60 protein-coding genes and 2 pseudogenes (1 of these 62 running past the window's edge) are annotated in these 57,671 nt (G+C 40.0%); 22 read left to right on the forward strand and 40 right to left on the reverse strand.

All coding sequences use genetic code 11. The features are described from left to right. Nucleotides 1–1,072: AIPR family protein (locus RRG12_RS25510; protein WP_420761087.1), on the forward strand; the 1,072-nt coding region annotated here is incomplete at its 5' end. A gap of 164 nt (nucleotides 1,073–1,236) precedes the next feature. Here the strand turns inward: RRG12_RS25510 and RRG12_RS25515 are convergent. Genes RRG12_RS25515 through RRG12_RS25525 form a run of 3 tightly spaced genes read right to left on the reverse strand, consistent with a single transcriptional unit; the run spans nucleotide 1,237 to nucleotide 1,967 of the window. Continuing rightward, nucleotides 1,237–1,365 carry a hypothetical protein gene (locus tag RRG12_RS25515; protein WP_420761088.1) on the reverse strand — a complete coding sequence of 43 codons (129 nt, stop codon included), beginning with the start codon at nucleotides 1,363–1,365 and terminating at the stop codon, nucleotides 1,237–1,239. 54 nt (nucleotides 1,366–1,419) lie between these two features. Beyond that, complete coding sequence (locus RRG12_RS25520; protein ID WP_420761089.1) at nucleotides 1,420–1,806, reverse strand: redoxin domain-containing protein; 387 nt, start codon at nucleotides 1,804–1,806, stop codon at nucleotides 1,420–1,422. 5 nt (nucleotides 1,807–1,811) lie between these two features. Next, nucleotides 1,812–1,967: a hypothetical protein gene (locus RRG12_RS25525; protein ID WP_420761090.1), complete on the reverse strand. Its 156-nt coding sequence runs from the start codon at nucleotides 1,965–1,967 to the stop codon at nucleotides 1,812–1,814. A 614-nt stretch (nucleotides 1,968–2,581) separates the two neighbouring features. Here RRG12_RS25525 and RRG12_RS25530 point away from each other — a divergent pair. Beyond that, nucleotides 2,582–5,728, forward strand: coding sequence for an EAL domain-containing protein (locus RRG12_RS25530; RefSeq protein ID WP_420761091.1), 3,147 nt, complete (start codon nucleotides 2,582–2,584; stop codon nucleotides 5,726–5,728). Nucleotides 5,729–5,766: 38 nt separating this feature from the next. Here RRG12_RS25530 and RRG12_RS25535 read toward each other — a convergent pair whose 3' ends face one another. The 7 genes from RRG12_RS25535 to RRG12_RS25565 form a co-directional block, all read right to left on the reverse strand. Then, nucleotides 5,767–7,074: a sensor histidine kinase gene (locus RRG12_RS25535; protein WP_420761092.1), complete on the reverse strand. Its 1,308-nt coding sequence runs from the start codon at nucleotides 7,072–7,074 to the stop codon at nucleotides 5,767–5,769. Nucleotides 7,075–7,341: 267 nt separating this feature from the next. Further along, the gene (locus tag RRG12_RS25540) at nucleotides 7,342–7,659 is read right to left on the reverse strand and encodes a GGDEF domain-containing protein (RefSeq protein ID WP_420761134.1); all 318 of its coding nucleotides are present in this window, start codon (nucleotides 7,657–7,659) and stop codon (nucleotides 7,342–7,344) included. Nucleotides 7,660–7,677: 18 nt separating this feature from the next. Continuing rightward, nucleotides 7,678–8,538 (reverse strand): hypothetical protein, encoded by an 861-nt coding sequence (locus RRG12_RS25545; protein WP_420761093.1) that lies wholly within the window; start codon nucleotides 8,536–8,538, stop codon nucleotides 7,678–7,680. Continuing rightward, complete coding sequence (locus RRG12_RS25550) at nucleotides 8,517–8,975, reverse strand: hypothetical protein (RefSeq protein WP_420761094.1); 459 nt, start codon at nucleotides 8,973–8,975, stop codon at nucleotides 8,517–8,519. The genes RRG12_RS25545 and RRG12_RS25550 overlap by 22 nt, the downstream gene beginning before the upstream one ends. After that, nucleotides 8,959–9,318 carry a hypothetical protein gene (locus tag RRG12_RS25555; RefSeq protein WP_420761095.1) on the reverse strand — a complete coding sequence of 120 codons (360 nt, stop codon included), beginning with the start codon at nucleotides 9,316–9,318 and terminating at the stop codon, nucleotides 8,959–8,961. The genes RRG12_RS25550 and RRG12_RS25555 overlap by 17 nt, the downstream gene beginning before the upstream one ends. Before the next feature lie 181 nt (nucleotides 9,319–9,499). After that, nucleotides 9,500–9,640 (reverse strand): diguanylate cyclase domain-containing protein, encoded by a 141-nt coding sequence (locus RRG12_RS25560; protein ID WP_420761096.1) that lies wholly within the window; start codon nucleotides 9,638–9,640, stop codon nucleotides 9,500–9,502. 36 nt (nucleotides 9,641–9,676) lie between these two features. Continuing rightward, nucleotides 9,677–9,766 carry a DUF7219 family protein gene (locus RRG12_RS25565; protein ID WP_420761135.1) on the reverse strand — a complete coding sequence of 30 codons (90 nt, stop codon included), beginning with the start codon at nucleotides 9,764–9,766 and terminating at the stop codon, nucleotides 9,677–9,679. Nucleotides 9,767–10,006: 240 nt separating this feature from the next. Here RRG12_RS25565 and RRG12_RS25570 point away from each other — a divergent pair, with 240 nt between their 5' ends. Together RRG12_RS25570 and RRG12_RS25575 are read left to right on the forward strand one after the other, a co-directional pair. After that, a complete protein-coding gene (locus tag RRG12_RS25570) occupies nucleotides 10,007–12,439 on the forward strand; it encodes an MASE1 domain-containing protein (RefSeq protein WP_420761097.1) in 2,433 nt (810 codons plus the stop codon). 57 nt (nucleotides 12,440–12,496) lie between these two features. Beyond that, nucleotides 12,497–13,759 carry a response regulator gene (locus RRG12_RS25575; RefSeq protein WP_420761098.1) on the forward strand — a complete coding sequence of 421 codons (1,263 nt, stop codon included), beginning with the start codon at nucleotides 12,497–12,499 and terminating at the stop codon, nucleotides 13,757–13,759. A 213-nt stretch (nucleotides 13,760–13,972) separates the two neighbouring features. On the opposite strand, the gene RRG12_RS25580 is transcribed toward RRG12_RS25575, so the two are convergent. The 8 genes from RRG12_RS25580 to RRG12_RS25615 all read right to left on the reverse strand — a co-directional run bounded on the left by RRG12_RS25580 (nucleotide 13,973) and on the right by RRG12_RS25615 (nucleotide 20,220). Continuing rightward, nucleotides 13,973–14,632: a hypothetical protein gene (locus tag RRG12_RS25580; protein ID WP_420761099.1), complete on the reverse strand. Its 660-nt coding sequence runs from the start codon at nucleotides 14,630–14,632 to the stop codon at nucleotides 13,973–13,975. Between the two features lie 346 nt (nucleotides 14,633–14,978). Next, nucleotides 14,979–16,895, reverse strand: a complete 1,917-nt coding sequence (locus tag RRG12_RS25585) for a hypothetical protein (RefSeq protein ID WP_420761100.1) — start codon at nucleotides 16,893–16,895, stop codon at nucleotides 14,979–14,981. Nucleotides 16,896–16,961: 66 nt separating this feature from the next. Beyond that, nucleotides 16,962–17,678: a hypothetical protein gene (locus RRG12_RS25590; protein ID WP_420761101.1), complete on the reverse strand. Its 717-nt coding sequence runs from the start codon at nucleotides 17,676–17,678 to the stop codon at nucleotides 16,962–16,964. Beyond that, nucleotides 17,678–18,088 (reverse strand): hypothetical protein, encoded by a 411-nt coding sequence (locus tag RRG12_RS25595; protein ID WP_420761102.1) that lies wholly within the window; start codon nucleotides 18,086–18,088, stop codon nucleotides 17,678–17,680. Before RRG12_RS25595 ends, RRG12_RS25590 begins: the two co-directional genes overlap by 1 nt. Before the next feature lie 503 nt (nucleotides 18,089–18,591). Continuing rightward, nucleotides 18,592–18,864, reverse strand: coding sequence for a hypothetical protein (locus RRG12_RS25600; RefSeq protein ID WP_420761103.1), 273 nt, complete (start codon nucleotides 18,862–18,864; stop codon nucleotides 18,592–18,594). Between the two features lie 14 nt (nucleotides 18,865–18,878). Further along, entirely contained in the window at nucleotides 18,879–19,454 is a 576-nt protein-coding gene (locus RRG12_RS25605) for a hypothetical protein (protein WP_420761104.1), read from the reverse strand. A 3-nt stretch (nucleotides 19,455–19,457) separates the two neighbouring features. Then, the gene (locus RRG12_RS25610) at nucleotides 19,458–19,760 is read right to left on the reverse strand and encodes a hypothetical protein (protein ID WP_163934648.1); all 303 of its coding nucleotides are present in this window, start codon (nucleotides 19,758–19,760) and stop codon (nucleotides 19,458–19,460) included. Nucleotides 19,761–19,926: 166 nt separating this feature from the next. Continuing rightward, on the reverse strand, nucleotides 19,927–20,220 hold the full coding sequence (locus RRG12_RS25615) for a hypothetical protein (RefSeq protein WP_190937083.1): 294 nt from the start codon (nucleotides 20,218–20,220) through the stop codon (nucleotides 19,927–19,929). A gap of 44 nt (nucleotides 20,221–20,264) precedes the next feature. On the opposite strand from RRG12_RS25615, the gene RRG12_RS25620 reads away from it, so the two are divergent. From RRG12_RS25620 to RRG12_RS25635, 4 genes are read left to right on the forward strand one after another with little or no spacing between them, the layout of a single operon-like run. Further along, nucleotides 20,265–20,534 (forward strand): hypothetical protein, encoded by a 270-nt coding sequence (locus RRG12_RS25620; protein ID WP_190937082.1) that lies wholly within the window; start codon nucleotides 20,265–20,267, stop codon nucleotides 20,532–20,534. A gap of 39 nt (nucleotides 20,535–20,573) precedes the next feature. Beyond that, on the forward strand, nucleotides 20,574–21,128 hold the full coding sequence (locus RRG12_RS25625) for a GNAT family N-acetyltransferase (RefSeq protein ID WP_420761136.1): 555 nt from the start codon (nucleotides 20,574–20,576) through the stop codon (nucleotides 21,126–21,128). Between the two features lie 14 nt (nucleotides 21,129–21,142). After that, complete coding sequence (locus tag RRG12_RS25630) at nucleotides 21,143–21,616, forward strand: hypothetical protein (RefSeq protein WP_179076900.1); 474 nt, start codon at nucleotides 21,143–21,145, stop codon at nucleotides 21,614–21,616. Between the two features lie 18 nt (nucleotides 21,617–21,634). Continuing rightward, nucleotides 21,635–22,009: a hypothetical protein gene (locus RRG12_RS25635; protein WP_420761105.1), complete on the forward strand. Its 375-nt coding sequence runs from the start codon at nucleotides 21,635–21,637 to the stop codon at nucleotides 22,007–22,009. A gap of 3 nt (nucleotides 22,010–22,012) precedes the next feature. On the opposite strand, the gene RRG12_RS25640 is transcribed toward RRG12_RS25635, so the two are convergent. The 11 genes and pseudogenes from RRG12_RS25640 to RRG12_RS25690 all read right to left on the reverse strand — a co-directional run bounded on the left by RRG12_RS25640 (nucleotide 22,013) and on the right by RRG12_RS25690 (nucleotide 29,028). Next, nucleotides 22,013–22,531: a hypothetical protein gene (locus RRG12_RS25640; protein ID WP_420761106.1), complete on the reverse strand. Its 519-nt coding sequence runs from the start codon at nucleotides 22,529–22,531 to the stop codon at nucleotides 22,013–22,015. Then, nucleotides 22,515–22,754 (reverse strand): hypothetical protein, encoded by a 240-nt coding sequence (locus tag RRG12_RS25645; protein WP_420761107.1) that lies wholly within the window; start codon nucleotides 22,752–22,754, stop codon nucleotides 22,515–22,517. The genes RRG12_RS25640 and RRG12_RS25645 overlap by 17 nt, the downstream gene beginning before the upstream one ends. A 265-nt stretch (nucleotides 22,755–23,019) precedes the next feature. After that, on the reverse strand, nucleotides 23,020–24,537 hold the full coding sequence (locus RRG12_RS25650) for an RNA-guided endonuclease InsQ/TnpB family protein (RefSeq protein ID WP_420761108.1): 1,518 nt from the start codon (nucleotides 24,535–24,537) through the stop codon (nucleotides 23,020–23,022). 59 nt (nucleotides 24,538–24,596) lie between these two features. Further along, nucleotides 24,597–24,935: a hypothetical protein gene (locus tag RRG12_RS25655; protein ID WP_420761109.1), complete on the reverse strand. Its 339-nt coding sequence runs from the start codon at nucleotides 24,933–24,935 to the stop codon at nucleotides 24,597–24,599. Continuing rightward, entirely contained in the window at nucleotides 24,932–25,195 is a 264-nt protein-coding gene (locus RRG12_RS25660; RefSeq protein WP_420761110.1) for a hypothetical protein, read from the reverse strand. Before RRG12_RS25660 ends, RRG12_RS25655 begins: the two co-directional genes overlap by 4 nt. A gap of 66 nt (nucleotides 25,196–25,261) precedes the next feature. Next, entirely contained in the window at nucleotides 25,262–25,525 is a 264-nt protein-coding gene (locus RRG12_RS25665) for a hypothetical protein (RefSeq protein ID WP_420761111.1), read from the reverse strand. Nucleotides 25,526–25,836: 311 nt separating this feature from the next. Then, a pseudogene (locus RRG12_RS25670) lies at nucleotides 25,837–27,082 on the reverse strand (ISNCY family transposase). Nucleotides 27,083–27,373: 291 nt separating this feature from the next. Further along, the gene (locus RRG12_RS25675) at nucleotides 27,374–27,913 is read right to left on the reverse strand and encodes a hypothetical protein (protein WP_420761112.1); all 540 of its coding nucleotides are present in this window, start codon (nucleotides 27,911–27,913) and stop codon (nucleotides 27,374–27,376) included. Nucleotides 27,914–28,074: 161 nt separating this feature from the next. Further along, the gene (locus tag RRG12_RS25680) at nucleotides 28,075–28,329 is read right to left on the reverse strand and encodes a hypothetical protein (RefSeq protein WP_420761113.1); all 255 of its coding nucleotides are present in this window, start codon (nucleotides 28,327–28,329) and stop codon (nucleotides 28,075–28,077) included. Then, complete coding sequence (locus RRG12_RS25685) at nucleotides 28,329–28,541, reverse strand: hypothetical protein (protein ID WP_420761114.1); 213 nt, start codon at nucleotides 28,539–28,541, stop codon at nucleotides 28,329–28,331. The genes RRG12_RS25680 and RRG12_RS25685 overlap by 1 nt, the downstream gene beginning before the upstream one ends. Before the next feature lie 67 nt (nucleotides 28,542–28,608). Beyond that, entirely contained in the window at nucleotides 28,609–29,028 is a 420-nt protein-coding gene (locus RRG12_RS25690; RefSeq protein WP_420759703.1) for a hypothetical protein, read from the reverse strand. Between the two features lie 336 nt (nucleotides 29,029–29,364). Between RRG12_RS25690 and RRG12_RS25695 the strand changes: the two genes are divergently transcribed. Beyond that, nucleotides 29,365–30,497 (forward strand): IS630 family transposase gene (locus tag RRG12_RS25695; RefSeq protein ID WP_420761115.1). Its coding sequence is split into 2 segments (ribosomal slippage): nucleotides 29,365–29,791 and nucleotides 29,791–30,497, totalling 1,134 coding nucleotides; the frame shifts between segments, so codons are not numbered across the junction. A gap of 42 nt (nucleotides 30,498–30,539) precedes the next feature. On the opposite strand, the gene RRG12_RS25700 is transcribed toward RRG12_RS25695, so the two are convergent. After that, nucleotides 30,540–31,106 (reverse strand): hypothetical protein, encoded by a 567-nt coding sequence (locus tag RRG12_RS25700; RefSeq protein ID WP_420761116.1) that lies wholly within the window; start codon nucleotides 31,104–31,106, stop codon nucleotides 30,540–30,542. Nucleotides 31,107–31,110: 4 nt separating this feature from the next. Between RRG12_RS25700 and RRG12_RS25705 the strand changes: the two genes are divergently transcribed. Beyond that, on the forward strand, nucleotides 31,111–31,233 hold the full coding sequence (locus tag RRG12_RS25705; protein WP_420761117.1) for a hypothetical protein: 123 nt from the start codon (nucleotides 31,111–31,113) through the stop codon (nucleotides 31,231–31,233). A gap of 9 nt (nucleotides 31,234–31,242) precedes the next feature. Here the strand turns inward: RRG12_RS25705 and RRG12_RS25710 are convergent, their stop codons facing one another. Continuing rightward, on the reverse strand, nucleotides 31,243–31,410 hold the full coding sequence (locus RRG12_RS25710; RefSeq protein ID WP_420761118.1) for a hypothetical protein: 168 nt from the start codon (nucleotides 31,408–31,410) through the stop codon (nucleotides 31,243–31,245). A gap of 340 nt (nucleotides 31,411–31,750) precedes the next feature. Between RRG12_RS25710 and RRG12_RS25715 the strand changes: the two genes are divergently transcribed. Together RRG12_RS25715 and RRG12_RS25720 are read left to right on the forward strand one after the other, a co-directional pair. Beyond that, entirely contained in the window at nucleotides 31,751–32,077 is a 327-nt protein-coding gene (locus RRG12_RS25715) for a helix-turn-helix domain-containing protein (RefSeq protein WP_179064054.1), read from the forward strand. 188 nt (nucleotides 32,078–32,265) lie between these two features. Further along, entirely contained in the window at nucleotides 32,266–33,870 is a 1,605-nt protein-coding gene (locus RRG12_RS25720; RefSeq protein ID WP_420761119.1) for a hypothetical protein, read from the forward strand. Nucleotides 33,871–34,087: 217 nt separating this feature from the next. Here RRG12_RS25720 and RRG12_RS25725 read toward each other — a convergent pair whose 3' ends face one another. Continuing rightward, nucleotides 34,088–35,233: an ISH3 family transposase gene (locus tag RRG12_RS25725; RefSeq protein WP_420759152.1), complete on the reverse strand. Its 1,146-nt coding sequence runs from the start codon at nucleotides 35,231–35,233 to the stop codon at nucleotides 34,088–34,090. Between the two features lie 174 nt (nucleotides 35,234–35,407). On the opposite strand from RRG12_RS25725, the gene RRG12_RS25730 reads away from it, so the two are divergent. Continuing rightward, complete coding sequence (locus tag RRG12_RS25730) at nucleotides 35,408–36,841, forward strand: hypothetical protein (RefSeq protein ID WP_420761120.1); 1,434 nt, start codon at nucleotides 35,408–35,410, stop codon at nucleotides 36,839–36,841. A 263-nt stretch (nucleotides 36,842–37,104) separates the two neighbouring features. Here RRG12_RS25730 and RRG12_RS25735 read toward each other — a convergent pair whose 3' ends face one another. Further along, nucleotides 37,105–38,742 carry an RNA-directed DNA polymerase gene (locus RRG12_RS25735; RefSeq protein ID WP_420761121.1) on the reverse strand — a complete coding sequence of 546 codons (1,638 nt, stop codon included), beginning with the start codon at nucleotides 38,740–38,742 and terminating at the stop codon, nucleotides 37,105–37,107. Between the two features lie 147 nt (nucleotides 38,743–38,889). Between RRG12_RS25735 and RRG12_RS25740 the strand changes: the two genes are divergently transcribed. Together RRG12_RS25740 and RRG12_RS25745 are read left to right on the forward strand one after the other, a co-directional pair. After that, a complete protein-coding gene (locus tag RRG12_RS25740) occupies nucleotides 38,890–39,288 on the forward strand; it encodes a hypothetical protein (protein WP_420761122.1) in 399 nt (132 codons plus the stop codon). Nucleotides 39,289–39,699: 411 nt separating this feature from the next. After that, entirely contained in the window at nucleotides 39,700–40,701 is a 1,002-nt protein-coding gene (locus RRG12_RS25745) for a phosphotransferase (protein ID WP_069074801.1), read from the forward strand. A gap of 22 nt (nucleotides 40,702–40,723) precedes the next feature. Here RRG12_RS25745 and RRG12_RS25750 read toward each other — a convergent pair whose 3' ends face one another. From RRG12_RS25750 to RRG12_RS25770, 5 genes are all read right to left on the reverse strand, one after another. After that, nucleotides 40,724–40,846 carry a hypothetical protein gene (locus tag RRG12_RS25750; RefSeq protein WP_256091398.1) on the reverse strand — a complete coding sequence of 41 codons (123 nt, stop codon included), beginning with the start codon at nucleotides 40,844–40,846 and terminating at the stop codon, nucleotides 40,724–40,726. A gap of 338 nt (nucleotides 40,847–41,184) precedes the next feature. Beyond that, the gene (locus RRG12_RS25755) at nucleotides 41,185–42,330 is read right to left on the reverse strand and encodes an ISH3 family transposase (RefSeq protein WP_420759152.1); all 1,146 of its coding nucleotides are present in this window, start codon (nucleotides 42,328–42,330) and stop codon (nucleotides 41,185–41,187) included. A gap of 89 nt (nucleotides 42,331–42,419) precedes the next feature. Beyond that, nucleotides 42,420–42,554, reverse strand: a complete 135-nt coding sequence (locus RRG12_RS25760) for a hypothetical protein (RefSeq protein ID WP_420761123.1) — start codon at nucleotides 42,552–42,554, stop codon at nucleotides 42,420–42,422. Nucleotides 42,555–42,895: 341 nt separating this feature from the next. Then, on the reverse strand, nucleotides 42,896–44,476 hold the full coding sequence (locus RRG12_RS25765) for a Dyp-type peroxidase (RefSeq protein WP_420761124.1): 1,581 nt from the start codon (nucleotides 44,474–44,476) through the stop codon (nucleotides 42,896–42,898). Between the two features lie 21 nt (nucleotides 44,477–44,497). Next, nucleotides 44,498–47,098, reverse strand: coding sequence for a family 16 glycoside hydrolase (locus RRG12_RS25770; protein ID WP_420761125.1), 2,601 nt, complete (start codon nucleotides 47,096–47,098; stop codon nucleotides 44,498–44,500). Between the two features lie 1,033 nt (nucleotides 47,099–48,131). Here RRG12_RS25770 and RRG12_RS25775 point away from each other — a divergent pair. Next, nucleotides 48,132–49,501: pseudogene (locus RRG12_RS25775) on the forward strand (hypothetical protein); the annotation flags it as partial. After that, the gene (locus RRG12_RS25780) at nucleotides 49,449–50,456 is read left to right on the forward strand and encodes a hypothetical protein (RefSeq protein ID WP_420761126.1); all 1,008 of its coding nucleotides are present in this window, start codon (nucleotides 49,449–49,451) and stop codon (nucleotides 50,454–50,456) included. The pseudogene RRG12_RS25775 and the gene RRG12_RS25780, both read left to right, overlap by 53 nt. Before the next feature lie 193 nt (nucleotides 50,457–50,649). Here the strand turns inward: RRG12_RS25780 and RRG12_RS25785 are convergent, their stop codons facing one another. After that, nucleotides 50,650–51,267 carry a response regulator transcription factor gene (locus tag RRG12_RS25785; protein WP_420761127.1) on the reverse strand — a complete coding sequence of 206 codons (618 nt, stop codon included), beginning with the start codon at nucleotides 51,265–51,267 and terminating at the stop codon, nucleotides 50,650–50,652. A 509-nt stretch (nucleotides 51,268–51,776) separates the two neighbouring features. Beyond that, on the reverse strand, nucleotides 51,777–52,646 hold the full coding sequence (locus RRG12_RS25790) for a hypothetical protein (RefSeq protein WP_420761128.1): 870 nt from the start codon (nucleotides 52,644–52,646) through the stop codon (nucleotides 51,777–51,779). Nucleotides 52,647–52,967: 321 nt separating this feature from the next. Here RRG12_RS25790 and RRG12_RS25795 point away from each other — a divergent pair, with 321 nt between their 5' ends. The 5 genes from RRG12_RS25795 to RRG12_RS25815 all read left to right on the forward strand — a co-directional run. Next, nucleotides 52,968–53,387, forward strand: a complete 420-nt coding sequence (locus RRG12_RS25795; RefSeq protein ID WP_420761129.1) for a helix-turn-helix transcriptional regulator — start codon at nucleotides 52,968–52,970, stop codon at nucleotides 53,385–53,387. Nucleotides 53,388–53,538: 151 nt separating this feature from the next. Further along, entirely contained in the window at nucleotides 53,539–54,951 is a 1,413-nt protein-coding gene (locus RRG12_RS25800; RefSeq protein WP_420761130.1) for a cache domain-containing protein, read from the forward strand. Nucleotides 54,952–55,049: 98 nt separating this feature from the next. Further along, nucleotides 55,050–55,838, forward strand: coding sequence for a MinD/ParA family ATP-binding protein (locus RRG12_RS25805; RefSeq protein ID WP_420761131.1), 789 nt, complete (start codon nucleotides 55,050–55,052; stop codon nucleotides 55,836–55,838). A gap of 41 nt (nucleotides 55,839–55,879) precedes the next feature. Next, complete coding sequence (locus RRG12_RS25810; protein WP_420761132.1) at nucleotides 55,880–57,070, forward strand: DUF7005 family protein; 1,191 nt, start codon at nucleotides 55,880–55,882, stop codon at nucleotides 57,068–57,070. 123 nt (nucleotides 57,071–57,193) lie between these two features. Next, nucleotides 57,194–57,671: part of a cyclic nucleotide-binding domain-containing protein coding region (locus tag RRG12_RS25815; protein ID WP_420761133.1), annotated on the forward strand (this coding region is incomplete at its 3' end). 474 nt of the annotated region lie beyond the right edge of the window; the window shows 478 of its 952 annotated nt.

Genomic DNA, 57,671 nt, shown 5'->3' on the forward strand with positions numbered 1-57,671 from the left:
AAAATTCTTCTCTCGCCACAGTGGAATCGTTCTGTCAGCCAATAAAACTAAACCTGTCAAGAACAAAACTGAACTGGAGCTAGAAGTAAAAGAAGCTAACGAGGGCGGTAGCGACGGTATTATCAACGGTGGTCACACAGTTTTAGCATTTGAGCAAGCTAAAAATTACAAATATGATTTAACCGAAGCTAGGGTAAAAGTTACGATCCACATCGGACTGACTGAAGAATCAGCCAAAGACATAGCCCTGGCTTCAAATACTACAACGCCAGTAGATTCTCGCTCCAAAGTCAACGCCAGGGGTGATTACAAATTCATCAAGCAGTACTTAGCCCAGCTAGAACAGAAAGAAGATAGAAAATTCCGCATCGCTTATTATCAAAACCAAAGCGGCGCTCCCAGAAACGCTCAGTGCAATGTCACCCATTTGCTCAAGCTCCTTTACTGCCTCGACAGAAATAAATACAACCCCGACGGCAATAAACGAACCAAACACCCAGCAGGGATGAGTCTTCCAAGTAACATCACAGATGCAGAAAGGGAAAGATTAACCGCCTTACTGCCTCTCTTGACTCATGCTCTGTGGATAGAGCAAAGACTGTACGAAATAATCCAAGAATATATCAGCAACCCCAGAAGAAAGGGTGCCAACGATTTAGCATCAATTGATATACGTAAAACGACGCTATTGCCTGATAGCAAATACTCTTTCGGGTTTGGTGCGCCAACTGACCTCGCGCTACCGATAATTGCATCGTATCGCGTATTTTTGGACAAAGACTATAAATGGATTCTGCCGTTTAACGAATTCGCCGAAGATTTCCTGCAACACTTGTGGACTAACTACTTCCGTAAGTATTTGGTGTCGGAAAAAACAGCAGGCAATACAGTCGGCACAAAAATCAGCCGCAATCAAGAGATTTGGGAAAGTCTGTATATCTCGGCGCAGAGTTATCTAAATCAGCACTTGATGCAAATGGTTAACTCCAATAAGTCAGAAGAACCGAAGGTTACAGAAGGTGCAAACAAGAGGACAAAAAGGAAAAGCAATGCGACTACTGTGCCTAAATAAATAGCTTTTTACTGTTCGATTTAGTTCATTAAGGTTAAACGTTGTAGGGGCTTAAGTGCCAGCCTGTAGCTCAAGTAGTACTGCAATGATCTCCATCGGCTCTACACGTTTTGTAAAGTCTGGATCAACAAAGGCATAAGCAACTTTACCATCTGGAGCAATTACTAGGTAGCTGGTATTGGCAATTCAAAAGTCTCATCTCCGTTGGCAGCTAAAAGATCAGCACCTAACCCTTGGATGATTGGACGCAACGATTCAGGTATTTGGTAAACGATACCAAAGTTACGTGCCACTTGATTGCCAACATCGCTTAAAACGTCAAAATCTAAGCTACTGTCTTGTGCTGTTTACATCGAATAATAATCTGGTATCTGTGGCAAAATAGCCACCAAAGAAGCACCAAGAGCTTGAATTTCTGGCAAAACATCCTGCAACGCTTTCAACTCTAAGTTGCAAAATCGACACCATGTTCCTCGAAAGAAGCTGATGACTACTGGCCCAGTTACCAACAACTGCTTGAGTTCAACTGCATTGCCGCTCACGTTTGGTAAAGTAAAATCTTTGACGCGATCGCCTAAATTTAAGCTGTTCTTAAGAATTTCCGATTGTCTAAGTTCTTCAGTCGCTTGAACAATGGCAGCTAACTTGTCTTTAGGCACTTGCCAAGAATAAATCAGCCCAGCCGTCGCTTTCGCCTTGAGGGCGAAAGCGCCTAAATCTCTCGGTTTTGCCAAAAATATTATTGATACGGTGAAGCAGCGCGGTCTTGGGGGTTTCCCCCATGAGCGACTGCTGAACCCCGTAGGGGCTGGGCTGATTTATTTATTGGATCTCCCTTAGGAAGATGAGCTTGAGCTTGGATAACCAAGTTAGTCAATTCTTGAGCAAGGTTCATTAGGGCTTCCTCAATTAGTTACTAATAGTGGATTACACCTGAATTCAATATATACACACAAATCGCAACAAGGGGTACAGGTATCATTGGAAAAGGAAATTTTGATACCTTTACTTTTTACCCGTTCCCCTTTTACCTTCTTAGCTTTGTCAGGAAACAAAGCAAAAAAGTTATATCAGCCTTAGCTAGAAACCCTTAGTAAAATTAAGAAATATTATGTTTAGGTAAAGATTCTGTAAAAAATGTAACTTCATCTATCTAAAGGGGTAAATTAAAAATAGTTAAAAAAACTTTATAACCAATGCTTAAAAGTCTCAATTTCTGAATATTTTGACCTCAAAAACTATTTAGTGTTTAAGTAGCTGTAATAAATGCTAATAATTTATCTTTTGATAAATTATTAGATTTTTAGAAAAAGCACCCAACTTTTATATTCAATAGTAAAAATAAAATCATCTGTTTTTTTCCTATTTGATAGGGTTAGATAATTTCTGTGTTATAGCTTTTTAGAAAGCTCAAATATAGGGTTGAATCTATTTGGTAATTTATCAAACTGTTATAGCTTTTTAGAAAGCTCAAATATAGGGTTGAATCTATTTGGTAATTTATCAAACTTGAAAAACTTTATTGACTTGAATGTGTACGAAAATCAGTATACGCCAAATAATCCTACTAAAAAGCCGATTTTATTAAATGAAGAATACATAAGGGGGTGTAGCTATACGAGTAAAAATTCGTTGCCAGAGGTGAAAGCTTCAGATAACCCGCTAAAAATAGACTGGGAGCAGATACTTTATTCGTTAACGGAACTTAGCCCGTTTCCGATTGGAATTGTATGTCTGAAAAGCGAACAAATTCTCTTTAAAAACGAATTGCTAGCGCCTTTTTTTGGAATTGATTCAAGCCAAACAATCGACAGGATTATCCCTGATTTTTATGCTCAACCCGGTTTATGGACTCAATTAGTTAACAAGCTTAAAAATGGCAACCTCATCAATAGTTATGCCGTAGAAGTCAAAAAAACCAACGGTGATACTTTTAAGGCACAAATTTCAGCTAAGGTTGTTAATTACGAAGACAAACTGGCGGCACTATTCATATTTACGAATAATACTGAGCATTTAAAAACCCAGCAGGAGAATTTATTATTAACAAATACTGTAGAACCGCTAAAAGATGTCATTGACTTCACGCACAGCCAGCCAAACTTGGTAGATGTTAACTCTTCGATTGTAAGCACTACAGACGACAATCTGAGCATCCAAACAGTTGAAACTGTCTCAAGATTAAAAGAGCCACAAGTAGATTTACATCTGATGGAACGTGCGATTGCTGCTAGTAGTAATGGGATTATTTTGACAGATCCCAATCAACCAGATAATCCGATCATTTATGTTAATCCAGCATTTGAGTCGATCACAGGCTACTGTGCTAGTGAAGTTATTGGACGAAACTGCCGCTTTTTGCAAGGAAACGATTCAGAGCAATTAGCTCTTCAGGAATTGCGTAATGCAATTCAAGAACGAAGAGAATGTCATGTCATTTTACGGAATTACCGTAAGGATAATCTACCGTTTTGGCATGAACTCTACTTAGCTCCAGTGTTTGACAATTCTGGCTATTTGACTAATTTTATTGGTATCCAAACTGATATTACTCACCATCTAGAAGCTCTTGAAGCATTACGAAAGCAAGAAGAACAGTATCGCCGCATTGTACAAACAGCAACTGAAGGAATTTGGGTACTCGATAGAGACAATCGTACTACTTTTGTCAACCAACAGATGGCAACAATGTTGGGTTACACCATTGAAGAGATGATGGGTGCAACGCTGTTTTCTTTTATGGATTCTGAAGGGTTGGAGATTGCCAATGCTTACCTTTTGCGTCGTCATCAAGGGATTCACGAAGCACATGATTTCAAATTTCGCTGTCAGGATGGTTCAGACCTCTGGGCAATTATTTCTTGTGCCCCGTTATTAGACGACCAGGGAAATTATGCTGGAGCCTTGGGGATGGTTACTAACATCACTGATCGGAAACGAGCAGAAGCTGCACTGCAAGAAAGCAAACAACGTTTGGATGGAATTTTATGTTCTCTTGAAGATGTGATTTGGTCAATTTCTGCTGATACTTTTGAAACCCTTTATCTCAACCCCTCTGCCCTGAAAGTTTATGGTTATTCAGTATCAGAATTTTTTGAGAACTCTAATCTTTGGTTTGAAGTCATTCACCCAGAAGATCAGCAACTAGTTTATGCTGCCATTCAACCATTATTCTTAACTGACAAGCAAGAACTAGAATACCGAATTGTCAGACCAGATGGGCAGGTACGGTGGCTGTTGAACCGAAGCCATTTAATTTATGACGCTTGTGGTCAGCCGATTCGTATCGATGGAATTGCAACAGATATCACTGAACGCAAACTTCTTGAAGAAAAGTTAGTTCATAATGCTTTTTATGATGCTCTGACTGGACTGCCCAATCGGATTTTATTTATAAACAAGCTAGAACAAGCCATTACAGAGATAAAAAGTAATCCAGATAATTTATTTGCTGTCCTATTCCTTGACCTAGATCGTTTCAAAGTCGTTAACGATAGCTTAGGACACTTAGTTGGCGACCAACTATTGGTAACACTTGCTCAACGTTTACAACAGTGCCTCCAGCCTGGCGATACTGTTGCTCGCTTAGGTGGAGACGAATTTACCATTTTACTTTCCCATATTCAAAGTATTGAAGATGCCACACACATCGCAGAACATATACATCAGGCATTAAAGTCGCCCTTCAACTTGTGCGGATATGAAGTATTTATGACTGCTAGCATTGGCATTGCTTTAGGTACAAAGAAATATGCTCAACCTGCGGATTTACTTCGAGATGCTGACACTGCTCTTTACCGTGCTAAAGAGCAGAGTCAAACTGGGCATATAGTATTTGATACCACTATGTATCATCGGGCAGTAACGCTGTTGCAGTTAGAGACTGACTTGCGCTGGGCAATTGAACGACAGGAGTTGTGCCTTTACTACCAGCCAATTATTTGTATGAAAACAGGTACAATTACAGGATTTGAAGCGCTCGTTCGCTGGCAACATCCAGAACGTGGACTCATTTCTCCAGCCGAGTTTATTCCTATAGCAGAAGAAACTGGACTGATTATCCCAATTGGTCAATGGGTACTAACTGAGTCTTGTCAGCAATTGCGGCAGTGGCAACTACAATTTCCTGCCATCAAGCCCTTGACCGTGAATGTTAACCTTTCTGGTAAACAGTTTTCTCAACCTGATCTAATTGAACAAATCAGCCAAATTCTCGAAGATACTAGTCTTAACCCTAGCAACTTAAAGCTAGAAATCACAGAAACTGCAATTATTGCCTCTCCTGAAAAGGCGACCTCCGTCCTTAAGCAACTTAAGGCTTTTGGTTTGCAATTATGTATTGATGATTTTGGGACAGGTTATTCATCTCTAGCTTATTTGCATAATTTTCCCATTGATGTTCTCAAGATTGACCGCTCTTTTGTCAATCGAATTGATAGCGATACTGAACAATTCGCTATTGTTCGGGCTATTGTTACTTTAGCTGATAACTTAGGAATGAGTGTCGTTGCTGAAGGGGTAGAAACAATTGACCAATTAGTACAACTTAAATTGTTACAATGCCAACAAGCACAAGGTTACTTCTTTTCAAAGCCCTTGGCTCAAGAACAAGCAAAAATTTTACTAGCTTCTGAGCAATCTTTTTTCAGCGTATAAAAGCATACAATTAACTCAGAGAAAATAAATGCTAGTATTCAGAAGAAAGACTTGCTCCTGATTGGAATCTGGATCTGAAACTCTGTTCCCTGAAGTGGTTGTGTAATACACTTTAACTGACCACCATGCTTGTCTACAATTTGATAACAAATTGACATTCCTAAACCTGTACCTGAACCAACAGGTTTAGTTGTAAAGAAAGGGTCAAAGACTTTTTGTTTGACTTTTTCTGTCATCCCACAGCCATTGTCAATAACTCGAATCATTACTTGACTACTATCTAAAACTTCAGTAACAATGCGGATTTGAGGATTGTGATTTGTTGATTGTTTATTTCCAGTTGTTATAATATTGCTCTCTGGTAACGGGCAACCGACAATTGACTCTCTCAAAGTATCAATGGCATTAGTCAGAAGGTTCATAAATACCTGATTAAGCTGTCCTGGATAGCAATATACTTGAGGGAGTTCACCATATTCTTTAATAACTTCAATGTCTGGATGTTCTCCTTGACCTTTTAATTGATTCCCTAAAATTAAGAGAGTACTATTAATACCTTCGTGAAGATCAACTCTTTTTATCTCGGCTTCATCTAGCCGCGAAAAGTTCCGTAACGATAGAACAATTTCGCAGATGCGTTCAGCTCCTATTTTTATTGAAGATAATATTTTTGGTAAATCTTCTCTAACAAAATCGAATTCTATCGTCTCAGCTAAAATTTTAATTTCTGATAGGGTTTGTGGGTAGCATTCTTGATAAAGTGAGATTAATTTAAACAAGTTATCAGTATATTCATTGGCAATACTAATATTGCCATAAATGAAACTAACAGGGTTGTTAATTTCATGGGCAATGCCTGCGACTAACCGCCCTAAAGAAGACATTTTTTCAGTTTGAATAAGTTGAGTTTGCGTATCTGCAAGTTCTTTGAGAGTATTTTTTAGTTGACTGTTAGCTACTTCTAATTGTGCTGGACTTGGCAAAGCTAACGCCTGGGGAATTATTGGCACTAATGTGAAAGCTGTATAAACTGATATCAAAGCAGTCAAAGCTTTTATAAAACCAGATAGCCAATAAGTTGGATGCCAAAGCGTCCAAATTTCCATTACATGGGTTGTACCACAAAAGATAATGAAAGCTCCAAATAATAAAAGTATTGATTTAAAAGGCAAATCCTCACGCTTGCGGACAAAGTAAACAAGGGCGATGGGGATAGAGAAATAGGCAAGGGCAATTAAAGAATCTGATATAATATGTAGCCACACTAACCCTGTCTTCCAAAGGTAACAATGTCCATGTGGAATAAATAAGCTATCTGTAAAAATTTTTTGTAATAATTCCAGCATATTTTAATTTTGTCTAATAAATTTCCGAAAACATTAACAACAAATTATATATTCTAAATATAAAAATGTCTCTTATAGTAAAAGAAAAAGCAGTAAATACTTTAATTATTGCTAGTACCCAGTATTCTAAAAGAATGGAGCTAGCTTCTTGCAATACTCCTAATGGCTTTTATATATAAATTAATCTGCTCTGTAAAACTTACATAGAGATGGGATTTTCTCTTTTTTTCTAACCTTAATCCCTGCAAGTAAATTTATTAGCATTGCCTATGTTAATTTGAGATAATGCAATTTCGACATGCTGATTTTGCTCAGGGTTAGCGCTTTATCTGCCTTTATAATCAAATCTGAAGTTGAGGACTTCCAAGTAGGGATAATAGTTGCCACTCCCAGACTCATGGTGACATACTGATTGATGGCAGACCCGTCATGAACAATTTGTAAATCTCTGACTTGAGCTTGCAGGCTATTGCCAACATGAACTGCACTAACCTGATCAGTATTCGGTAAAATTAGAGAAAATTCTTCCCCGCCATAACACGCTACTAAATCTTGAGCTTTTTGGGCTTGGTATTTTAAGGCAATAGCTACCTTTTGTAAGCCCTAGCTATCTAATTGGTATTTTAGGGCTTGAGACTCAAGCAGAGAGAGAATTTCTGTATGTTGATTGACCAAACCTTGTATTGCGGTAATTGGATCATGGTGAAGGCGATGTTTGCGTTGGCGAGGAACTTCTGCCAAAGCTAATTTACGACGTTGAATTTTATACTCAGTTATAGGTACTTGTTGAATTTGTTCCAATAACTGTTTTTCAGTTTCAGCGACAAAGATAACTTGATATTGTCCAAAATCACGCAATTCGACGGTGGATTTGCGCCCACTGATTCGCCGTTGATGGCGACGTAAATTACTGAACAAAGACTCGATGTTGAGATTGTCTGCTGGCAAGCCAGGGATATCATAGCAGTGCAATAAGTTAGTTCCGTATTTATCCCACAGTTTCTGTAACTTTTTCTTTAAGGTAAACTGTGCCGGATTTTGTTGATGATCAGGCATAAACTGTTGTAATAACTCTTCCATCTCGCGCCGAACCTGAAAGCTCGTTAAGGGTGAACTATTAGTTTGAGTAATATCGATTACATTATCTGCGCTACGTTTGGAGTATTCAGGATAGCGCAAACAATCAGCTATTTGTCGCAACCACTTGTGCGCTTCTGCCAAATCCAACGCTACGGAAAGATTGTTGCTTAAAGCAAGGTCCACCCATACTGACAACAGAGATAAATAATCTGTGTCAATTTCTCGACATGGTAAACTACGTAATATTGCACCTATGGCTTCTAGTTGTTGGTAGCCGCTTAAGCCACCCCACTGAAAAGGTTTGCGACTTGTGCGATTGATACAATCTCGAATTGCCGCACGAATTTGGGCTTCAACGGCCACTAGCTCTGCGTCTCGTGACAAATAGGGGATTGCTGAAAAAGGGGGGTAGTATCTGACTGCTGTTCGGAACTTGGGTCTTGAGGTCTTTCTGAATTCTCTGGGACTTTTGGCAGTCTACCTAAATCTGTTTTTAATTGTTGTCGGAGCTTTGTATCTAATGACAGCACAGATTCACTCAAATTACTCAGGAAGTGTGCCTGACAACGTTGATGTGGTGCATCTGGCCAACTCGAATTCATTGCCGTGATGATTGCTGATTCCCCATCTGACAAGGTTGCCAGCACTTTATACGGTAACTTCTGATATGGTTGCAGCCACTCAATTAACCGTTGTGATTGTGCCTGTGGTAACTGAATTCCACTTACTGCTGTACCGCTTAATACTTCATATAATACGTATAACAGAGTCCCGTGACCCTCTGGCTGTAAGGCATCTATTGCCCTACATCTTGCCACCATGTTCAACGGCTGTAGCAGCTAATTTCTCCTGGGTATGCGCTATTGCTCCACCCAACAGTGCCAGAAATTGACGATATAGCTTCCCTACATTACTCTCGTTAATTTCTACACCACGCTGGTTTAATTTTCGTTGAATTTCAACTAACTGTTGATGCTCATGTTCATGTTGCCAACCGATAAATGCCAGCACATCTAGCCCGTAAGTGCTTTGAGGTAAACTATATTTTAGTACACCATAGGCTAAGTAGTGTTGACCAAAATATTCACATTCAGCGTTGGCACATTCTTTCCCTTTACCTGCTATAAACACTGCTCCGCTTAAGGTTTGAATGGTTTTCCGCATATGCCAAGATGGAAGGTTAACTAATTTTGTGTCGCAATGTATACATGAATTTAGCTCACATTTCACAATTATTCGTTTGGCATCCGGGAAATGTCTTTGCGGGCGGTGGCTAGGTAACTTTACTATCACGGAGGAATGTCTGCTGGTAGGTGTTTTTCAGTTTACCTGCAAACAACACCAATTAGATAGCTAGGGTTTGTAAGCAGGTATCTCCCAGAGAATGACCATATTTATCGTTAGAAGATTTAAAAAATTCGATAAGTTTTGGGGCGTTAGGCGATGATTTTGACAAAAAATATTGTGATGCCGCAATCTTCGGCATGAGTTTCTCTTGATGCCGACCGAAATTAGAGTAACTTCAGGCTGAGGCTGGTGGCGATTTAGCAATCAAGAGTTCTTTTTTACTCTGCTTTAACTGTTTCCAAAATGCCTGAATTTGGTTGTAAATATCTTTTGGGTCACTAACTTACTGTTTGAGCTAAAAATACGTAATTACCCGGAGATTAAGTTTAAATAGAATTTGACTGATGAACTAGGACGTATTTACTGTTTACAAAACCAATTTTGGCTTTATTTGGGCTTAATTTTTGTTTAAGTTCCGTGAAGTCACAACTACTTTTGGGAATTATAAACTGGACAACCTTTGTTGAGGGTTACTGGCCTTCAGCTATCTGCACGGAGACAAGAAATGCAGCAAACTACGACAAGGCAGCAATTCCTACCCAAGCTGGATCGTCCATTTATAATAGCAGCCCTGACCATTCCTATTGTTCACCTCGGACTTGGATACATAGGTTTATCCATGACATTTGTCGGTGGTGCGTCAGCATTTTGGCCTTCATTCGGTGTGTTTTTAGCAGCAATGTTATTGGTAGGCTATCGGGTCTGGCCCATCATATTTTTGAGTGATTTTATTGTTAGTTATATTTTCTTTTTTAAGAACAATCTTTTAATTAGTAGTATCATTTCGGCTATCAACTTAATTACTCCTTTCGTAGCAACTTTTTTAATTCATAAGTTTATCAAGCGTCGCCATTTTTTAGAGCGATCGCAAGATGTTTTTAAATTTATGGTTCTGACTATACCCAGCCCCCTAATCAGTTCCATCTTGGCTGCACTAACGCTTTGTATTAGTGGTATTGCACCTTGGTCAATATTTAGTAACATTTGTCGAACTTGGCTGACATCAGACAGCACAGGTATTTTAATTGTTACACCTTTAGTGCTGGCATGGTTGCAAAAATCTCCATCGCCGAGAAGCTTCCATCGGCGACAAATTATCGAACTTGCATTTGTTTTATTGTCAATGATGGCGATTGTTCGGGTCGCTTTTTCAGGGGGATACCCAATTGAATACATGATCATTCCGCCATTAATTTGGACGGCATTTCGATTTGAAGCGCGGATATCGACTCTAGCTGTACTTATTATGTCAGCAATCGCGGTTTTTGGTACTGTTAAAGGCTTTGGTTCGTTTGCTAAACAACTCTCACCTAATGAATCACTTATCTTGTTGCAATCATTCATTTGTGTAATTGCTATCACTACCTTTGTGATCTCTGCGGTAACTAGTGAAAACCAAAGATCAGCAATTATACTGCGGCAAACCAATGATGAACTAGAGCGACGAGTTGAAGAACGAACTGCCCAACTCAACGAAGCAAAAACTGTTGCCGAAGTTGCCAATCAAGCCAAAAGTGAATTTCTCGCCAACATGAGCCACGAATTACGAACTCCACTAAATGGCATCCTCGGTTATACTCAAATTTTACAACGGACTGAAACCTTGTCCGACAAAGGATACAAAGGAATTGAAATTATCCATCAATGCGGCTTTCATCTATTAACTTTAATTAATGACGTGCTGGATTTGTCTAAAATCGAAGCCCGCAAAATGGAGTTGCATCCCATCGATTTCCATTTTCCTTCGTTTCTGGAAGGAGTAGTCGAAATCTGTCGGATTAAAGCTGATCAAAAAGTTATTTCCTTCACGTATCAGCCCAACTCTCAACTCCCAGTTGGTATCCACGCGGATGAGAAAAGACTGCGGCAAGTTCTGATTAATCTTTTGGGTAACGCAGTCAAGTTTACAGATAAAGGAGGGGTGACTTTAAAAGTAAACGTTATTAATCATTCGTCCAGGGTCAGTAGTCAAGAAACACAAGAAATAACTAATTATAAAATTCGTTTTCAAGTAGAAGATACAGGGGTTGGGATGACATCGATGCAATTGCAGAAAATCTTCCTTCCCTTTGAGCAAGCAGGAGACATCAAACGACAATCTGAAGGAACAGGTTTGGGATTAGCTATTAGTCAAAAAATTGTTTACCTCATGGGTAGTGCTTTGGAAGTTGAAAGTCAAATTGGTCAAGGTAGTATTTTCTGGTTTGAAGTAGAGTTACCAGAAGCAAAACAATGGGCTGCAAGTTCCAGAGTAATGCAACAAGGAGCTATTACAGGCTATCAAGGCAAAAAACGCAGTATTTTAGTAGTAGATGACAAGTGGGAAAACCGTTCGGTAATCCTTAATTTATTAGAACCAATTGGATTTGAGTTAATAGAAGCTAGTAATGGACAAGAGGGGATTGATCGGGCTGTTACATCTCAACCTGACTTGATCGTTACTGATTTAGTTATGCCTATAATGGATGGCTTTGGGCTGATTCGGTATATCAAGCAATCTGCTCAGTTAAAAAACGTAGCAATCATTGCTTCTTCTGCAAGTGTGTTTGACAGTGATCAAAATCGGAGTTTAGATGTTGGAGCGGATGCTTTCTTATCTAAACCTGTTGTAGCTGAAACTTTACTGGAATTACTGCAATTAAAATTAAATTTGGTATGGATTTATGCACCAGAATCAGAAGTTGATTCAAAATGCAATCAAACTCATATTCAGTCAGATTCTCAGAATCCCTTTTTACCTTCGATTGAGATTTTGACTAACTTGTATGAGTTAGCAAAAGATGGCAATCTTGATGAAATATTGCATGAAGCCAATAATTTAAAGAGTAATCATCCTGTTTATTTTGATTTCGCTCAACAAGTAATCCAACTTGCCGAAAATTTCCAAATCAAGAAATTGCGAGAGGCATTAAATCAATGGATAAACCAGTCCAAATAAACTGTAAATATCCTTAATAAGATTTTTCGTCTTGTTAATTCATTTTATAAAAAATATTTGATAATCATGAAAAACTCTGATTTTGTTTTAATTGTTGATGATAATCCAACAAATTTGTCAGTACTATCACAAGCGCTAAAAAGTGCAGGTTTCGCAGTTAGAGTCGCCGAAGATGGAGAAAGTGCGATTGAAATGGTGCAGCATAAACCACCTGCTCTAATTTTGTTAGATGTGCAAATGCCGGGAATAGATGGGTTTGAAACTTGCCAGAAACTTAAAGCTGATCCATTAACGCAAAACATTCCAATTATTTTTATGACAGCGTTGGCTGATACTGGAAATATGGTGAAAGGGTTTTCGTTAGGAGCCGTTGATTACATTCCCAAACCCTTTGAACAAACAGAAGTGATTGCCAGAGTGCGAATCCATTTGCAACTGAAGCAATTGACCGACAATCTTGAACAAATGGTTACAGAGCGAACGACAGCGTTACAAAAGGCACAAGTGCAACTGGTGCAACAAGAAAAGCTTTCAATGCTTGGTCAATTGGTAGCAGGTGTAGCACATGAAATGAATAATCCCATTAGCTGCATTGTTAGCAATATTCATCCTGCTCAAGAGTATATTGCTGATCTGACTCATGTCCTGCAATTATGTCAGGAAAATTATTCCCAACTACCGCCTGTCATTCAAAATGCGATCGCTCAAACAGATTTAGACTTTCTTTTAGAAGATTTACCCAATCTCCTCAATTCTATGCAGGTTAGCACAGAACGAATTAAAGAAATATCCATGTCACTGCGAAACTTTGCCCGGACTGACACATCGGTAAAGGTTAAATTTGATGTTCATGAGGGACTTGACGATACATTATTAATCCTGCGACATCGTTTTAAAGGGTTGGGACAGCGACCTGAAATTAAAGTCGTCAGAAAATACGCTTCCTTACCAAAGGTTGAGTGCTATCCAGGACAACTCAATCAAGTGTTCATGAATCTAATAGCTAATGCTGTAGATGCTTTAGAAGATGTTTGGCAGCAGGGCAAGCGAGTCAATGATTCCCTAGCAATCAACATCTTTACAGAGATGTCCAGCCCTGGATATGTAACGATTCGGATTGCCGATAATGGTATTGGCATGACAGAGGAGGTGAGGCAAGAAATTTTTAATTATCTATTTACAACAAAAACAGTTGGTAAAGGTACTGGACTGGGATTGGCGATCGCTTATCAAATTGTAGTAGAAAAGCATGGTGGAGTAATGGAGGTTAATTCCATACTCAATCAAGGAACTGAATTTGCAATTATGTTGCCTTTGTAGAACTTACATAGTTTAAGTCTCACAACCCACACCATCCCCATCTCAATCAAATCCGTAGTGGTCTGATTGATGGGGTATTCTGAAGACTAAATTCTGAATTCCGTATTCTGACTTTTTTCTATTTATTTTAAAAAGTATTCAATTTAATACTAAAGCAACCAATATTTACGAGAGACAATTTACTTGTCTCTCGTACTTTTCTAGAATTAGTAATTACATCTGCTTTCTCAACTTACTTCTCAACAGAGGCACAGCCGCTACTAAAAATGCGATCGCGCTTGTAGATTCAGGTACTTCAACGACTTTTGCATCAATTCGTGCAGTTCCACCTACCTGACCTAGCAAGCTAGAGTCGCCAAGTATACTAGCAAAATCGGAAGTAAACAGTAATTTAACGTCAGCGATAGTTAAATTTTTGCCATCAAATTCCATATTGCCTGGAGCGCTCAAATCAAACAAAATTTTATTCAGAGAAACTGTGTCTTTTAAAAAAAGCCCACTGGCATTGTTGATAGCACGTGTCGGATCATAGCCAACAGAAAAGTTTCCAATAGTAATTTCTTTATTGAATGTAACAGTACCAGTGTGTTGGATTGTACCTGAAAGCTGAGAAAACCCGCCCACGTCGCTGAATGTAAAATTGGTAGTTGGGGATATACCAAAGCCAACTATAAAATCACTGTTAATTGGCGTAACTGTATTATTGCTGCCTGTCAAATTTAGACCGATATTGCTAAGAAAACTCAGATCATGATAAACGCTAGTGGCTCCAGACTGTATTTGATATTTTGCAGCTTCTGCCTGTAGAGGCGCAATTGATACAAAAGCTGCTGTCGTATAACCAAAAATTGATGCCCACTGATAAAAACTCATAAACACACCTTATCTTCTATGAGTAATCATATAAAACATCAATATTTTTTTATTTAAAGTTTCAATTTCAATTCGGTAAAGTTTCGATATTTATTACTCTCTTAGGTAGGCGAAAAGTAAATATTGACCCTGGTAATGCAACCATGTTTCGGCTCAAATCAGGCGAAACCCTCAAAAATGGTGAAAACTACACAGGGAAAACTTTTTCAGACTATTGTGCCTAAAATTCTCAACCCCGTGATCGTCGTTTAAGATTCAAGGACAGTTAAGAGATTTAAAACATTCGTAACTGGAGATGTAAGAATACCGGAACTTGACCGGAACTCGACCGGAACTGTGACGAATATTAGTGGTTAATGTTAAAAACGCTGAAACCATCTTTTTCATTTCCGCACAATCGGTTAGTGTCAATCAATTGTGATAGGGCATTTCTCAAGTAAAGGACACTCTTTTTCTCTTCGCCCCACTTGCGGCTGTTTCTGATAGCAGCAAAAGAAGTTGGAGGGCTAGCAGTAGCTGCAACGATCGCCACAATCTGTTCCAAATCAGCCTCAGAAATACTATTTTCTTCTACTTCCAGAAATTCCAGTTCTTGATAAGGCTTTGAAAAAATGGACTCCAGATGATTAACTGCATCTGATGGAGCAATTTTCTCCCCTCTGGGTATGACTGCCCTTTCATGCTGTTGAACTAATTCCGGGAAGAACTGAAGTAATGTTCTAGCTGGATCTGGTTGCCCATTGCCTGGGTGCAAATGGGTCTTTAGCCATTCGGGAATCATGCCCAAGTTGCCACCAATAACAGGTTCTCCAAAGTTATTAGGGTTGGCTTTGAAATATTCTCCACTAGCGACATTCATTTTGCGTAGACCACCAGCGCTAACCGCTTGAGCTACACAGCCAATAAAGTTAACCGATTGCTTAAAGGTATTTGCCAGCCCAGCCGTAGCTTTACCGACTACGCTTGTCAGGTTAGAGCCATGCAAGACGATAATTAATGTACCACCCGACTTAGCGAAGCGAGAAAGTAAATATTGAATCGCCCAGGTGCGATCGCTCTCCTCCAACAATGACAGCAACCGCATTGCCTCATCAATTACTAGCAGTAAATTTTTATGGGAGTAAGGTTCGCTTCCATCTAAACCCTTGAGAAATTTCAATAAATCACGAGCGACGAGTTGATCAGCCCCATCAGCATCAATATCTGGGTATTTAAGAGCAGAGGTCAAGTTGCAGGCAAAGGGGTAAACGTCCACCCCGGCTGTAAAGTATTGGGTATTCAATCCGGGGTCAAGTGCAGTTGATAATGTTGCTAAGATTGCTGCTAAGGTTCCCTTGCCACCTCGCTGAGTACCAGCGATCGCAATGACTTGAGAACTCATCATATCTTCTACTTGAAAACCATTTTTTGTTAAAGCAGCGATGAGTGCGTTTGCCCTATTAACTAGAGGGAGATTAATTATAGTGTCTGGTACAAGCCCATCAGAGGAAGATGACTGTAACTCTGTCGGTCTAGAAAGCTCCGCAGCTTGGTTCATCTTCCCAATATCTATCTGTGGCGATTGAAACTGCTTGATATCTACAGTCGGTGGTAACTGGATGTTTGCCTGTGCAATGGCACTGACCTCCGACCGATTCACCCGGCTGTCAATCGTCACATCCTGTAAATGGAGAGCCATGCTTTCATAAGTGGGTAGCTGACGACCCTTGAGCTTGCTAAACCAGCCAAACATCCAGCGATAAGCATAAAAACGTTTTCCTGGTTCAACTTGCGTTAAATATTGGACAATATTTTCAAACTCAGCTAGAAGAAAGGTGTACTCTTCTGCTGATTGTCGCTCTAAGAATTTAACAGTATTGGCAAGATGATCTGCTTGATAATTACTCCTCGCATCATAATCTCCCAAAAGAGCTAGAGCGTCTACAAAATTACCACGTACAAAAGGCAAGGGGGCAATTTCTTTAGTGCGGTTCGAGTGTTCGACAACAAACCATAGCCATGCAGCACCACCAATTAAACCACCAACTAATGCCAAAGGGTTCACCGCATAACAAACCGCTCCGATCCCAGAAGCCAACAAACCAAGTACACGGGTCATGTCTGCTTCATTCTCAGATGCCCGTGCCATTTCAAATAATCCATCTTTTCTCTCTTGCAGCCATTGGGCAATATTTCCGGCTTCCAAGTGAGACAAGCTAGGATATGATTCGCGTAAATGTTCAGTTTCCTTAGTTGTAATTTTTGGGATATCGTTACTTTGCATAAATGCCTCCCTTGGTAAACGTTGCCGCCCTTTTTATAGTTATTGGTTTTTTGGGCGGTTTCCGTTCTAATCCTTTGTCAACCGCCAAATAGCGAACCCAATTTCACCTGCCATCATTGTGCCTATGTTAAAAAATATGCAGCCCAAAATCATGAATGGTGCTGTAAATTCAAATGGGTTACGAGCCGCAAAGGTGGTGACAATATCGAACACCCAAACCGCAATCACAACCAGCCCTGCGCTAGAGCGATCGCGTATACCTGCGGTTTTGTAGTCCGCCCAGAGTTGGCCTACTAAGTCAATCTTGCCACTAGGCTTGGTTTCAAGCTCATAAACCATGTGGTCTTGAAGCTCCCGCCTCGCTGAATCTGGGTTTTTACCGCGTAAGGCATGAGCTTCAATTACTTGCACACCGATAGAAATTATGAATGCCAGGTAAAAAAACGGGTTGAAAAGTGCAAACGGCACATTTAGCCAATTCCAAGTCGGCTCAAACCACGGGCAAACAGGCGGGGCTTGAAAGATTAATTGCCAAGTTGAATCAGCACTAATCATGGAACCGCCGATAAATAAAATCCCGCCAACTAACGCACGACCTGCACCACCGTTAGCAACAAACTGATTAACGATAGCAGCCGCAGCCCGAATGGGTAAGCCAACAATCATCACAACAGCCTTGGCACAAAAATCAATGATTTCACCAAGCGATCGCTTCTTACCTTTAGGCTTACTATCGCTGTTGCCAGTACTATTAGTTTCTGCACTTGATGAACTATTAGCCATTACTTTTTCCTCACTGGTTTGATATTTTGAACGCTTTTACAAATCCCTTTGGCTTTGTATTTCCACTTCCAAATTCCTTCTTCAATCCGCCCAATACACCTACCTGTTGCATCAAAAACATCAACAATCTCATCATCAAGATATAGGGTTGTGTCTGGTCTGGGATTGCGTTTAGCGCTATCAAAGTAATTGGTAATTCTCAGCTTGCGACTTGTGGGCATCACTCCCGCCTCATATAGAGCATCACTGGTTTTTGCCCGTTCTTCTATGCGGGAACGTTCTAATTCTTCTGAGGCTTTTAGCCGTTGAAGCTCTGCATAAGCCCCCAACTTGGGTACTAAAGGGATGATTACAGGCAACATGCAGATGCCAACACCAGCCAAAGCTAAGTACAGTTGTTTCTTATACATGAGACTGCTGTGCTATAGCGCGTTCTTACTACAAATTTTTCCCATGTTTCACACATAAAATGAGGCGTTTCATGTTTCATGACCCTGAAACATTGATGAAACCGTTGAAACAGTTTCGTGAAACAGTGCTGTGAAACAGCTGGATGAAACACTACCCTTCATAACGCCTTTCGAGCAAGGAATTAGCTAGTGTTTCGTGTTTCATGTTTCACGTTTCACGCTGGGGGAATGCTGTTTCATGCTGTTTCACGCCCTGAAACACTGATGAAACGGTTGAAACGTTTCATGAAACAGTGCTGTGAAACAGCTTCGTGAAACAATCCCGCCCATAAAGGCTTTCGAGCAAGGAATTAGCTGGTGTTTCATGTTTCACGTTTCACGTTTCACGCTGGGGGAATGCTGTTTCATGCTGTTTCACGACCTGAAACACTGATGAAACCGTTGAAACTGTTTCATGAAACAGTTCTGTGAAACAGTTTATGAAACACTCCCGGCCATCACTCTTACTTTGATGCCCGTCCCAGGAATGTCAATCCTGCACCAATAAGTAATCCCAAGGGAATGAACACCCCACTGCCGATTAATCCAGTAGCTACAACGCTACCAACGAGATATGCACTGCCACCTAAAGCGCCAACAACTGAAGTAGCAAACAATCCCGTACTCAAAATATCCATAACTTGATTTTTCCTTTGATGAGTTAATAGCTCTTGAAGTAATCGGATTTCAGCAACAGTGGCAACAGTTTCATTTTGGATCTGTAACAATGCCGCCACTGTTTTATAAGCTTCTAAAATCGGATCTGTGTCCCCATCGAAGAAACTCTCTCCCGCAACAAATTGAGTCGCGCCTTGAGTTGTTCTTTTTTTTGAATAGACTTCCCCAGCCTTGTTGAGGCTTCTTCTGCCAAATTAATCAAACTCTGATCTATCTCGGTAATCTGATTATCAACTTCCAACATGGATTGTTCAGCAAAGGCATCCAACACCGTCCCTTTGGCTCCAATCAAGGATTCCATGAACAATAAAGCTCCAGTGACACCAGTTGATGCACCCAAAATCTTAGATTGCTCATTTTGAACAGCTATAGCACCAGAAATAGTCTCTTTATCAGCCGCAGTCAACTTGTATGAGGCTTGTTGAATTGCCTCATCAGCTTTGGTGATTGTGGCTTCGGGTATATCTGCTACAGATGATTGTTGAGGCTGTAATCTCTCACTATTGGTAATATCTTGGAATCTAGCTAAAATCTCCTCTGGAACTAGTGAATCGACCGTCCATTTTTGCTCTGGATATTGACGGCGTAGCTCATCAACTACTTTTCCTGGTACTTTGTTGAGAGCTTGTGCGAATTCTTTAACAATCATGATTTAGGCTCCTAAAAACTTTTCGGGGTGATTTTTTAATTCAATTGCCACCTTCTTCAAAGAACCTTTGGCTAAAACGTAACTTCTAATTCTTTGAAGCACAGGTAAATGCCAGTTTGTCAACTTTGCTCGTCCGTTTAGCCCTCCGTTATCTTCGTCCCGAAAATCCTCAAATTCTGGCAGGTACAAAGAAGCTAAGTCTAAATACTTTTGGAACTGTCTAATTCCAACTGATGGCTCCAATTGTTTGGCTGCCTCCTCTCGTGTTAACAATTGTTCAACTACACAGCTTCCCTGAATTAGCAATGGTTTCGGCTCCTAGAGTTCCGACTGAATTCCGACTGAGTTCCGATTGAGTTCCGATTGAATTCCGGTTGAGTTCCGATTGAATTCCGGTACTGATAATACTAATAATAAAAAAACCACCGACTGGTGGGGAGGGTTTTTCTAATGGCTTAGTGTTTGGGAAACACTAACTTCTTAATAAGTAATTATGAATCGCTCCAAAATGATTAAGTACATACGGCTTTGGTTCGACAAATCTGGAGCTATTTTCATCAGCTAACCAGTTTTTTAGCGCCTCGACTGAGTAACCTGACAAACGACTCATTTGGTAAGTCGAGAAATTATGGACTTTTTTAAATTCTTTAGGATGTATTGGCTTAATACCAATATTTTTCATTACGATTGCTCCTACTATTTGTGAAGCTATTGTGGGAGTATTCCATTCTTTAACGTACCATACCGCACAAGAATTTGCAAACATAACGCAAACTGCCGTACTATCTTTATATTATTTCTCTGTTATGTATGCCGAAATCAGGATTTAAAACAATCACAGTACCGGACTGGATTGTTGATGAAATTAAGAGACAGCCTGACTATAAAGGGAATCAAGCTGCCACTTTGGGGGCGCTCGTTAGGGATGGTGTTGCGGCTCGTGGCGGAGAATTGGAAAACCCAGCAATATTCCTTGTACAAGTACTGAATCACTTACCTAATTGGGAGCGGCGCGAATCCTGGGAGTTAGCGCTGACTATTTTAAGTTGGTTGCAAGAAACAGAGCATGATGCTGATTGATCGGATTGATAAAATTGGTTCATGGGTAATTTTGGTGCTATGCGAACAAAAGTAGAACTAATTCGCGGTCAAGATAACACGATTGTGGAAGCAGATTTAGTGGAGCTAGCGCAAAAGCACGTCGATGATTACGCTAACAACTGGAAAGAACAATTAAAATTGCATGGGCAATCAGACAAGTTTTGGGACTGGGAGTTTAAACTTGAGTTTGTCATTAGCAGACAACCAAACCGCGAAGGCTATGCAATTGAGTACGAAGGTGAAACTCAAGGCTTAATGCTGATTGAAACCCAAATGCACGGTTCTCGCCTATTAGAGGGTAAACGCTTGGTATACATTGATGGTATAGCTACCGCGCCTTGGAATCGGGCATATATTCAACGTCCTCCGAAATTAAAAGGTGTTGGAACTGCATTCTTAGCGTTTGCCAGAACTCGCAGTTTAGAGCTAGGTTATGAGGGAAGAGTAGGGTTACACTCACTACCTGGAGTAGAAGAATTTTATGACAACCAAGGAATGATTGATGTGGGAGAAGATGAAGATTACGACGATCTAGTTTATTTTGAGTATGGAGTTTTTCGTTCTCCTGTATGAGGTAGTAAAGCTAAATGAGTCAATTATTTGATGAAGAATCTTTAAGAAAAAGTGTTGAAGCTGAGGATAAAGTTGGTGGCAACATTGGGGCTGGATTAGATTGGGGGTCAGCATTTGGTTCTTTAATGGGCAATCTAGAACTGTTGGGACGTTTCACGACGTTGCGTATTTCTCTAAATAGAGAAGTGCGGTTGCTGCTGAATAATTGGAATTTAGGTACAGCTACGAAAATTGCTGTAAAAACTGCAAGAGAAAGAATACTTGAAAATTTTAGACTGCCGACACCAGAGGTAAGAGAATACATACTTGCTACTCTGGAAAATGATCAGCTTTATGGTGAAGAATTCATTTCTAATCGAGAAATACTGCGCGAACTTCTTGGATTGTTATTAAAACAAGAAGATTGGGAAACTATTGCAGCAGTTGCAGCAGATTCGTTAAAGAAAGAAATTATACATCAAGCTGTTGGTGAAAAAATCTCAGCATAATTTATATTTTCAAAAAAAATGAATGATTTTGTTTGTGAACAAGAAAGTTTTGTACAAGATGATGTGACTACACGTTTACGTCGTCTAGCTATACACTTGTCACAAATTCAATCTTTGTGGACTCAAGGCTCATCAGAGGATTTAATACTGGCTTTGGTTGATGAAAGCCGATACTTTATTGAGTGGACTGTACCAGATATGGTAAAGGCAGATGATATTGACCGAGCCTGTGAATTAGTTGATTTAGTTCGTCTTCTGACTCGTTGGCTATTCCATTGGGACGATATCTGGACTGATGCTGAACAAAAGCAATCTGCATCTGCTCAAATTTCATATTGGTTACAGCGAGTTTTGGAAATATCTGGTACTGAACCGGAATCAATGAGTGCTTGATCTCTATGAAGTCTGACGTTGTTTAACCAACACTGAACGCAAGTACTGCCGACAGGCTGCTTCTCCCCGATAAATCAGAATACGAAGCGCTTGTACTTCTTGGATCGGAGAAACACAGATTTCAGCGATGGCTGCAATCAGATTTTGTTGCTTCTGCACGTAATCTTGATGGCACTGTTCTAATTCCTGAATCTTAGAGTTTAACTCCTGTATCTGTCGCAATGCTTTTGTTAAAGAAGATTCTTTGTTTTTAGAGCGATTATCCAGAGTGAATGTCATGTTGTGGCTCCTATGTAAAACATGATTTTCTTGATGGTTTTCACAATCAGCGCATTGATCGCCAAGCAGCCGTGGGGATGAACATCTGTTATCGTTGTTTTTTGGTGGTTCGTGCTTAGATAACAAAGCTCCGAAGTCGTAAATCGTTACTGTTGGTTTTAGTTCTGGTTCAAGTTTTGGAAATGACTCTATTACGAGTTCAGGATTGCCCAAACCAATTGCATTTTTAATTTCCTGCTCCATGACTGGATTCTCCTTGTTGAGAAAATTGCTCTACCTCATCAATTGCGTCTACTACTTCTCCTAAAATATTGAACGCATCGTTTAGCACAACATCATTTGAGGTAGAAAAGTGTTCTGACGATTGAATTTTACGATAATCTCGACTACTCCCCACAAGCCGCAACGTATATTGACATCCTTGTAAAATAGTCCGAATCTCTGCTGTGGTTAATCTGATTTCCATTGTTGTTCCTCCTAAAACTTGTCCTCATGAATACTGAAACTCGCTCCAATCAAAGCACTGCCCAAGAAGCCTGAAAAACTAACTAACATCATCCCCAAGCAAGTCTTTTTCTGATGCTGCCAATGTTGAGAACTTGTAGCAATCTCCATTCCCCAGCACCCCATTGCTCCAACTCCCGAAAACCCAGTCAAGAGCAGAGAGATAATTGCAATTGTTTCTATGGTGCGGTCGTTGACGCTCTGTGGTCTAAAGACACACAGATTCTCTAAGAGTTTTTGCCGTATCTCTTAGATATCCGATTGTCAGCCACTGTATACTGGGTTAAATCAAATAAACTTAACTGAATATTCAATGACTCATAGGCATGGTTCCTGGACTCTCCACCCATCGGCAGCGATATCTTCACAGGCATAACTTTCCGAGAGTCCCCCGGTAGAGTCTTTTTGATGTTTTTGGGGAAGACTAATCCCACACGTTTTGCAATTGTTCGAGAAGCTTTTGTGTCAGCGTGTTGTGTGTATCCGCAGTTAGTACAGAGAAATTTTTCTCCACTGCGATTACTCTTGTCAGTATGTCTGCACTGTGGACATTCCTGACTGCTATGCTTGGGATTAACTAGGATAACTGGTTTACCAGATTTAGCAGCTAACCAAGCAATTTTGGCGAATAAATCACCCCAAGCACAATCAAGGATAGCCTTGTTTAAACCACTCTTGCGACTAGCACCATTTCTCTTATATCCACCTTTGCCATCACGTTTTGGTTTGGCACGCTTAACCATGTTCTTGATGTTCAGGTCTTCACGCCCAACAGCATCAGCAGTTTTGACAATCTTACTGGCTGCTTGCCAATTGTAGCCGTCTCGATGTTGTGCTAGTTTATGTTGTGTTCTGGCAATTCTAGCGTATGCCTTGTTTTTGTTTTGAGAACCCTGAAGCTTGCGGCTTAAGGCACGTTGACGCATAGTTAAACGTCTAGATGTTTTGATGTTAGTTGTAACTCTAATATTTTCAACAAAACTACCATCTGACAAAGCTACAAGCTTATTCACACCAACATCAATCCCGACTACTGATTTGATTTGAGATATTGGCTTTTCTTTTGGTAGTTCTTGAGGTAGTTGAACTAACATCGATAAGAACCAGTAACCACCTGTTCTTTTAACAGTACAAGTCCTTACGGATTGAATACTGGTTAAATCTCGACTATTGTGCATTTTGACATTGCCAATCCCTGGAAGATAGACAGTGGCATAATTATCTTTAATTGTCTTAATTTTAACGTGTCCTGGTGAGTAATTGAAACTATTTAAAGTTCGGAAATAACGTGGGAATCCTTTACCATGCCGCCAAAAATTTGTAAATGCAGTATCTAACTTTAGGATGTTACCCTGCAAGACAACAGTACTAATCTCACTAAAATGTTTGAGTTTACGTCTTAACCTTGTTGTTACTTTTATCTGGATATTAGAAGCACTATCCCACTTGATAATAGATGACGATGTTTTCAGGGCAATATTTAGATCAGTTGGAATAACACCATGTTTCAGCACGGGACAAGTTAGTGGACAATATCCACCATATTCAACTCTGGTTTTCAGATCGCAGTAACTACCAAAAGCATAATTAACTGGTTGATCAGCATTCTGATTATTAGTATTGTATCCAATCTCTCGTTCTCTAAGTGCATAGTTTCTATGCTTCCTGAGAGTGATTAACCACTGCGACATTTTTGCTTGTTGAAGCTGACAGGGCTTTAACTTAAAGTTCCATCGGACTAGCACCTTTGTTAACTCCTTTTTGGCGTAGAAATGTAGAATTTGACTTTTTCATGTTTTTGAAACTATGACTGTGACAAAGCCCGTGTTTGTTGTAGCTGCTTGTATTCATCCCAATTCCTGGGATTATGAGGTGATGACGTTGACTCTTCAAATTCCCAGTTCTGATAATTGGTATCGAAAAACTCAATGGCTGCATCAAACCCACACTGTAAAAATCTGGTGTATGATTCTTCCGAGCAAAGAATAGACTCAACAATTGCAGTCAAGAGTTTGAGGTTGGTTTCAGTAGCAGCACCCTCCTTGTCGAGCCATTCAATTGTTTCCAGGAGTTGTTGTTTAGCAGAAGCCGCAGTAGATGGTGGTAATGTTGCTATGGGAATAAAGCCTGTTAATTTTTTCATAAATCCTCCATGTCACCGAAATCGGTTGTCACCTTTTTTTGAGATTTGACTTTACTGATTTGAAATTCGTTGACTTTAATTACAGGCATCACAGCCTCTTTGACTGCTACTTTCGCCTGATGATAGAGAAATTGAACTACACCGTCCGCATCTTCTTCATCTTCCACTTGTGCCCATAAAGAACAGCCCAATTCGATTGATTCATAATTGCCCAAGTTAAATTTTCTGGAATAACTAACTGAGACAGTACCGATTTTCATTGACTTATTTGAACCGCTAATTTATGTAGTGGCGACTCAAAGATGAATCGCCTTTTTCGTGTTTAATTACCACTTGTTACCTTGCGGCATTGCTGTCTGATTTTGCCCTTTCAGAGATGTCCGTGCCTCAGTCTCCGAAACCGGAGGTAATGCTGGTGCAGTGACAGCATTGCTAGCCCAGCGCTCATAAGTATCATTCGTTACCCAGTGGAGTGTTGTCCCAGATTCAGCACCAGAGCGAATCATTTCGGCTGCAACGAGGGCATCCTTTTCAAAATCAGACTGTGGGTTGCGATACGACCACTGAATAAACCAGTCAGCAATTCTCATTTTGAAAACAAAAGAATATAAAATCCTCTTATTTACCTAAAAAACTTCTGTCTAATTATGATTTATTTGAAAAATAATCATGATAATTGGCTGAAGAGAAATAATTTAAAAAATCTGCCCATGAAAAATAGATTTCAACTTATAAATATAGCTGAAACTCAGACCTACTTTGTAAATTCTCTCAATTAATAATCTTTACCTCCTGTCAAAAATTTGACATTTTTAACTAGAATTTGCTTTTGTGATCGGGACATATTCGGTAAGAATAAATAAGAAAAGCTCCGACCAACTTTTAAACCAGATAAATTTTATTAAGGTACGAATATCATTAAATAAATTAGTCCGAGTTACTAATAATTCACGAATTTTTTGATAGGTAGAATTGACTAAATCTAAAACAGTATGAAATAAAAAAGCTAGTAAATTTAAAGACAATAAGAACTCGCACAGATGATTTTGACCATGACCAAAGTTATGCTCTAAATTATAACCGTGATTTTTTAGAACATTATTACCTTCATTCTCAACTTTCCATCTACTGCGTCCAGCTTTGACAATCTCTTCAACATTGTTTTCGGTGATCTTATGATTAGTTATCCAATTATTTCTGTAGATAATTTTCTGTGTTTTCTCATTAATAACAGTCACTTCGCACCAATTAGCTTCGAGACTTGAGTCTCCATTTCGTAAAGGAACTCTAGAAGCATAACGATAACGATAAATTAAATTTTTTCGGCCATCCCATTGTTTCTTTTCAACAGTTGTAACTTCTCCACTTCTTTCTAAAAATTCTAGCCATTCATATAAAGTTTTATGTGACGTTTCCAGACAAACAAAAATAAAATTATAACCTTGTTGTAGCACCAAGGTACAAATAGGTTGGCGAGAATACAAGTCATCCCCTAAAAGGGTTACAGGATAACCATATTTATTTTGATGATTCTTATTCAACCATCTTTTAACAGCCGCATTTTCACAATCTTCTTTTTGATGTCCATCTTGCTTTTTAATAAATTCTGGTTCTAAATTAATCACTTGTTTTTGATTAGGAGAAACCACAATAGGTGTGACACAGCCATGAAAATAAGTTGTAGTTCCGTTTCGATGATTACGGCAATTACAATGAGGACAATTAATTTTTTTAGATGAAAAATATTCTGTACCATCTAAAGCTATTAAAATTTCTCCATCCAAGTAGAGAAACTTTTTCAAAACTCCATTTCTATTTAACCATTCATAGACTTTTTGAAAAGACTTAAATATCGTAGCAGATGGAACTGGGTCTAACAAATTTCTTATTTGACTATCACCCGGAATTGTCTCAATTGAAAATAAACTTTCAGCATTATCTTTCCCCTTATTGCTTTTCATCAAACGTTGATGATCTAAAAACGAGGGTGATTGAGTAAAAAAGACTGAAAAGGCAGCCATCACTGCATCTTCTACCTGATATCTGGTATTATTTCCGCGCTTTCTCTCATCGGGTAGGTCATGTAATGATGACCGTAAAAATTGCATTAATTCAGGAATCTCTAGAGTTGCCGCCTTTGGAATCATCTTAGAGTAGTTTGATTAATTAATATTTTTCAATTCACTAATTTTACCAAAGCTCGACAACTATTATAAATTGTTATTTTAATTGAGTTCTATATTCTAAAAACAGAACTGTTTTCCTGGATTTACCCTTCGGTTTCAGGCAATTTCCATAATACATGAGTATTTATACTTAATTAATGAAGCCAATTTTTTTAGTGATGTCTGCGGCGAGCTGTTCGGTGTCGCTTTTCCCTGAAAAACTAATTATTTTATGCTACGTTTTCAATTTCAAAATGGTGATTAATACCCTATTTATTTCAAAATGAGAATTGCTGTAAACCAGTACGTTCCCAGCGTCCCTTCCACTTTCTGAAACTCCGCGCAGAAAATGTAGTTTTTCAGTACGCTAGCGATCGCCTGATAACAGAACTCTTTTGGATCTCCTGGCATCCCTTCCTCGCACCACTGCTGGAAAGCGCGATGGGCGAAGTGATTGTACAGTCCGGCGAAACTGTCTTTACTCCGGCGATGCATTAAGAAACAAAGCAGCATCGAAGCTGGGCCCTTGAACTGGTCTTTGAGTCCGCCAGCAACAGGAATCACCCAAAGTTCGGTAAATGGCTCGTTGGTAAAGTTTTCGTTGATTGTGAGTAAGCGGTCAGGACGAGAGATTGCGATCGCAAAATCAGCCTTATTACCTTTGAGATATCCTCCTGCTTGTGCTTCTAGGATTGTAAGTTTTGGAGGACAATCGAGAAGAAATTGCCCGTACTCTTTAGCGCAATTCGCTTGTAGTTTCGGTTGGCTGGGTGGAATGAGAAAGACACTGTTGTTGATAATGATTGTTTCCATAATTGCGTTGTTGTTGCTAAAAATTGCATTGATACTGGATAGTGTTCGACTTAGCTATTTATGACAATGCCAGGAATTGTTTTTAACTCGTATTTCAACACTTCGATTTGATATAGTCGCTTTTTAATCTCTGCTTCTAGAAGTGTTTTCAATTCCTGCGGTTAGAGCAATTTAATCTCGTTCTCTAAATGATTTTCTTCGCTAGTATCAACCATCTCAATGCTGAGTATTTGACATAAATACCCAGCTTTTACACCAACAATTCCCGCTTCAATTTCAGTAGATAGTTCCTCAATGGTTGAATGAAAACCAGGGTCTTCATCATTGATCTCAACCTCAATTAAACCTGCTTTATTTGATACAAGAGTTGCCCAACTTGGCAAAGCTTGAGGAATACTGGTTACATAGAGTTTCATTATTTTGATTCCTGATTAAACTTGATTTCAACAACTTCTTCTACACAACCCATCGCCTCACCCAAGTAATGCAATGTATCACCCACGTGAGTTGCTACTTCTGGGTCAATCTTCTTGTCTGCAATTAACAAGAGCCAGTTTTCATCTTGAGCGATCGCCTGAATCTTCAGGTAGCACGAGTTGAACTGCTTCAGTATTTCTATCGGTTCCATTGCTATATTTATGATGTAAGTAAAACAGTCTTATTGAGGAAGTGGGCAGCAACGCCCACCCCTTTCCTTACGCAGCAACCAAATGTTTCGCTGCTGGAATATATCTCTTTAACCGCTCCCACTCGTCACTCGTTAGCGCATCGAATTCTTTATCTAGCAACTCTTCTTCTGTGGGCAATTTTTCTGTAGTCGCTTTTGATACCCTTGCCACATTCATGAAGTCATCTAACCCAACTGCTGCATCAACTGGCTCGGCGTATCGAAGAGAATCGACTCCGTTAGACCAGTGGGTAATATGCTGAAATATCACCCCAATCATGGAATCATCTGTGTACACTCGATAATTTCTGGGGCAAGCTCCGCCAACGTAAACTAGTTTGTATCCAAGGATTTCCATGACCTCTGCGTTGGGGTTGGTTGGAGGTAGGAGTATTTTGTCAAGAGATTCTTCAAACTGAGTCTGTTGAAGAGAAAATGTGCTAATCATTGTCTGTGTGCCATGATGATTTCGATTATCTAAATTTCCTTTGAGTGGCGATTGCAGTTGTTTGGGGCAGCAATCGCCTTTCTCACTTGCAGTACTAGAGATTTCTTATACATCTGCATTCGCATCTGTAGCAGGTAGGAGAATATTTTCTTGACACTTACCTACTTTAAGTGAGAGGTTACTTGCTACACTTTGTGCCATGATTCACTTCATTAACGATTTAGCTTGAAGGCGATTGCATAACTCTAGTGGTCTGTCAAGCTAAAAATTGTGAGTTAGAGGGAAAATAGAGAGGCTATTAACTGTAAACCTCACCAGATATCCTAATAACTGATTATGCTCAAGACCTATATTGTCCGGTTAAGTCAAGAGGAACGGCAGACCCTACAAGATTTGGTATCCATAGGCAAAGCAGCGGCTTACAAAATTAAGCACGCCAATATTTTGTTAAATATTGATGTCAATGGACAGGGATGGACGGACTCCGAAGCTGCTGCCGCCAATAGTAGCCACCGGAACACAGTCGCAAATCTAAGGGAGCGATTGGTAAAAGAAGGTATAGATTCAGCATTAAACCGTAAGCCCAGTAAAATGCCGCCTCGTCAACCGATCATTGATGGAGAGGTGGAAGCAAAACTAATCGCTTTGCGTTGTGGGGAACCGCCTGCTGGTCAGGCACGTTGGACATTGAGGTTACTGGCAGACAAGGCGGTCGAGTTAGAAATTGTGCCAGCAATTAGTCACGAAACCGTGCGTCAAGTGCTAAAAAAAATGCACTCAAACCTCATTTGCGGCAGATGTATGTGATTCCACCAGAACAAAATGCCGAGTTTGTATCTCACATGGAAGATGTTCTGGAGATTTATCACCTGCCCTATGACCCCAAGCGTCCGGTGATTTGCATGGATGAGCAACCTATACAATTGATCAAAGAAACCCGTATTCCTCTGCCAGCCAAACCTGGACAGCCAGAGTCGGTGGATTATGAATACGAACGCAATGGAACAGCCAATATCTTTATGTTTACAGAACCGTTGTCTGGGTGGCGCAAAACAGTCATCAGTGAACGGAGAACAGCGGTTGACTGGGCAACAGAAATTAAGCACTTACTCGACAACGACTATCCTGATAGCGACAAAGTTATTTTAATATGTGACCAGCTAAATACTCATAAACTTGCCTCACTTTATCAAGCTTTTGAGCCGTCTACAGCCCGTTCTCTGGTCGAACGTTTGGAAATTCACCATACTCCCAAACATGGGAGTTGGCTCAATATTGCTGAAAACGAATTGTCCGCAATGACCCGACAATGCCTAGATCGTCGGATTCCTGATCTTGAAACTTTAGAACAAGAAACAACGGCTTGGTATATTCAACGCAATCATTCACAAAAGTCTGTAGATTGGCAGTTCACAACAGCGGATGCCCGTATCCGTCTCAAGCGTCTTTATCCACAAATAGAAAATTGACAGACCACTAGGAGGAGCAATCGCCTTTCTCGCTTCAGCAACTTACGCCGCTACTGCCGCTCGGACTCGCAGCAGCCCAATCACTTGTTCAGCACTAGCAGCCACACGATTGACTCCGTACTGTCTGGGTCTGGCGTACCAAGCTTGTTGATTGCACCCGACGAAGCCGACAAAGTGCCCGTTTTGATAGAGTTTGGTGCTAAACGAGAGCCAATCAATTTCCCCGTGGTATAAACCAAAAACAGTGCAGGCTTTTTCTAGTTCATCGCTTAAACGTTCATTGCGTTCCAGTGCTGTTTCCGGCAGAGTCGCTTTGACCTCTGCAACTCTTTTTGCGAACCAGTCTCTATCGAAGGGAAGTCGTCCGCCACAGACTAACTGCACCCAGACTGTGATTCCGCCTTCAATCCAGATCGTGCGAACTGATTCGGGTTGGACTTCGATAATCTCACCAATAATGCGGCGATCTCTGCTGGTGAGAGGGTCTTGTGTGGGGGCTACAGCTTCGGCTTGGGATTCGAGGTGGCTGTATAGTTCTGCTTGGGCTAGGGCTTGCTCATCAACAGAAGAACTAGGAATTGCTTGCTGTGTATGTGTTATGTAGGTCATAATATTGATCTCCATTCAGTTGGATAAAAAGCGATCGCAGAAGTTGTCCAGACCGAGCGATCGCTTTTGTTATGTGTGCAAACAACGTTGTGGTTTAGCACAACGCTCTCAAATAGATTTGGCGTAGCCATCAAAGCTAGTTGCTAAGAGCATTCTCAAGACAGCAGACAGCAGCATCATGGGATGTGTAAGGAAGTGCTGTGTTCGGAAGAGGACACTCTACTAAATTCAGCTTTGCTGTAAAATCTTTGATTTCTAGACGAATGGCACTAAATAACCAGTTTTTTAAGACTTGGTAGGTCATCGAGATCATCCTCGCTGGCTTGAGCATTACAAGTTTGGCTTCCGGCTGCTAGTCCCGGTGGCACTTGGTTTTGTGGTTAGTTGAATGAGTGAATGTTTGGTAATTTGGCTTGCGAACCCTTGATTGCATTCGGGTGTAGACGGTTCGTTTTTCTTACCCTTATACATAAAATATTAGTACACCTATTAGTAGTAGTCAATAGGGTAGTAGTTACTTTTAGATAGAGATTTGTAATACTACTATTGGTTGCACATAAGCAACTCTAATACCAATAGATGTAAGTCCTATATGTTTACATCCAATAGTAGTACCACTATAATAGGAGTATTATTTGGAGAGGATGATTGTGTTTATCGCATTAAAAAAATTGAGAGAGGCTGCGGGTCTTTCTCAGAATGACCTAGCTAGAAAGACTGGTTATAGTCCTCAGTTCATCCAAAAAATTGAACAAAATAAGGTTAAATCACTCACATTAGATGCAGCAGCAAGATTCTGTGAAGCCCTTAATTGTAAGCCTGGAGACTTGCTTGAGGAAGGTGAGCCACCCAAAAGATTAAGGATAGAAAAAAGTGTCACTCTCAATTCTCAAGCAGAAACAGAGACTTTAGCGAATAGAAGGAAAATTCTGGGCGAAAGTGCAGAAGTTGATCTACTAAAAGCAGCGTAAAAGCTAAAAGCGACCGCCCGCCGACCAAAGCAATGCGATCGCCTGCTCAATCCGTTGATCACAAAGTGAGCTTATTATAATGCTGACACATTTTTGTGCAAATACCCTTCAGTATCTTCTCAGTTCACTTTGGTTAAACTGCAACACCCCAACTTTCAAGCATTTACCATACATAGTGGGCAAGAGATATGCTGACACTAGACAGAGAACAAACAACAGCACTCGATTACAGTGTTATCAACACCAGCATCCAAGAAACCTTTACCGCCATCGACCGATTCGAGTGGCAAGCGGTAGATGAAATTCTCCAGATGAGGGAACAACAGCTTTACCTGCAAGCTGGATATAAAAACTTTGAAGAATACTGCCAGCGTGAGTTATACGCCTGGGGCGGATACCGACGAATCAACCAACTGCTAGGAGCCAAAAAGGTCATAGACGCGGTTGGCGAGTTGGGCGGACACATCAAAAATGAGCGTCAGGCTCGTCCGTTACTTCGCTTAGTTAAAGAACCAGAGAAACTAAAACAAGCTGTAGCGATCGCTCTCAAAGATAACCCGTCCCCTGGCGAATCAGACTTTGCGGCTGCTGCAAATATTGTGGTTCCCCAAGTTCCACGCAAAAAACATATTGTTCAGGAACCAATGGTTCCCAAAATTGAAGAACCAGTGGTTCCTCAAAAAGCTATTGTCACAGTTTCACAACAGTCACACCCAAGGTATGGAGAAGAGGGAACCATTGAGGCAGACGCACCAAATCGCTGGCAACAGATTGTTACCTTTGCTGATGGTGAAAGGATGTTGATCAACAATGCTGATTTGGATGCCCCAAGCGTTTCATTTCCCAGAGAACGCACTTACCCCGCAGAATATACGGAAGCGATCGCTGCTATTGAAGAACGCCATAAACAGGAACTAGAGCGACTTTCCCAGGAATTGAGGATTGGTTTGCAAACAGAGGCCACAGCCAGAGCAGAAGCCCAGGTACAAGAACAAATCCAATCCTTGCAACAACTGTTTAAACAACAGAAAGAAGAAAATATCCAGTTACAGCAAAGCCTCTTGGAGATGGAGGGGTTGCGGAAACTGGAGATTGAGAATCAGCGACTTCAGCAACGTATCCAAGAATTAGAACACGCCGTACAACAGCGCCCTTCTCAAGAATGGGGAAATACCATGACCCAGCAAGCGACTAAAGCGTTGAACAAGCAGGTGAAGCAAGCACTGGAGAAGACAATTGATCTGCGATCACTAGCCCAAGAACCGCCCAAGGAGAATGCCCAAGAATGTCTGCGGCTTATGGGTATGGCATTGAAAAACCTTGCCAGTGCTATGAACAATACCCAAGCGTTAGAGGCTGCGGCAATCATTCTGGGAAGTGAGCCGACACAATCCGCGATCGCATATCGGGCCGAACAACTGGAAATGTTGCCCCAAGCGGTTAGTGATATTAGAGCAGTGCTAGCTAAACCAGGGTGTAGTTGGCAAGAGTTTTGGGACGTTGCTCAAGAGTACGAAGTGATTAAATCAGACTATTGGGCAGAATTGACTACCCAGGAAACAGAGTTAATTACCGCACTCCAGAACACATCCTCTCAACCAGACACTATTGGCGTTGGTTCTATAGTTGCCCATGCTGACCCATACCGTACTTTGTATGTCGAGAGGGGCGAGGTGATTCAGGATTTGGGAGATGAGGTAATCGTCGCCTGGGATCACTGGAAGGAACAATCAAAGAAGACTGACAGGTATTTCCGAGACGAGTTGCGCTTTTGGAAAGACGAGAACGAGTAAAGAAAGATTCGCTTTGAGATAGCCAAAAAACTTAAACGCGGCATGGGTGCAATGTCGCTCACATTGTCATGGAAAAATTTCAGTAAATCGCAAAGTTTTTTCCAAGAGAGCGATCGCCAATATTTTGTAACTTGAGATACATTTTCTGCGAAACTATCTTAACCCGTAGGCTGGGATAAATTACTTTTACTTATAGTTAAGCAACTTTTAACGATTGCTAACCCGATGGAATATAAATACCTTTAACACTTCCATATTTGCGCTCAACAACTTGACGTAGAAAAGCTAACATTTGTTTAAGACAGAAAAGGTTACGATAAATTAATCGCCTACCCTTTCGTTTTCGACTAATCTTAAACCAAAGAAGATAAACCCAAATATTGACTAACACAAAAGAAATACCAACATATAATAATCTCAATACGGGCTTCTTATTATTTGTTCTGATTCGACATAGATTTTTTAATCTATAACTGCTTTCAATTCCAAATCTTTTTCGATAATCTTGATGAATGTAAGATAGGTTTATTTTCGACTTATAAACAACATAAGCAAAGTATTCAATACCATGTTGTTTTCTTGTCCCTTTTTTGTATTTGCAGATAATCCATAAGCTAAAGGTAACATTATTATCTTTCTCTTCACCCATTGTGTAAGTAGTTTTATAACTACTTCTGCCTTTAAGAAATTGATTTACACCACCCTTTTTTCCTCTTCTAATCGCTGGCATTATAAAGGGAATATCCAAGGCTTGCAACCACCTGATTACAGCGATACTAAAAAATCCTCTATCCAAATACAGTGTTTTTACATTTACTTTAATAGTCTCAAGTTCAGCTAATAAGTAGGTGATAATGGCAACATTTGTATCTAACCAACGTACTCCTCTAATCGCCAGTGTAATCCGTTTCCCCTTGGTTAATATATATAAAGTTGCATAGGCATAAAAAGAACAAGTTCCTGACTTAGCCTGACTTCTATAAATATAAGGGTCTTCATCACTATCAGGTTTCCCATAGTAAGGAATTAAATTTAAATCAATGGCAATTTTATGATATGCATTTTTAATACGATGAGGAATTCTACTTTTGAGAGCTAAATTGATTTGATTTTCTAGCTGCTCAAAATTATTGATTTTATCTAAGTGATACCTGATATCGCTACCACATGGACTACTATTTAAAACTTTTGTTGTATTCTCAATACTATCTCCACTACTTGCTGCTCTCACTAATATTTCAAATAGAGTTTTCTGATCGCAAACTCCTTGGGTCTCAATAGAAATATTTTCACTTAAACAATCCAGAACTTCGTCAAGGGTTTCTGAATCAGTTAGTGCAAGCTGTTTTGGTAAAGTCGTCAATGGTCATTATTTGGGTGGATGTACATTCTTGATAATTTCAGTTTTTGAACCTCTTTTATTGAATATAAGTTTTAATTATAAAATAGGTATTATTTAGAACTAACTTCTACTGAGTGTCTACTTAGCGATCGCTCTTTAGCAAAACTTTGCGATTTACTGAATTTAGGAGAAAATATGACTACTACAGCGTTAAAAGCAATCAACGGTGGCAGCAAGCAGCGAAGCGATCGCAAAGAAGCAGATGTAGATAAATCAATTAGACCACATTGCAAAGTATCGATAGAGGATATTAACTGGGTTCGTCAACAGCCTCCATCTGTGCAGCAGCTTTGGTTAGATAGCGTGGCGGCTGAACAATTCGGAGGTTCTGCTCATAAACTCGACACTAACCTCACCTACAAATCTTTGCAAAAAGCAGGGGCGGCGTTAACTGCTCAAGGATTATTTCAGTTTGAGGAAGTGTTTGGCCGCTTGCCTTCCGGTAGACCTGGATTGATTAGCTACCGTGTACGTAACCTTCATGGTTATTACAATCGCTTTTACTGGGAATCGTCCACGTCTGCGGAAACCAATTCTTGTGACGAGAAAGCCGTCCACGCCGGGGACAAAGTAAACCAGTCCAGACGGAATGAAAATCACCCTGGCGTGGAACAAATTCAGTCTGATTTGGAATCATTCCAAAAGAATGGTCAAAAAAGTGAGGAATTGCAAGGGTTACAAAAACCTAATAACGTTTCTAACTACCCGTTAACTACCTACCAACAACCAACTAAGGTTGTTGGTATGGTAGTTGGTTCGGACGCGCCAACTGAAAATCCGCGTGTTGAGGAAACGGCTCATGCGCCCTTGAGGGGCGCGTCGCCTCAGACTGTTGAAAGCGTGTCAGAGAACGAGGAAGACTCGCCTACGGCGAATTACTGCACGACGCTAACGCTTGTGGAAGCTGTACAGGGTGAATCTGCTTCGTTGATAGAAGAAAGCCAAAATTGTGGTGATGAGCCGAAAGACTGTTATGAAGGTACTTTCTCCGCCGCGCCCGTTGCTAAGAGTGAAAAATCTTTAAATTCTGCGATCGCTAATCAAACTCAGGGGCAAGCAGAAGTAGGTAATCCTGCTTCGTTGTTGGTTGAAAATCAAGATTGTGGTGTTGAGGTGAGGGACTGTCATGAGGGTATTTGTTCCGCCGCACCCGTGTCATTAAATCAAAATGAGATATTTGAATGGTTGGATAGAGCAAACAGTGGAGAATGCCCCCCCTTGTGGGTAATTCAATATTTGCTAGACAGCAAGTATTACGCCAGCATAAGAGCAACAATTAGCAAGTTTGAGAAGCAGTGGAATATATCTGTAGTCAATTATCAGGTGCAAGAATCTAGTGAGGCGTTGTTTACCACTGAAGACATCGCCATGAGATCCCAAGCTAGACTATTGCGAATGGAGAAACTGAAGATGGCTTCTCAGTTTAGGGAAAATCCTGGTTTTGACTTCCTCCAACAATGCTGGAATGACGACCCTGCTTTGCAGATTGCGATCAAGAAGTTGGTGGCGAAGTTTCCGCAGTGGGGGATTGCGATTGTGGATGGGGTGCTAGTGAAGTGGAATGAGTAGTGATCGCAGAACTTTTTGGTTTACTGAAATTGAATAACTCAACCACACTTCTTTGCTTTCTAAGGATCATTGATTTTTTCAGACTGATTCGCTTGTAGTAAGAGATTCATATTAAGTTGTATGCAACTTAATTGATTATCTTTATTTAAAAAATAATCCAAACTTTAAGAGTCAAAACTTTAAGCAGGCTAATGCCAAAGTTCAGTAGTGGTAATTAGCTTTAATTCTTAAGAGAAAGGTTCATTGTCTGCTATCTCATAGTGTTAGACATTTTTTGCCCATTTTGCCAAGACAATCTCAAAAGGTCTGTTAAGTGTTAATCTATTTAAAAAATACTTCTTTTCATCTTTTGGGAATCCTGAACAAGTGTATATGTAGGCAATTTGTTGCCAAACATCCATCGTTTGATAGCTCTCTTTATATTCTCGTAGCCAATCAAAGGCTGCATTTTGTTTCGCTGATAAGAGTATCTCTCTTCTAGCGAATGGTTCACTAGAAGTATATTGCCTAGCTAATGCAGAAAAATGGTTGATATATTGATTCTTAGTGAACAAACTCAAAATAGAAAGTCGAAAGTATTCGTTACCTTGTACTTCATTGGATTCTAGTAAATTTAGTAATTTCTCACCAATTATTATCCATTTTTCCGGCTCTATAGATTGAACTGAAGACAGATAAATACATATATTAGAAAAACAGGGAGCTAAGTTTGCTATATTCTCAAGTGAAATATCAATTGCGCCAGGATGTCCTATCTGCGTTAAGCGCCTATAAAACCATCGAAGGCGAATGTAATCTACTTCCTTTTGCCCTAAATTGCTAAATTGGGAGCTAAATTTTTGAACTATTAAACTGGGAGCAAATGATTCTATAAATTGTTTTATCATTGATGTCACATATCTATTTTTACCCATATAGTCTTTTATAATACTGCTAATTATATTCCCAGATATTGCCTTCCAGTCCTCATCAGAAATTACATTGTAAGAAAGCGTTGCATAAGGATTGTCACCTGAATACTTCCGAACGATCTTTAAAACTCTGTCTTCGGCAAAACTAATTGGTCGATCCTCAACCATACTTCGGCATAAGGCTCTAAATTCAGAGGCTTTATAAAACTTGGTCTTATGTCTTTGAAGCATTAGCCTTTGCTGCTTATCGAGAGTTGATGCTATAGAAGCCAATGCCTGCTTTGCAGAATTAGGAGAATCACAAAAGACTAATATATCGTCTGCAAAGCGCATAAACTTGATGCCAATGGAGGAAAGGCTATTATCGATTGGAATCATTGCACTTTCAGCGATTAAATGGATGGCATGAGGCCCTATAGGTACTCCTCGAGATACTCCTGCTGTTGTTGACTCTAATAAGGAAATTATCCACTTTATAGCCTGATTAGGAAATTGTGATGCAATTAATTGATTTTCAATTATATGATGATAAATTTGATTGTAAAAATCAGCAATATCACAATATAAAATAGTGTTAAAACTTTTACTTTCTGTGTAGGCTGACTGCCAAAAGTCGTTCCATGCGGTTTGGCTTGCATAAAGTCCTAGTGTGGCATCTGGTTTAAATCTATAGCTAAACACTTTTGTATTTGGCAATCTTCGATTTTCAATGCCCTGTCCATATTGATAAATTAATGCTGTAAAGAGAATTGAATCTTGCGGATCTAATTGTGTTGCTTGGCGATATGCTATTTCATCTTTGGGAACAATAAAGCGACGACAAGAACCAGGCGGGAACAATGATAAATCTTTTCCTTCAACAAGTTTTACAAATTCATCTGCCATTTGATTAATAGCATCAAATTCTAAAATTTTCGGAAACAAATCTCCATCAGAATGACTGTGTACAAACTTAATAGACCAATGAATTGAATCGCTGCTCAAAGACATATATAGCTCCTATTTGTATAAATATTTATTATGCCGATACCTTTCCATATATCATACTCAGCAATTCAGGTTTTGGGATTTTTTTAATGTTTAAATCAGGTAAATTTATTTTCTAACGAAGTCTGTATTCTTGTTCTACAGGGAGCAATGCGATTTTTTCCTGCAACGGCGGTGATAATCTTAGGGATTGAATCGACACCATCTGTGATCGCAGATCAAACTCAGGGGCAGGTAAAACAAGGTAATCCCACTTCGTTGTTAGTTGAAAATTCAGTTTCAGGTGTAGGAGTCAAAGCAGATCATGAGGGTGAAAGTTCCGCCGCGCCCGTCACTGAAAAATGGTCGTATGAGGCGATTGTTGCAAGGGCAAATGCGCGACCTGTAAGAAGGGAAAAACTGAATCGAGCGGCGAATTCGGGCGAGAATCCGGGATTTGACTTTTTGCAGGAATGTTGGAATGATGATCCGGCTTTACAGATTGTGATTAAGAAATTGCTGGCGAAGTTTCCGCAGTGGGGGATTGTTGCGGTGGATGGGTGTTGGTGAAGTGGGATGAGTAACGCGATTGCCTTTCATTGCAGTACCAGAATACGATAAGTGAAGGGTTAAGCCTTCTCCTTTGGAGACACTAGTGCGAACGGCTATTGCTTATTTGAAAGAAGAGTTACGAACTTGGAAGAGTCCGCACAGACCAAATCTGATGTGATTGCTTGGTTTGAGTAAGCAAGGCGGGAGAGAATTGTGATTGCTATGTCGGGGGCAGATATGTATACACCAGAAGGTGAGACAGTGACGTTAGCCGAGATGATGCGGCGGTATCCAGTGCAGAGGTAGGGTTTATATAGGGTTTGCTGAAAAAGCAGGAGGCTGTAAAGCAAGGTTATTCATTGGTCTTTAAAGTCAGGTTAAACTAACAAAAAAGCATTTGCAATTAAAAAACACTCGTTGAGGATCTGTGTGACTTATCTTGATGGACTACTTTGGACACAACAAAGCTGGCTTGAGCAAGCCAGTAGTTGGATTGATTGTGAGTTACATCAAAAAGACATCAAACGCATTGATTCAATTAAGCAGCTTCGCGTTCGTCACTGGTCAACAGTTTTGCAAATACCCACAAGCATCGGTAACATTTATTTCAAAGCAGTTGTATCAGAGCTTGCTCATGAAGCCGCACTTAGCCAAGTTCTATCGCATCGGTATCCTCAATGTATGCCACAAGTTTTAGCGATTAATGGGGAGCTTGGTTGGCTACTTATGCTTGATGGAGGGATGATGCTTCAGGACACTCTGAAAATTGAAGATGATATTAAACATTGGCAGAATCTTTTACCCTGCTATGCAAAATTGCAGCAGGATTGTACCAAATATCTTAATGAGTTTCTGGAACTGGGTGTGCCTGATCGTCGTTTAGCAAACTTGCCTGTTAGGTTTCAACAACTGCTAATGGATACCGAAACGTTAGGGCTGAATCAACCTGGTGGACTTAATTTACTCGAATATCAGTGCTTACAGAATCAGGCTAACTTATTAGTTAAATTATGTGAACAACTAGCGACCTTTGGTATACCAGAAACTTTGCATCATGGTGATTTACACGATGGGAACATCTTTATTTGCGATGAAAATTACTTGTTTTTTGACTGGGGTGATAGTAGCATCACTCATCCTTTTTTCAGCCTCCATAGTACCTACGATTGTTTGAGAAGGAGATTTAAATTAGCAAAAAATTCATCTTGGTTTGAGCGACTCAGAGGTTTCTACTTAGAACAATGGGCTGAATATGAGACTAAAGAAAGACTCGAACAAGCGTTTGAGCAAGCTCAACAATTGTCTCCTATTGTTGCAGCTTTGAGGTGGCTGCCAGTTTTATCCACAATGGATGCAATCCATCGAAACCAATATATGGAAGCAGTTCCAAATTTGTTAAGGGAGTTTCTAAGCATGATCTTAGTTCGATGAGGATAAGTAAGCTATTGTGAATCTACTTCCCATCTTCTGCTCGTAGTTGGGCATCGATGAGGCGACGTGTTTCTCTCTCATCCAGATCAATATCCCCTGCTTGTTGCGGTAAGCGAAGCCATGCCGTAGGCTTATCGCCTATCATAGAAAGAGATCGCGCAAATCTTGCGAGTTATACCTGCTAAAGCGATTGCTGCTTGACGGTGCTTGTCTACTCTTGTGCAGAAAGTGTAAATCAAGATTCTCTTGCATTGATACCGCCAAGCGACCAATTATTTTCTGAAAACGGGGACGCATAATCTGCGACTCGCTCCCATCCCCACTTATAAGCAGTGTCAACCAGAATCAGTAAATCGCAAAGTTTTTTCCAAGAGAGCGATCGCCAATATTTTGTAACTTGAGATACATTTTCTGCGAAACTATCTTAACCCGTAGGCTGGGATAAATTACTTTTACTTATAGTTAAGCAACTTTTAACGATTGCTAACCCGATGGAATATAAATACCTTTAACACTTCCATATTTGCGCTCAACAACTTGACGTAGAAAAGCTAACATTTGTTTAAGACAGAAAAGGTTACGATAAATTAATCGCCTACCCTTTCGTTTTCGACTAATCTTAAACCAAAGAAGATAAACCCAAATATTGACTAACACAAAAGAAATACCAACATATAATAATCTCAATACGGGCTTCTTATTATTTGTTCTGATTCGACATAGATTTTTTAATCTATAACTGCTTTCAATTCCAAATCTTTTTCGATAATCTTGATGAATGTAAGATAGGTTTATTTTCGACTTATAAACAACATAAGCAAAGTATTCAATACCATGTTGTTTTCTTGTCCCTTTTTTGTATTTGCAGATAATCCATAAGCTAAAGGTAACATTATTATCTTTCTCTTCACCCATTGTGTAAGTAGTTTTATAACTACTTCTGCCTTTAAGAAATTGATTTACACCACCCTTTTTTCCTCTTCTAATCGCTGGCATTATAAAGGGAATATCCAAGGCTTGCAACCACCTGATTACAGCGATACTAAAAAATCCTCTATCCAAATACAGTGTTTTTACATTTACTTTAATAGTCTCAAGTTCAGCTAATAAGTAGGTGATAATGGCAACATTTGTATCTAACCAACGTACTCCTCTAATCGCCAGTGTAATCCGTTTCCCCTTGGTTAATATATATAAAGTTGCATAGGCATAAAAAGAACAAGTTCCTGACTTAGCCTGACTTCTATAAATATAAGGGTCTTCATCACTATCAGGTTTCCCATAGTAAGGAATTAAATTTAAATCAATGGCAATTTTATGATATGCATTTTTAATACGATGAGGAATTCTACTTTTGAGAGCTAAATTGATTTGATTTTCTAGCTGCTCAAAATTATTGATTTTATCTAAGTGATACCTGATATCGCTACCACATGGACTACTATTTAAAACTTTTGTTGTATTCTCAATACTATCTCCACTACTTGCTGCTCTCACTAATATTTCAAATAGAGTTTTCTGATCGCAAACTCCTTGGGTCTCAATAGAAATATTTTCACTTAAACAATCCAGAACTTCGTCAAGGGTTTCTGAATCAGTTAGTGCAAGCTGTTTTGGTAAAGTCGTCAATGGTCATTATTTGGGTGGATGTACATTCTTGATAATTTCAGTTTTTGAACCTCTTTTATTGAATATAAGTTTTAATTATAAAATAGGTATTATTTAGAACTAACTTCTACTGAGTGTCTACTTAGCGATCGCTCTTTAGCAAAACTTTGCGATTTACTGAGAATTTCTTTACCATTTCGGAACTTAATAAATTCCTGCCCGTGGTCGTAAAATATGTCTGCCACCAGTTGATTACGCTCGTCGTAGTATGCCGATTGTTACATCCTATGGGACAAGATTAAAAACTGAGGAATTAAAGGCATTAGTTACTGCTTAGAGGCGGCGTAATACTATCAGCATTAGGAATAAAGTCAAAAACTATCACTCTTCCATCAGCAACCAGCGCCTTCTTAATTTTTCTCAGTAATTTTTCATACATCACCACATCGAAATGATGTAAACAATTACAAACTGCTTGATTGGTAAGGCTTTTAGCTTTTCTTAGTGCTATTCGAGTAAGGGGTAAAGGGAAAAAGTAGAAACCCTTCACCTTTTGCCTTTCCCCTTTACCCGACTTTTAAAGTCCTTATTTGCTTGGTGAACTACCACTGAGATTTTTTAAAAAACTAATCGAAGGAGAGAAAAAATATTCCCCACCTTTGAGAGTGACAAATTGACCAAATTGATTTTCGTCGGGAATTTCGGGCTTGACCGTAGATTTCCCCCACTGTGATGGCCAATTTTTTGGGGGTTTAGGAGCTTCATTAATCACTGGATCGGCTTGCTCACCCAGTTTTTGACCGATAACCGCGTCTAATCCCGTTTTATCATAGTTTGGATTTGTGCCACCAGAAATACCAGGTTCAAGGAAGTTGGGATTATTACACCAAAAACGCTGAATAAACTCAAACTGCTCCCAGATATCTGATTGGTAGCACATGAAAAGTAATCCAACTCCATTGGTGGGAAGATCATCTAAATTATCAGAACTGCTGAGAGGTCCTCCATAGGTAATACCACGTCGAGCAATTCTGTGTCCTAGTTCTTCCTCCTTCGACTTAGCGAAAGGACCATCTGCTTTCACAGATTCCAATCGGGGATTACTTTTACGGATATGGGCATGAAAAGGACAAGTCAAACCCAACTTATCACCTTGATAATTGAAATCGTTGGGGATAGCGGGTTTATTTGTGTTCGCCCAAGCACCGTCACCAGGTTGCAGGACAATAGGTGAACCATCCTCGTAACGTCCCACCGCCATCGCTCCTGCTAATTCTCTTGGCAGTCCTAAGCTTTCTCCTAACTTAGCTTCAGCAGTTTTGAAACCTTGCACATTCTGTTCGAGTTTGCGAAAAACTAAGAAACTGCCAAAACTAACGTCTGCCGTCTTGCCATTTGGGTCGGGAATTAAAACCAACTTTAAAGGAGCATCTGGTTCCCAGAAACGAGTTCCTTTTAGGCTTTTCTCTCGTTCGTACTGTTTTTTTAGAAAGATAGGTTGACTAACACCATCAGCATAACCAAAGTGTTCGACAACTACACCGAACTCATTACTAGGGTTAGTCGTATCGACAGTATCAAATTTGCGTCGTAAGGTAAACCCACGCTCGATGGTTCTGACTGTGGCGATATCTTTGAGTTGTTCAAGAATTTTAATTTCCTGAGCGATTAATTCCGCCGGTTCATCGTTAGCAAGGAGCAAAACTGCATCAATTGAGTTTTGAAATCCACTTTCCCAGTTACTCGTAGGCGGATCAAGAAGAACTGAGGCGCGATTTTTCATTCCTTCTTGAAAAGAATTGGCGTAAAATGGAGCTGTTCGTTTTTGTGGGTTTGCTCCTGTAGGTATTTTGTTTACTGGGATGCCGAGACGAGCATAACCACTAGTACTCAAAGCAAAATGGGTGAATAAACCCGCATCAACTTTCTCTCGTTTATAGCGTTCTGTTCCATCCAATTGGGCTTTAGCTGAAGTAACGTCTAATCTAGCAATCCACTTTTTGACGTTTTCGATCTGATTGGGTTTATCGAAGGCGATAAAAATATGGGCAGCATGATCTCGTCCATGCCCGTTAAGGATGTTTCCTTGTAAGTCCTTGAGAACATCTGCAATTTTGGGATTATCTTGATCAATTGGCCCTGAATTGGTCGTTAAATCTAATGGCATAGTTATTATATTCTCCGTGTTTTACAATTCTTTAATGCGGATATTGCGGAACTGAACAATTTCGGTGTGGCATTGTAGGGCTATATAACCTTCCCTCTGCTTTGGTGCAGCAATAGTAGTGTTAGATACTTTCTCACCATTAAGAACTACGACAATCGAATCGCCTTGAACAGTAATCTCGTAAACATTCCAAGGCCCATCAGCTGTAAATCTGGGACGGATTACCTTACTCATACCCTGTGCTGCGGGAGCAAGAGTATAAATTGCACCTGTCTTCTCACGGAATCCCCCAAATATTGATTGAGGATTTCTATCATCTCGATAATTCTTCCCAGTTTCATCGATTTGAATTTCTGTACAAGCTTCATAGAAAGAGTTGTCAAGGGATTTTCCTGTAGGATCTGGGATACGTAAAAATATTCCAGAGTTCGCACGTATAGAAAAGGCTTTCCACTCTAGACGCAGAACAAAATCTTTGAATTGCTTCGGTTGATAATAGAGCAACCCTAAAACACTATCTGCGCCAGCTTTTCCTGCTTCAATAATAGGAGGCTGCCCTAAAGGCTGTAAGGGTGTAAAGTTTGCAGCCCCAACAGAACGCCATACACCAGGAAAATTACCGTTGAAGAGAGATTGAAAGTCACCATCTTTGTCTTCAAAAGGCTTTTCTTCTTGATATCGCTCAGTAATACCTAAAGCTACTTTACGAGCCAGCGCTAACCCTGTCGGCACAGGATTCGCGGAGCCTGCTGTGGGGAACAAGGACTGATCGGCACAATAAGCATTGGCAACATGATGAAAGCGTCCATGCACATCAGTTACAGATGTCTCTGGATTTTCCCCCATCCAAAGAGTACCGCACTCGTGATAAGTAGTTCCTAAGCCGTCTTCAACAGCATCAACAAGTATGATATTGGGATTAGCGTTAGGTTCACCCTGTCTTTTGCCAGCTTCTTCAACGGTAACATTGGCTAACCGAGCAATGAATTGGAAAGCTGCTGCCCTCTGTGCATTACGAAGTTTCAATACCTCGTCCGTTTCCACAAGTTGAACATAGCCTTCTGGGTTGCCAAAACGGTCTTTAGCTGAGGGGCTGGTATCCATCCAACTAGTGTTGGCACTACGTACCCCGCTATATTCTACTGGCGCTTCTTTGTCGCCGAAATCTTCCCCACAAGTTCTTATCCCTACGGTGATCCATTCATTGGCATCTGGCTCACCTTTTAGTTGTTGGGCTTTCTCAAGTAGGTCATCGCGATCGGGTATCATCTGATAAAGAGAGTACTCGGCGTTATTGCCAGCATTGGGTGCTGCGTAAAATTGGAAGTGAAAGCGTCCAGTGAGGTTATTGGAGTTTAAATCTGTTGCTGTACCCTCAATCTGTAAAGCTGCCTGCTGTAAAACTTTATCTTTGAAGATATCTTTGAACAATCCTTCTTCTTCTAAGATAGGTAAACTTTCGAGGTGGGTACGGCGTATCTTCCAAAGATAATTACCTCGGATATGAACCATCAGGTTAGCTCCCATACGTTCTTTTGTAAGTAACGCTGGGCGAGGGAAAGAGTTTCTGGCTATGCGGGTTGAATTAACACAATTAGCGGCTAAAACTACCATCCCTTGCTCAGGAACTGTAATGTTTTGAACTATCTCGCCTGCATCAACTGGGTCATTAACAGCAACTCTTATGCCTCGGACAACTCCCTCTTGTGTTTCTAAATTTAGGACAGTAACGTTTGGTACTAAAAATAGATAGCGATCTTGATCATTATTGTTTGACCTTCCTACATCCTCCCGAATCGCACTCAAAAGACCAGGTAGACTGCTATATTTATCTGGACTAAACAATCCGGATAATTCAGATTCAACTTTGACTGCGATCGGTGGTTGAAGCACACGATCAATTGAATAACTATCTACTGGGATGTTGAATGGAGTTAATTTACGAGAGCGTTTGAGTAAAGCTTCGTAAAGTCCGCCATAGATAAAGTCCTCTTCTTTGCCACGCCGATCAATATCGTAATCTGCGCCAATTTCTTGAGTGATAAAATTATAGCCCTGTTCGCTCTTCAAGAATGCAGAGACTGAGTTTGGCCATTGAACCAAATCAGCAGTAGTCAAGGAAGGAGACCAACCACCCCAAAAAAGACCTTTCCCACCAACACAACGATGATGAGGTCGGAATTTTCCGGCAAAATCGCGTCCAAATGGAACTCCTTGTCCCTCTGATGTACCATTTACGTTAATGATTCGATATTGTCCTTCAGGTAGAAGATTGGCAAGAGGTAATTCATAAAGTCCTCCTAATCCCAAAGGTAGGTTTTGGAAATGTTCGTGAATCAAAAATGGGCCTTCTTGAAGAACTAAAATTTTAGGGCGAGGACGACCAGACCCAAAATTCTTTGTTTTGTTATATATATCGGTTGCAAAATATGCGCCATACATTCCCGATCCAACTACAATAATGTCAAAGCCACCTGGTACGGCTGCTAAAGCTTCATCTAGGGTATTGCAAACAAACCTGGAAAGGGCATCACGATTGAATGATGTATCCTGAATACCACCTGGTGCTATTACAGGTTCACCTGATGGATTAAGGAATTTAGCTAATTTTGGTAATGGCATATTGATTATTAGATTGACAACTTGAAATCTATGAAAGCAGTCTTTATGAGAAAAACTACGATGTTATCTACCTCCATTTTTTGATTATGAATAACACAATAGACACGTTTATTGGAATAAATGTTGAGCCTGATTTCATATTGAAATATATCCAAGATATGAGAATTTACGTTCAATGCGTCAAGTCGCTTTGCTCGAATTAAAGACTCAAAATTAGGGTTCCCCTTAACTGTCTTATCTGCTGATTTTTAGCTATTTATGCAGATTTTAGAAAAATCATCAATTTGTTTATTGACAGAATTTATGTGTTACGGGGGGCTTTTTTGCATGAATCGAAAAAAGATACACCAATACTTGATTGGAGCGGTATATTAGTCTGCTATTTTGTAGATGCTCGGCTTACCTAACTGCATCATGCGGTTAAGCTTCAATTTCACAATGAACTGAATATAATTCCTTTGCCTGACTCATCTTCGGTTCTTATACAGCGCTTCCGGCTATTATGCAATACAGTTTTTCTCCTTGCCCTCTCCTATCAAAGCTTTCAGATTTGAGGATGTACCTCATAGCTGGCGGAAGTGCTGTAAAACACAAGATATATAAAAGCGTTTCTTTTTTTTCATCCATAACACTCAAGTTCCCCTATTAATAAAGAGAAGGGTTTGATGAATCGTACTATTTACAATCTTTATAAAGCTACAAATCCACAAATATAGATTCCAGAAAATACTACCACCTTTTTAGCTAGATGTTTGATGGTTTTATACTCTGTAGAAATAAAAATAACTTATGTTGAAATAGACAATTTTACTAATCAGGAAAATCCTTAGATAAAATAAGGATTTTCCTTAGTCTCATATTAACCTGTTTGATTAATGCGTTTTTTAGTAGTATCAAAAGCTTCTATCTACCCAAGTGCTGCATAGCGTACAACGTCATAAATATTCAGTCGTTTCATCAATTGCAATCGGTGTACTTTGGCTGTTTTAGGACTGATGTTTAATCAGTCTGTAATCTCTTTTGTAAAAAGCCTTTCTTTGATACCCTACCAGAGTCACTCAAAGACAAGATTACTAAACCTTCTCAGACTCGTTCGCTACTCCACTGGTCAAAACTCCCGATAAGTTAGAGCAAGCTGTTGCGATCGCTGCCCAAGAAAAACCCTTCCCCACTGCCGCCGATTTCGCTAAAGCAGTACAGAAGGTCGTTCCAAAAAATACGTCACCCACTAGAACCAGTAGCACAAAACAAGAAAAAGTCAAAACGCAATTGTGTAATTCTGTGACTGTCTCATCACCAAAACATCCTCGTTATGGGGATTCGGGAGTGATTGAGGCAGACGCACCCAATAACTATCAGCAGATTGTCACCTTTAGCGATGGTGAAAGGCTTTTGGTCAACAATGCTGATTTAGATGCCCCCAGCGTTCCCTTTCCCAGAGAGCGCACTTACCCCGCAGAATATACCGAAGCGATCGCCCAAATCAAAGAGCAACACCAGCAAGAGTTAGAGCGACTTTCCCAGGAATTGAGGATTGGTTTGCAGGCAGAAGCAGGGGCTAGAGCCGAAGCTCAGATGCAAGAACAAATCCAATCCTTGCAAAACCTGTACAAACAGCAGAAGGAGCAAAACATCCAGTTACAGCAACGGCTGGATGAAATGGAAGGGTTGAGAAAGCTGGAGATTGAGAATCAACAACTTCAGCAGCGCATTCAGGAACTAGAACGTGCCGTACAACAGCATCCGGTTCAACAGTGGGGAAATACCATGACCCAGCAAGCGACTAAAGCGTTGAACAAGCAGGTAAAACAGGCGTTAGAGAAAACTATTGATTTGCGATCGCTTGCAGCAGAACCCCCCAAAGAGAATGCCCAAGAATGTCTGCGGCTCATGGGTATGGCTTTGAAGAATCTCGCCAGCGCTATGAACAATACCCAAGCGCTCGAAGCGGCGGCGATAATCTTGGGAAGCGAACCTACACCATCTGCGATCGCTTACCGTGCCGAACAATTGGAAATGTTGCCCCAAGCGGTTAGCGATATTCGACGGGTGCTTTCACAGCCTGGGTGTACGTGGCAGGACTATTGGGCAGTGGCCCAAGAGTACGAAGTGATTAAATTAGACTACTGGGCGGAATTAACTACCCAAGAAACTGATTTAATTACCGCACTCCAGAACGCATCCTCTCAACCAGACACTATCAGCATCGGCTCTATCGTTGCCCATGCTGATCCTTACCGCACTTTGTATGTCGAGAGGGGTGAAGTTGTAGAGGATTTGGGAGATGAGGTAATCGTTGCATGGGATCACTGGCAAAACGAATCAAAAAAGACTGATAGGTATTTCCGAGATGTCAGCTTTGGGGTACAGTACTTTTATCTCTGCGAAGAAAATTCTCGCTGAAAGTGGACTGTTCATTTTCAAGCCTGATAAGTCTATTCAGGATGGCAGAGAAACGGCTAGCTGGATGGTGAAGAATTTGCATGGTAGCCGGATGAAGGAATTTTGGGAGAAAGCTAATTCGGAAAAACAAGAACCAGATGCTAAAAAACGAGAACTAAATGCTGAGATTTCAGATAAAGATGCTGGCTGTGAAGAAATGGATGCTTCGTATAAAGCATCTATTTTAGGTCAAAGTGAGTCAGAGCAAGGGTTCTGTGAACCCTCACGAACTGCCCAGGAACATCTCACCAACTCTTCAAAAGAGTTCGTTAGCTGTATCTCTGACACGCTTATACGAAATTTACAAGTTGAGGAGACGGCTCACGCGCCCTTGGGGGGCGCGTCGCCTCAGTCTGTTCAAAGCGTGTCAGAGAAAGAGAAAGACTTGCCTACGGCAATGGACTGTACATCGCTAATGCTTGTGGATGATACACAGGGGGAATCTGCTGTGTTACTGGCTGAAAACCAGAATTGTGGTGTTGAGGCGGTAGTCTCTCATGAAGGTGCTTGTTCCGCCGCGCCTGTTGCTAAAAATGAATTTTCTTCAACTTTAGCGATCGCTAATCAAACTCAGGGGCAAGTAGAAGCAGGTAATCCCACTTCGTTGTTAGTTGAAAATTCAGTTTCGGGTGTAGAAGTCAAAACAGTTCATGAAGGTACTTGTTCCGCCGTATCTGTGCCAAATTCTGAAAAATGGTCGCATGAGGCGATAGTTGCAAGGGCAAATGCGCGACCTCAACGTATGCAAAAACTCAAACAGGCGGCGAATTCGGGGGAGAATCCGGGGTTTGACTTTTTGCTGGAGTGTTGGAATGACGATCCGGCTTTGCAGATTGTGATCAAGAAACTGCTGGCGAAGTTTCCGCAGTGGGGGATTGCGTGTGTGGATGGGGTGCTGGTGAAGTGGAATGATTAACGATGCCTAACGCCTTCTTCTTTCCGATACCTCTTAATTTTTGCACCTTTTTTGCGACAATTTTTATACAAAGTTGCACAAAAAAAATTAAGTAACTCAAGGCTGAGGGAGATTAAGAATCATTATTCATATACTCCCCCGCTTCTTCATTTTAAAATGCTATTTCAGAATGCAACTTAGTATCAGGAGAACATCAATCAGACGTAATGCCTGAAGTTGCAAGAGCAGAGCAAAGTAAGTGATCAATTTCTGCTATATCGGGATCAAAGGTTTGGTCGTTCATAGCTGATTGAGCAACGTTTCCAGATTGATTACTTGCCGATGTTTGTTCTTGTATTGTGCGTAACTGGTGTAAACGATTAATTAGTGAAGAACATCGGTAAACCATAGCGGAGCGACTATCTACTTTTAACTTAATGAAAATCCGGCGTAGGTGAGCAGAAACAGTCCACTCGCTGATTTGAAGTTGGCTAGCAACTCTTTTATTAGATGAACCTAAACCAACCAGAGCAGCAATTTGCAACTCTCGTCCTGTTAAAATACTAATTAAGCTAGGATCTATAACCTCTGGTGTGTTCTGAGTTTTTACAATTGCATAGTAATTTCCATCAGCTTCAAAATGCCCAACTACAGAAAATGAAATAGTGTCAATAATAACCTCTGAAGTAAACTGTTGGCTATTTTCTGTAGGCGATTCAACTGCAACAATAAGAAAACCAGAGTTTTTTATGAAAAACTTACTAATGACATAGGAATCTGAAAGTAAGTTTCCAGCAAAAATACTAGAAGTTTGATCAACGTGTCCTTGCATGATTTTCTTAACTCTAAATTTAGGTATTAAGGGCTTAAGGCTGATATGTACCTAACAGGCTGAATGGTCTATAGCCGAGAAGATATGCAGAAACTTTTGTGATCAGGAACTTAATGTTTTTGGAATCTAGATGACGTATGAAGAAAACCGTTTTAAAGCTTTTCTAACCCCTGATATTTTTATGATTTATGCTTATTACTGCTATTTTCAGGTTAATACAGCACATTTTTGGTTCTTATGCACAGTCTTAAAGATATACAGAAGAATCCAAAAGCGTGATCTAAAAACATAAAAACTGCGGTAACACAAATGTATTAATAGCCAGGCTGTCTAAAATGACACTGGATAGTTACTTCAAGATTTCCCATCATAAGTAAGAATACTGACACTATACACTAGAGTTTAACAGCTTGATCAAGCTAAAAGAATGATGTAACTAAAATTTAAGATTTCGGCTTAAATAGTTAAAACTTTTATATATATCAATTAAGAAATATTTATGTATACAACTATACTAAATACCAAAACCCTCTAGCGCCTATCCAAGGCTTATTTTGCAATCTTGGGCTGTCTACCCTATCATTAGCAAGGTCAGATGAACTGAATGGTAACTTCTGGGATAACACACTAGTTTTTGGAAATTCTGGCATGAATAGATGCAAGACTGTTAAGTGTAATCCTGCCCAAAGAAACTTGATAGTACCAGTAGAAACCAGTAATTGTCGCAAATAATCGCGTTCTACTGAGACACAAGAATCTCTAGGTGTGAGAACTTGACAAGAGATGCCCCAAAATTGTAGAGCTTTACAAATTTCTGGAGGAAAGTTTTTTTCAAAATCTGCTTTTGGCTGATAAGTCAGAATGAAAGCAGAACCTAAACTTGCAGCCAGCGCTATAGTATCGCGGAAGGCAAGAGGTAAAACATAGTCTATAGTTTGAGATTCGTCAAGTTGACTATCGAGGGATTTTGTAAGCGCTTCCCATTGCCAAAAGATTTCTAGATTTTTATTTTTAGGGAGAAGAGATTCTCTTAGGCTATCTCCTAGCCAAAATAAATTAAGTCTTGCTAAGTCATTCTCTACACGGAATTGCTCCCATCTCTTAAGTGACCAAAGCGTTTCCTCCAGTGCAACACGTTCTTGCTTGGGTGTTCTACAAGAGTTAATTCCTTTTGGAGTAATTAATTCTGGATGTTGTGAGTAAAAGGAAGAACTGTCAAGTATATGCCAAAGTTCTCGTACAACCCATAACTCCATCACTTCTCCTAACTGTTGAATTAAAGGAACTCCGTGGACAGAAAGAGCTAAGGCTGGATCAATAATGCATATCTGAGGTTGGGAAAGAGGGTAATCGGTTTTGGGCAAGAGTTCGTACTTCATTACATTTGGCTATGGCATTAGGTTTTGATGATTTTAATATGTATCCCAGCCGTATTTACTCTCTGGAAAGAAAGATTGCTTAATTTAGTGCTTACAACATAAATCAGAAAGCTTTTAAATACAATGCATAAAATTTGGATTTCGACTACTAGTTTAAATTAACTAGGTATAAAAGCTTAGTTAAAACAAGTGACTTGCAAAAATTCTGAAACAGCAATATTACTATAGAGAAAGTATTTTTTCACTCTCAAGAGAGTCAATAGATTTCTTGGTGAATTGATCAGTTTAGGGATAATTATTGCTTAAACCAAAAAAGCATTTATGAATAAGCATTGCACTGCTGATTTTCAGATAGTTGCAGAACAAGCTCTTGCTAATACTGCTAGATCATCAGATAGTTTACTAACGATATTTCCTAGTAATCCTCAACTAAGTCAGGTCTTCCAATTTATTGAGGCAAATTATAATCAACCAATTAGCTTATCTGACGTAGCTGTTGCTGTTGGTTACTGCGCCGCTTATTTGACCGATTTAGTACGACGCAATACAGGATATACAGTAAATGATTGGATTGTTGAACGCCGAATGGTAGCAGCACGCGCTCTACTGCTAGAGACTGATCAATGTGTAAGTCAAGTCGCTCAAGCAGTTGGTTATCAGCATGAAGGTTACTTTTTTCGCCAATTCCGCCGACATCATGGGATTACACCTAAAGCTTTTAGAAAGACCCAACGCAGCTAGAGTAGTAGCAGCCATTAGCGTTAATTGGAGTAAAGCAATAAAGCTGTAAATCCATTTAAATATTTGGCATATTTAACTTTAAATTTGGGAACTCTAAACCATTTTTAAAGTATCAAAATATTATACCTTAAAGCTGAAGAGCATCTTTCAAATGAAGCATTTACATCGGTTATTTAACCCATTTGCTTGGCCAATCGCTGCGAAAATTTCGGTAGCATTGGTTTGTGCTGTGTTGATACCGATGATCTTCACCGCCTACTACAATCTGCAACAGAGCTTAAACAGTGTAGAGGCTGGGGAATACCGCAAACTGGAATTGTTAGCTAGCAGTAGCGCTAGTCGCTTCGACCAGTTAATTATTGACCACCATCGTGTAGTTGCTCAAGTCAGTAATAATCGTCATGTAGTAGATTTCCTTGCTGCTGACACACCACAAAAGCAAGAAGCTCACCGCGACAACCTGCAAGCAACACTACAAAACGTCCTACGCTCTCATCCAGATATTGATAATGTCTTGCTGATGGATAACAAAGGTGAGTGCCTTGCTGCAACAGATCCAAAATTCATTGGCGAAAACTATTCGATTATTCAAGATAACTTTTACGGATTTGGTAGCTTGGTGAGCCAAACAATTGAAAATCCAGGAATGTTTTTCTCTGGGCGCGTGCGATCGCCTAATGGAGAGATTGTGGGAACTACCCTACTCAATATTCGGGGAAAAGATATTTGGACAACTATTAATGCCTTACATATAGACTTTCAGACCAATATCTTCCTGATTGACCAACAGGGAGTAATCATTAGTCATGCTGATCCATCTCTGCTCTACCATAGCCTCCTGACGCTACCAACTCAAACATTAAAACAGGTTGCTCAAAACAAACGCTACGGTGTGGATCGGGTTGAGAGCTTGGACATTCCTGACTTAAAGGTGATGGTGAGAGCTAAACAGCCAGGACACGCCACCTATCAATTGCCGCGATCGCACATGGCACAGATAGTCGGCTTTGCACCTTTAGCAACGCGACCTTGGGTATTGGGAGTCAGCCAATCCAAAGCAGAGTTTAGCATTCCTTTGAATCGCCTGATTTGGCTCAATAGTACCAGCGTGGTAATAGTCGGCGGAATTACGGCAATCATAGCGCTGCTCTTGGGGCTAAGTATTTCCCGACCGATTCGCGCCCTCATCGTCGCCGCCCAAGCGTTGGAAGATGACGATTTTGATTCTCATGTACTAGAACTCCATCAGAATTTGGCTCAATTTACCCATAGTCAAGATGATATCGGTCAATTAATGTGTGTCTTTTTAGAGATGGCTGAGTCAGTCAGAATGCGAGATCAGCGCCTAAAAGTCCAAGTACAGGAACTTTGCATTGAGATTAACGAAACCAAAAGAGCTAGCCACGTTGCCGAAATTACTGAAAATGAACACTTTCAGCAATTACAACAAAAAATCCAAAAGCTTAGAGAACAGCAAGTTACACAAACCGAAACTGAGACAGAGTACTACCAAAGATTGCAGAATCAGGTGCAATCTCTCAAAGAGCGATTGCACGATCCCTGAGCCATTGAATTTATCGATTAGCGTTGATGGCAAGACTGAAAGTTTGGGAGATATTTAAAGGGAAAAATTACTCTTGATTAATGACTTTGAGGTAAATTATGGCACAGATTATTGCAGTTCATTCATTCCGTGGTGGCACTGGCAAATCCAACTTGATTGCTAATATGGCTGCTACTATGGTCTTGCAAGGACAAAGTGTAGGCATTATTGATACTGATATTCAATCACCAGGAATTCACGTTATTTTTGGGATTAATGAAAACAAAATGGAACGCACCCTCAATGATTATTTGTGGGGGTACTGTAATATTAAAGATGCTGCCTATGATGTTACTGAAGCTTTAGCTGTAGAGCAGGGAAATACAAGTACAGTTAAAGGCAGTCTTCATTTAGTTCCTTGTAGTATTAAAGCTAGTGAAATCGCCAGAGTTCTCCGGGAGGGATATGATGTCGTTCGGCTAAACGATGGTTTTCAAGAATTTATTCGTAGTCTGAAATTAGATTATCTGTTAATTGATACACATCCTGGTTTAAATGAAGAAACTTTGCTTTCTATTGGGATTTCTAATGTTTTAGTAATTCTTTTACGTCCAGATTATCAAGACTTTCAAGGAACTGCCGTGACAGTCGATGTAGCTCGGAAGTTGAAAGTACCAAAAATGTTGTTAGTTATCAATAAGGTGCTGCCAAACTTAAATTTTCTTGACTTGCAACAACAAGTAGAAAAAATCTATAACGCTCCTGTTGTGGGGATTTTGCCTCTTTCCGAAGATATGGTACAGCTAGCAAGCAAAGGTCTTTTTTCTCTACGTTATCCTCAACATCCCATCAGTCAAACTATCAAAGGAATTACCAATCAGATTGCTAGTTTAGTCGTTAGCCATTAGTCTTTTGCTTTTGTCCCTTTATGAGGGTGATGTCTACGCTTATGAGCGATCAACAATCATTTCGTACTGATGCTCTTACCGACTTTGGAGCCACTGCTGCACAGGTAGAAGAATTATTGGTATACAATCAAAACGTCTTTGATCACAACACATTAACCGATAGAGTCAAGTTTCCCCTGACTTCTGAACCCCATATACCTGCTTGGGAAGAATACGCTGTTTCAGCAAAAGTTTTAGGAGTATTTGAGGTACTCAAACAGCGATTAGTACAATTCCAATTTCCCATAATCGAGGGTATTAGCCAAACTGAAGCGTATCAGTCTGCTACTCGTCGGGGTGTTGCGATAGATAGGATGATTGCAACTGGCTTAGTCTTGCAAGAACCTGAAAAACTGCAATTAATACTACATCAAAGCTTGGCTGGAACCATCCCAGTATTATTAACTGGAAACCGAAAGGATTTTGTTTGTTTAGTTCAAGCTTTGACAAAGCGAAATGAACCGCAGCCAGTCCCAAACTCTATAGGAGCCTGTATAGTTAGCGGTTTTAATAACTGGGATAGAATTCGCCAATATCGCCAACAATGGTCGGCTGAAAATCCTGCTAATTGTTCTCAAAGCAGTTGGTTAGAAGAGTTTGGGCGGTTAATACCACAAAAACAGCTTTATCAGGATAAATTTATTATTTTGAGTAATAGTTCTTATAGTAATGTTTCAGCCAAAGATATAGGACTTGAAGAAGCACAATGGCAACATTTATCCTTGACAATTCGGCTGGAACATGAATGTACTCACTACTTTACACGTCGGTTGTTTAATTCCATGCAAAATAATATATTCGACGAGCTAATTGCTGACTACAGAGGGATTGTAGCCGCTATTGGGACTTATCGAGCCGACTGGTTTTTGCACTTTTTGGGGTTGGAGTCTTTTCCTAATTATCGAGAGGGAGGTAGACTACAAAATTACCTCGGTAATCCGTCACTTTCTGATGGGGCTTTTAAGATTTTACAGGTATTAGTGAAAGCTGCTGCTGAAAATTTGCAGTCTTTCCATGTTGAGTATGTGAGCCAGTTGAGAGATGCTAACATTCAACCCCTAATGTTAATGGCATTGACTCACTTGACGTTAGAAGAATTAGCTGATAAATCAGCTGAATTTCGCATTCAACAAAGATTAAATAATTTGCTGAATATTCAATCTCTAGACATGATTCAAGTCAAGGTTATTTAATTATACATGTTGCCTATATTGAGTTTTATCTTTTATTTGTGTCCTTTGTAGTAACTTGTGACAAGCGCCTCGGCATCTACGTTTTTGACAATTACCATTAGTAAGACATAGGCAAGTTGATTTATGACAGAAGTTTTACTTAAAGAATTAACTCACAGTGACATTGATTGGATGGTTGCTACAGGTCATCAAAGAGAAATAACTGCTGGAAGTTTACTTATCCAAGAAGGAAAAACTGCCGATTCTCTACATATATTACTGGATGGAATTTTAGCAGTTAGTGTTTCTCAACCAGACAACAATCCTTTGACTCGTGCTTTTGCAGCAATCGAAGGTGGTGAAATCTCCGGTCGGGAAATTGCGAGATTATCCAGTGGTGAAGTTGTGGGAGAACTACCCTTGATAGGTAATCGCCCAACTGCTACAACTATTAAAGCTGTAGAAAAGTCGCTGGTGATGTCAATTCCTCAACAGAAATTGGCAGCAAAGTTGCAGCAAGATGTTGGTTTTGCTTCGCGCTTTTATCGAGCGATCGCCATTATGCTTTCAGATAGACTACAAAGTATCATCAATCAACTTGGTCGTAGCAACTTGGTGCAAG

The organism is Nostoc sp. CALU 546, from assembly GCF_048836525.1.

Excerpts from the sequence above, each read along its gene's own strand:
- RRG12_RS25560 (WP_420761096.1), bottom strand. The coding sequence starts at position 9,640 with ATGCCGAAGATTGCGGCATCACAATATTTTTTGTCAAAATCATCGCCT.
- RRG12_RS25645 (WP_420761107.1), bottom strand. The coding sequence starts at position 22,754 with ATGGAAATCAGATTAACCACAGCAGAGATTCGGACTATTTTACAAGGA.
- RRG12_RS25810 (WP_420761132.1), top strand. The coding sequence starts at position 55,880 with ATGAGCGATCAACAATCATTTCGTACTGATGCTCTTACCGACTTTGGA.
- RRG12_RS25665 (WP_420761111.1), bottom strand. The coding sequence starts at position 25,525 with ATGAGAATTGCTGACTGGTTTATTCAGTGGTCGTATCGCAACCCACAG.
- RRG12_RS25680 (WP_420761113.1), bottom strand. The coding sequence starts at position 28,329 with ATGAAACTCTATGTAACCAGTATTCCTCAAGCTTTGCCAAGTTGGGCA.
- RRG12_RS25720 (WP_420761119.1), top strand. The coding sequence starts at position 32,266 with ATGCTGACACTAGACAGAGAACAAACAACAGCACTCGATTACAGTGTT.
- RRG12_RS25585 (WP_420761100.1), bottom strand. The coding sequence starts at position 16,895 with ATGCAAAGTAACGATATCCCAAAAATTACAACTAAGGAAACTGAACAT.
- RRG12_RS25770 (WP_420761125.1), bottom strand. The coding sequence starts at position 47,098 with ATGCCATTACCAAAATTAGCTAAATTCCTTAATCCATCAGGTGAACCT.
- RRG12_RS25640 (WP_420761106.1), bottom strand. The coding sequence starts at position 22,531 with ATGGAGCAGGAAATTAAAAATGCAATTGGTTTGGGCAATCCTGAACTC.
- RRG12_RS25800 (WP_420761130.1), top strand. The coding sequence starts at position 53,539 with ATGAAGCATTTACATCGGTTATTTAACCCATTTGCTTGGCCAATCGCT.
- RRG12_RS25690 (WP_420759703.1), bottom strand. The coding sequence starts at position 29,028 with ATGATTAGCACATTTTCTCTTCAACAGACTCAGTTTGAAGAATCTCTT.
- RRG12_RS25700 (WP_420761116.1), bottom strand. The coding sequence starts at position 31,106 with ATGACCTACATAACACATACACAGCAAGCAATTCCTAGTTCTTCTGTT.
- RRG12_RS25675 (WP_420761112.1), bottom strand. The coding sequence starts at position 27,913 with ATGGAAACAATCATTATCAACAACAGTGTCTTTCTCATTCCACCCAGC.
- RRG12_RS25685 (WP_420761114.1), bottom strand. The coding sequence starts at position 28,541 with ATGGAACCGATAGAAATACTGAAGCAGTTCAACTCGTGCTACCTGAAG.
- RRG12_RS25715 (WP_179064054.1), top strand. The coding sequence starts at position 31,751 with ATGATTGTGTTTATCGCATTAAAAAAATTGAGAGAGGCTGCGGGTCTT.
- RRG12_RS25620 (WP_190937082.1), top strand. The coding sequence starts at position 20,265 with ATGCCGAAATCAGGATTTAAAACAATCACAGTACCGGACTGGATTGTT.
- RRG12_RS25555 (WP_420761095.1), bottom strand. The coding sequence starts at position 9,318 with ATGCGGAAAACCATTCAAACCTTAAGCGGAGCAGTGTTTATAGCAGGT.
- RRG12_RS25615 (WP_190937083.1), bottom strand. The coding sequence starts at position 20,220 with ATGTTTGCAAATTCTTGTGCGGTATGGTACGTTAAAGAATGGAATACT.
- RRG12_RS25790 (WP_420761128.1), bottom strand. The coding sequence starts at position 52,646 with ATGAAGTACGAACTCTTGCCCAAAACCGATTACCCTCTTTCCCAACCT.
- RRG12_RS25780 (WP_420761126.1), top strand. The coding sequence starts at position 49,449 with ATGTCAGCTTTGGGGTACAGTACTTTTATCTCTGCGAAGAAAATTCTC.
- RRG12_RS25635 (WP_420761105.1), top strand. The coding sequence starts at position 21,635 with ATGAATGATTTTGTTTGTGAACAAGAAAGTTTTGTACAAGATGATGTG.
- RRG12_RS25710 (WP_420761118.1), bottom strand. The coding sequence starts at position 31,410 with ATGACCTACCAAGTCTTAAAAAACTGGTTATTTAGTGCCATTCGTCTA.
- RRG12_RS25735 (WP_420761121.1), bottom strand. The coding sequence starts at position 38,742 with ATGTCTTTGAGCAGCGATTCAATTCATTGGTCTATTAAGTTTGTACAC.
- RRG12_RS25535 (WP_420761092.1), bottom strand. The coding sequence starts at position 7,074 with ATGCTGGAATTATTACAAAAAATTTTTACAGATAGCTTATTTATTCCA.
- RRG12_RS25595 (WP_420761102.1), bottom strand. The coding sequence starts at position 18,088 with ATGTATAAGAAACAACTGTACTTAGCTTTGGCTGGTGTTGGCATCTGC.
- RRG12_RS25630 (WP_179076900.1), top strand. The coding sequence starts at position 21,143 with ATGAGTCAATTATTTGATGAAGAATCTTTAAGAAAAAGTGTTGAAGCT.
- RRG12_RS25625 (WP_420761136.1), top strand. The coding sequence starts at position 20,574 with ATGCGAACAAAAGTAGAACTAATTCGCGGTCAAGATAACACGATTGTG.
- RRG12_RS25590 (WP_420761101.1), bottom strand. The coding sequence starts at position 17,678 with ATGGCTAATAGTTCATCAAGTGCAGAAACTAATAGTACTGGCAACAGC.
- RRG12_RS25765 (WP_420761124.1), bottom strand. The coding sequence starts at position 44,476 with ATGCCATTAGATTTAACGACCAATTCAGGGCCAATTGATCAAGATAAT.
- RRG12_RS25580 (WP_420761099.1), bottom strand. The coding sequence starts at position 14,632 with ATGAGTTTTTATCAGTGGGCATCAATTTTTGGTTATACGACAGCAGCT.
- RRG12_RS25550 (WP_420761094.1), bottom strand. The coding sequence starts at position 8,975 with ATGGTGGCAAGATGTAGGGCAATAGATGCCTTACAGCCAGAGGGTCAC.
- RRG12_RS25730 (WP_420761120.1), top strand. The coding sequence starts at position 35,408 with ATGACTACTACAGCGTTAAAAGCAATCAACGGTGGCAGCAAGCAGCGA.
- RRG12_RS25605 (WP_420761104.1), bottom strand. The coding sequence starts at position 19,454 with ATGATTGTTAAAGAATTCGCACAAGCTCTCAACAAAGTACCAGGAAAA.
- RRG12_RS25795 (WP_420761129.1), top strand. The coding sequence starts at position 52,968 with ATGAATAAGCATTGCACTGCTGATTTTCAGATAGTTGCAGAACAAGCT.
- RRG12_RS25525 (WP_420761090.1), bottom strand. The coding sequence starts at position 1,967 with ATGAACCTTGCTCAAGAATTGACTAACTTGGTTATCCAAGCTCAAGCT.
- RRG12_RS25805 (WP_420761131.1), top strand. The coding sequence starts at position 55,050 with ATGGCACAGATTATTGCAGTTCATTCATTCCGTGGTGGCACTGGCAAA.
- RRG12_RS25785 (WP_420761127.1), bottom strand. The coding sequence starts at position 51,267 with ATGCAAGGACACGTTGATCAAACTTCTAGTATTTTTGCTGGAAACTTA.
- RRG12_RS25660 (WP_420761110.1), bottom strand. The coding sequence starts at position 25,195 with ATGAAAATCGGTACTGTCTCAGTTAGTTATTCCAGAAAATTTAACTTG.
- RRG12_RS25740 (WP_420761122.1), top strand. The coding sequence starts at position 38,890 with ATGCGATTTTTTCCTGCAACGGCGGTGATAATCTTAGGGATTGAATCG.
- RRG12_RS25655 (WP_420761109.1), bottom strand. The coding sequence starts at position 24,935 with ATGAAAAAATTAACAGGCTTTATTCCCATAGCAACATTACCACCATCT.
- RRG12_RS25570 (WP_420761097.1), top strand. The coding sequence starts at position 10,007 with ATGCAGCAAACTACGACAAGGCAGCAATTCCTACCCAAGCTGGATCGT.
- RRG12_RS25750 (WP_256091398.1), bottom strand. The coding sequence starts at position 40,846 with ATGATAGGCGATAAGCCTACGGCATGGCTTCGCTTACCGCAACAAGCA.